This window comes from Priestia sp. D51, assembly GCF_053345675.1.
In genome coordinates this window covers 1-56,468 of sequence record NZ_JBLTIR010000002.1, presented here as the reverse complement: position 1 = coordinate 56,468, position 56,468 = coordinate 1, and the positions used below count along the sequence as shown (strand labels likewise).

Annotated in this window: 60 protein-coding genes, 1 pseudogene and 2 riboswitches (1 of these 63 running past the window's edge); of the genes and pseudogenes, 45 read left to right on the top strand and 16 right to left on the bottom strand. The window is 37.0% G+C overall.

Annotation, left to right across the window (positions count from 1 at the left end):
• Positions 1-610, top strand: partial view of an alpha/beta fold hydrolase gene (locus tag ACNHOZ_RS06920; RefSeq protein WP_275211085.1) — the 3' portion only. It extends 212 nt beyond the left edge of the window; only the last 610 of its 822 coding nucleotides appear in the window; the start codon falls outside the window, past its left edge; its stop codon occupies positions 608-610.
• Here ACNHOZ_RS06920 and ACNHOZ_RS06915 read toward each other — a convergent pair.
• The gene (locus ACNHOZ_RS06915) at positions 596-1,237 is read right to left on the bottom strand and encodes a LysE family transporter (protein ID WP_033579115.1); all 642 of its coding nucleotides are present in this window, start codon (positions 1,235-1,237) and stop codon (positions 596-598) included. The two genes, ACNHOZ_RS06920 and ACNHOZ_RS06915, sit on opposite strands and share 15 nt — an antisense overlap.
• Positions 1,238-1,389: 152 nt before the next feature.
• Here ACNHOZ_RS06915 and ACNHOZ_RS06910 point away from each other — a divergent pair, with 152 nt between their 5' ends.
• The 5 genes from ACNHOZ_RS06910 to ACNHOZ_RS06890 all read left to right on the top strand — a co-directional run bounded on the left by ACNHOZ_RS06910 (position 1,390) and on the right by ACNHOZ_RS06890 (position 4,104).
• Positions 1,390-2,157, top strand: a complete 768-nt coding sequence (locus tag ACNHOZ_RS06910; RefSeq protein WP_275211086.1) for a YqcI/YcgG family protein — start codon at positions 1,390-1,392, stop codon at positions 2,155-2,157.
• Positions 2,132-2,440, top strand: a complete 309-nt coding sequence (locus tag ACNHOZ_RS06905; protein ID WP_013057236.1) for a cupin domain-containing protein — start codon at positions 2,132-2,134, stop codon at positions 2,438-2,440. The genes ACNHOZ_RS06910 and ACNHOZ_RS06905 overlap by 26 nt, the downstream gene beginning before the upstream one ends.
• A 21-nt stretch (positions 2,441-2,461) precedes the next feature.
• Positions 2,462-3,046: a cysteine hydrolase family protein gene (locus tag ACNHOZ_RS06900; RefSeq protein ID WP_063248105.1), complete on the top strand. Its 585-nt coding sequence runs from the start codon at positions 2,462-2,464 to the stop codon at positions 3,044-3,046.
• Positions 3,047-3,140: 94 nt separating this feature from the next.
• Complete coding sequence (locus ACNHOZ_RS06895) at positions 3,141-3,632, top strand: GNAT family N-acetyltransferase (protein WP_275211087.1); 492 nt, start codon at positions 3,141-3,143, stop codon at positions 3,630-3,632.
• Between the two features lie 103 nt (positions 3,633-3,735).
• On the top strand, positions 3,736-4,104 hold the full coding sequence (locus ACNHOZ_RS06890) for a hypothetical protein (protein WP_033579111.1): 369 nt from the start codon (positions 3,736-3,738) through the stop codon (positions 4,102-4,104).
• A 36-nt stretch (positions 4,105-4,140) separates the two neighbouring features.
• Here the strand turns inward: ACNHOZ_RS06890 and ACNHOZ_RS06885 are convergent, their stop codons facing one another.
• Complete coding sequence (locus ACNHOZ_RS06885; RefSeq protein WP_047750873.1) at positions 4,141-5,580, bottom strand: amino acid permease; 1,440 nt, start codon at positions 5,578-5,580, stop codon at positions 4,141-4,143.
• Positions 5,581-5,682: 102 nt separating this feature from the next.
• Positions 5,683-5,867, bottom strand: a riboswitch (Lysine riboswitch).
• A gap of 174 nt (positions 5,868-6,041) precedes the next feature.
• Positions 6,042-6,142: riboswitch (TPP riboswitch) on the top strand.
• A 32-nt stretch (positions 6,143-6,174) separates the two neighbouring features.
• On the opposite strand from ACNHOZ_RS06885, the gene thiT reads away from it, so the two are divergent.
• From thiT to ACNHOZ_RS06840, 9 genes are all read left to right on the top strand, one after another.
• Positions 6,175-6,783 (top strand): energy-coupled thiamine transporter ThiT, encoded by a 609-nt coding sequence (gene thiT, locus ACNHOZ_RS06880; RefSeq protein WP_047751853.1) that lies wholly within the window; start codon positions 6,175-6,177, stop codon positions 6,781-6,783.
• A gap of 156 nt (positions 6,784-6,939) precedes the next feature.
• Positions 6,940-8,358 carry an ethanolamine ammonia-lyase reactivating factor EutA gene (locus ACNHOZ_RS06875; RefSeq protein WP_255901131.1) on the top strand — a complete coding sequence of 473 codons (1,419 nt, stop codon included), beginning with the start codon at positions 6,940-6,942 and terminating at the stop codon, positions 8,356-8,358.
• Positions 8,359-8,384: 26 nt separating this feature from the next.
• Entirely contained in the window at positions 8,385-9,755 is a 1,371-nt protein-coding gene (locus ACNHOZ_RS06870) for an ethanolamine ammonia-lyase subunit EutB (protein ID WP_048019247.1), read from the top strand.
• Positions 9,756-9,769: 14 nt separating this feature from the next.
• Complete coding sequence (gene eutC / locus ACNHOZ_RS06865) at positions 9,770-10,483, top strand: ethanolamine ammonia-lyase subunit EutC (protein ID WP_048019248.1); 714 nt, start codon at positions 9,770-9,772, stop codon at positions 10,481-10,483.
• A gap of 21 nt (positions 10,484-10,504) precedes the next feature.
• Positions 10,505-11,854 carry an ethanolamine permease gene (gene eat, locus ACNHOZ_RS06860; RefSeq protein ID WP_048019249.1) on the top strand — a complete coding sequence of 450 codons (1,350 nt, stop codon included), beginning with the start codon at positions 10,505-10,507 and terminating at the stop codon, positions 11,852-11,854.
• A 142-nt stretch (positions 11,855-11,996) separates the two neighbouring features.
• Positions 11,997-12,926: a TcaA NTF2-like domain-containing protein gene (locus tag ACNHOZ_RS06855; RefSeq protein ID WP_230683467.1), complete on the top strand. Its 930-nt coding sequence runs from the start codon at positions 11,997-11,999 to the stop codon at positions 12,924-12,926.
• Between the two features lie 47 nt (positions 12,927-12,973).
• The gene (locus ACNHOZ_RS06850) at positions 12,974-14,170 is read left to right on the top strand and encodes a TcaA NTF2-like domain-containing protein (RefSeq protein WP_048019251.1); all 1,197 of its coding nucleotides are present in this window, start codon (positions 12,974-12,976) and stop codon (positions 14,168-14,170) included.
• A 380-nt stretch (positions 14,171-14,550) separates the two neighbouring features.
• The gene (locus tag ACNHOZ_RS06845) at positions 14,551-15,633 is read left to right on the top strand and encodes a tyrosine-type recombinase/integrase (RefSeq protein WP_048019252.1); all 1,083 of its coding nucleotides are present in this window, start codon (positions 14,551-14,553) and stop codon (positions 15,631-15,633) included.
• 141 nt (positions 15,634-15,774) lie between these two features.
• Positions 15,775-16,209, top strand: coding sequence for a hypothetical protein (locus tag ACNHOZ_RS06840; RefSeq protein ID WP_013083346.1), 435 nt, complete (start codon positions 15,775-15,777; stop codon positions 16,207-16,209).
• Between the two features lie 36 nt (positions 16,210-16,245).
• Here ACNHOZ_RS06840 and ACNHOZ_RS06835 read toward each other — a convergent pair whose 3' ends face one another.
• The gene (locus ACNHOZ_RS06835; protein WP_033579104.1) at positions 16,246-16,698 is read right to left on the bottom strand and encodes a MarR family winged helix-turn-helix transcriptional regulator; all 453 of its coding nucleotides are present in this window, start codon (positions 16,696-16,698) and stop codon (positions 16,246-16,248) included.
• A gap of 198 nt (positions 16,699-16,896) precedes the next feature.
• Here ACNHOZ_RS06835 and ACNHOZ_RS06830 point away from each other — a divergent pair, with 198 nt between their 5' ends.
• The 3 genes from ACNHOZ_RS06830 (at position 16,897) to ACNHOZ_RS06820 (ending at position 19,277) form a co-directional block, all read left to right on the top strand.
• The gene (locus ACNHOZ_RS06830; protein ID WP_033579103.1) at positions 16,897-17,685 is read left to right on the top strand and encodes an HAD family hydrolase; all 789 of its coding nucleotides are present in this window, start codon (positions 16,897-16,899) and stop codon (positions 17,683-17,685) included.
• Positions 17,686-17,888: 203 nt separating this feature from the next.
• Complete coding sequence (locus tag ACNHOZ_RS06825) at positions 17,889-18,512, top strand: hypothetical protein (protein ID WP_048019254.1); 624 nt, start codon at positions 17,889-17,891, stop codon at positions 18,510-18,512.
• 255 nt (positions 18,513-18,767) lie between these two features.
• Positions 18,768-19,277, top strand: a complete 510-nt coding sequence (locus ACNHOZ_RS06820) for a hypothetical protein (protein WP_048019255.1) — start codon at positions 18,768-18,770, stop codon at positions 19,275-19,277.
• Positions 19,278-19,370: 93 nt separating this feature from the next.
• Here the strand turns inward: ACNHOZ_RS06820 and ACNHOZ_RS06815 are convergent, their stop codons facing one another.
• The 3 genes from ACNHOZ_RS06815 to ACNHOZ_RS06805 all read right to left on the bottom strand — a co-directional run bounded on the left by ACNHOZ_RS06815 (position 19,371) and on the right by ACNHOZ_RS06805 (position 22,643).
• Positions 19,371-20,651: an Nramp family divalent metal transporter gene (locus ACNHOZ_RS06815; RefSeq protein WP_063247908.1), complete on the bottom strand. Its 1,281-nt coding sequence runs from the start codon at positions 20,649-20,651 to the stop codon at positions 19,371-19,373.
• 156 nt (positions 20,652-20,807) lie between these two features.
• On the bottom strand, positions 20,808-21,746 hold the full coding sequence (locus tag ACNHOZ_RS06810) for a PD-(D/E)XK nuclease family protein (protein WP_230683466.1): 939 nt from the start codon (positions 21,744-21,746) through the stop codon (positions 20,808-20,810).
• Between the two features lie 402 nt (positions 21,747-22,148).
• Positions 22,149-22,643, bottom strand: a complete 495-nt coding sequence (locus ACNHOZ_RS06805) for a hypothetical protein (RefSeq protein ID WP_447697076.1) — start codon at positions 22,641-22,643, stop codon at positions 22,149-22,151.
• Between the two features lie 416 nt (positions 22,644-23,059).
• Between ACNHOZ_RS06805 and ACNHOZ_RS06800 the strand changes: the two genes are divergently transcribed.
• Entirely contained in the window at positions 23,060-23,560 is a 501-nt protein-coding gene (locus ACNHOZ_RS06800; RefSeq protein ID WP_048019258.1) for a GNAT family N-acetyltransferase, read from the top strand.
• A gap of 36 nt (positions 23,561-23,596) precedes the next feature.
• Here ACNHOZ_RS06800 and uraH read toward each other — a convergent pair whose 3' ends face one another.
• From uraH to ACNHOZ_RS06785, 3 genes are read right to left on the bottom strand one after another with little or no spacing between them, the layout of a single operon-like run.
• Positions 23,597-23,953: a hydroxyisourate hydrolase gene (gene uraH / locus ACNHOZ_RS06795; RefSeq protein WP_033579098.1), complete on the bottom strand. Its 357-nt coding sequence runs from the start codon at positions 23,951-23,953 to the stop codon at positions 23,597-23,599.
• Entirely contained in the window at positions 23,950-24,477 is a 528-nt protein-coding gene (gene uraD / locus ACNHOZ_RS06790; RefSeq protein WP_028413185.1) for a 2-oxo-4-hydroxy-4-carboxy-5-ureidoimidazoline decarboxylase, read from the bottom strand. The genes uraH and uraD overlap by 4 nt, the downstream gene beginning before the upstream one ends.
• A gap of 12 nt (positions 24,478-24,489) precedes the next feature.
• Positions 24,490-25,812 (bottom strand): nucleobase:cation symporter-2 family protein, encoded by a 1,323-nt coding sequence (locus ACNHOZ_RS06785; protein ID WP_048019259.1) that lies wholly within the window; start codon positions 25,810-25,812, stop codon positions 24,490-24,492.
• Positions 25,813-26,081: 269 nt separating this feature from the next.
• Here ACNHOZ_RS06785 and ACNHOZ_RS06780 point away from each other — a divergent pair, with 269 nt between their 5' ends.
• The 7 genes from ACNHOZ_RS06780 (at position 26,082) to ACNHOZ_RS06750 (ending at position 31,089) form a co-directional block, all read left to right on the top strand.
• Positions 26,082-26,669, top strand: a complete 588-nt coding sequence (locus ACNHOZ_RS06780; RefSeq protein ID WP_048019260.1) for a lysophospholipid acyltransferase family protein — start codon at positions 26,082-26,084, stop codon at positions 26,667-26,669.
• Between the two features lie 20 nt (positions 26,670-26,689).
• Complete coding sequence (locus tag ACNHOZ_RS06775) at positions 26,690-27,175, top strand: hypothetical protein (protein ID WP_014459920.1); 486 nt, start codon at positions 26,690-26,692, stop codon at positions 27,173-27,175.
• Between the two features lie 219 nt (positions 27,176-27,394).
• A complete protein-coding gene (locus ACNHOZ_RS06770) occupies positions 27,395-28,468 on the top strand; it encodes a branched-chain amino acid aminotransferase (protein ID WP_028413189.1) in 1,074 nt (357 codons plus the stop codon).
• A gap of 229 nt (positions 28,469-28,697) precedes the next feature.
• Positions 28,698-28,925 (top strand): hypothetical protein, encoded by a 228-nt coding sequence (locus tag ACNHOZ_RS06765; protein WP_028413190.1) that lies wholly within the window; start codon positions 28,698-28,700, stop codon positions 28,923-28,925.
• A 137-nt stretch (positions 28,926-29,062) separates the two neighbouring features.
• Positions 29,063-29,344, top strand: coding sequence for a hypothetical protein (locus tag ACNHOZ_RS06760; protein ID WP_028413191.1), 282 nt, complete (start codon positions 29,063-29,065; stop codon positions 29,342-29,344).
• 104 nt (positions 29,345-29,448) lie between these two features.
• Positions 29,449-29,907, top strand: a complete 459-nt coding sequence (locus ACNHOZ_RS06755) for a hypothetical protein (RefSeq protein ID WP_034266457.1) — start codon at positions 29,449-29,451, stop codon at positions 29,905-29,907.
• Between the two features lie 255 nt (positions 29,908-30,162).
• The gene (locus ACNHOZ_RS06750) at positions 30,163-31,089 is read left to right on the top strand and encodes a manganese-dependent inorganic pyrophosphatase (RefSeq protein WP_014459925.1); all 927 of its coding nucleotides are present in this window, start codon (positions 30,163-30,165) and stop codon (positions 31,087-31,089) included.
• Between the two features lie 18 nt (positions 31,090-31,107).
• On the opposite strand, the gene ACNHOZ_RS06745 is transcribed toward ACNHOZ_RS06750, so the two are convergent.
• Positions 31,108-32,052 carry an alpha/beta hydrolase gene (locus ACNHOZ_RS06745; RefSeq protein ID WP_221834048.1) on the bottom strand — a complete coding sequence of 315 codons (945 nt, stop codon included), beginning with the start codon at positions 32,050-32,052 and terminating at the stop codon, positions 31,108-31,110.
• Positions 32,053-32,277: 225 nt separating this feature from the next.
• Here ACNHOZ_RS06745 and ilvD point away from each other — a divergent pair, with 225 nt between their 5' ends.
• On the top strand, positions 32,278-33,954 hold the full coding sequence (gene ilvD / locus ACNHOZ_RS06740) for a dihydroxy-acid dehydratase (RefSeq protein WP_013083330.1): 1,677 nt from the start codon (positions 32,278-32,280) through the stop codon (positions 33,952-33,954).
• Positions 33,955-34,021: 67 nt separating this feature from the next.
• Here the strand turns inward: ilvD and ACNHOZ_RS06735 are convergent, their stop codons facing one another.
• Positions 34,022-34,450 carry a GNAT family N-acetyltransferase gene (locus tag ACNHOZ_RS06735; protein ID WP_063247916.1) on the bottom strand — a complete coding sequence of 143 codons (429 nt, stop codon included), beginning with the start codon at positions 34,448-34,450 and terminating at the stop codon, positions 34,022-34,024.
• A gap of 295 nt (positions 34,451-34,745) precedes the next feature.
• Here ACNHOZ_RS06735 and ACNHOZ_RS06730 point away from each other — a divergent pair, with 295 nt between their 5' ends.
• A complete protein-coding gene (locus ACNHOZ_RS06730; protein WP_447697075.1) occupies positions 34,746-35,534 on the top strand; it encodes a DUF4240 domain-containing protein in 789 nt (262 codons plus the stop codon).
• A 46-nt stretch (positions 35,535-35,580) separates the two neighbouring features.
• On the opposite strand, the gene ACNHOZ_RS06725 is transcribed toward ACNHOZ_RS06730, so the two are convergent.
• Positions 35,581-36,558 (bottom strand): DMT family transporter, encoded by a 978-nt coding sequence (locus ACNHOZ_RS06725; protein ID WP_168760832.1) that lies wholly within the window; start codon positions 36,556-36,558, stop codon positions 35,581-35,583.
• 85 nt (positions 36,559-36,643) lie between these two features.
• On the opposite strand from ACNHOZ_RS06725, the gene ACNHOZ_RS06720 reads away from it, so the two are divergent.
• Positions 36,644-37,201, top strand: coding sequence for a helix-turn-helix domain-containing protein (locus tag ACNHOZ_RS06720; RefSeq protein ID WP_063247918.1), 558 nt, complete (start codon positions 36,644-36,646; stop codon positions 37,199-37,201).
• 44 nt (positions 37,202-37,245) lie between these two features.
• On the opposite strand, the gene ACNHOZ_RS06715 is transcribed toward ACNHOZ_RS06720, so the two are convergent.
• Complete coding sequence (locus ACNHOZ_RS06715) at positions 37,246-37,530, bottom strand: hypothetical protein (RefSeq protein ID WP_028408390.1); 285 nt, start codon at positions 37,528-37,530, stop codon at positions 37,246-37,248.
• Positions 37,531-37,625: 95 nt separating this feature from the next.
• Entirely contained in the window at positions 37,626-37,964 is a 339-nt protein-coding gene (locus ACNHOZ_RS06710) for a hypothetical protein (RefSeq protein ID WP_033579093.1), read from the bottom strand.
• 341 nt (positions 37,965-38,305) lie between these two features.
• On the opposite strand from ACNHOZ_RS06710, the gene ACNHOZ_RS06705 reads away from it, so the two are divergent.
• From ACNHOZ_RS06705 to ACNHOZ_RS06680, 6 genes are all read left to right on the top strand, one after another.
• Positions 38,306-39,424 carry a GAF domain-containing sensor histidine kinase gene (locus ACNHOZ_RS06705; RefSeq protein WP_168760831.1) on the top strand — a complete coding sequence of 373 codons (1,119 nt, stop codon included), beginning with the start codon at positions 38,306-38,308 and terminating at the stop codon, positions 39,422-39,424.
• A gap of 15 nt (positions 39,425-39,439) precedes the next feature.
• Complete coding sequence (locus ACNHOZ_RS06700; RefSeq protein ID WP_033579092.1) at positions 39,440-40,078, top strand: response regulator; 639 nt, start codon at positions 39,440-39,442, stop codon at positions 40,076-40,078.
• A gap of 139 nt (positions 40,079-40,217) precedes the next feature.
• Positions 40,218-40,757, top strand: a complete 540-nt coding sequence (locus tag ACNHOZ_RS06695; protein ID WP_168760830.1) for an NADPH-dependent FMN reductase — start codon at positions 40,218-40,220, stop codon at positions 40,755-40,757.
• A complete protein-coding gene (locus tag ACNHOZ_RS06690) occupies positions 40,757-41,974 on the top strand; it encodes an MFS transporter (protein ID WP_063247920.1) in 1,218 nt (405 codons plus the stop codon). Before ACNHOZ_RS06695 ends, ACNHOZ_RS06690 begins: the two co-directional genes overlap by 1 nt.
• 132 nt (positions 41,975-42,106) lie before the next feature.
• Positions 42,107-45,313: a DEAD/DEAH box helicase gene (locus ACNHOZ_RS06685; RefSeq protein ID WP_221834046.1), complete on the top strand. Its 3,207-nt coding sequence runs from the start codon at positions 42,107-42,109 to the stop codon at positions 45,311-45,313.
• Between the two features lie 17 nt (positions 45,314-45,330).
• Positions 45,331-45,987: an MtnX-like HAD-IB family phosphatase gene (locus tag ACNHOZ_RS06680; RefSeq protein ID WP_168760828.1), complete on the top strand. Its 657-nt coding sequence runs from the start codon at positions 45,331-45,333 to the stop codon at positions 45,985-45,987.
• An 11-nt stretch (positions 45,988-45,998) separates the two neighbouring features.
• Here ACNHOZ_RS06680 and ACNHOZ_RS06675 read toward each other — a convergent pair whose 3' ends face one another.
• On the bottom strand, positions 45,999-47,093 hold the full coding sequence (locus ACNHOZ_RS06675; RefSeq protein WP_168761376.1) for an acetyl-CoA C-acyltransferase: 1,095 nt from the start codon (positions 47,091-47,093) through the stop codon (positions 45,999-46,001).
• Positions 47,094-47,107: 14 nt separating this feature from the next.
• Entirely contained in the window at positions 47,108-47,665 is a 558-nt protein-coding gene (locus ACNHOZ_RS06670) for a biotin transporter BioY (RefSeq protein ID WP_048019272.1), read from the bottom strand.
• A gap of 153 nt (positions 47,666-47,818) precedes the next feature.
• On the opposite strand from ACNHOZ_RS06670, the gene ACNHOZ_RS06665 reads away from it, so the two are divergent.
• The 10 genes and pseudogenes from ACNHOZ_RS06665 (at position 47,819) to ACNHOZ_RS06620 (ending at position 56,306) form a co-directional block, all read left to right on the top strand.
• Positions 47,819-49,252 carry a class I adenylate-forming enzyme family protein gene (locus tag ACNHOZ_RS06665; RefSeq protein ID WP_447697074.1) on the top strand — a complete coding sequence of 478 codons (1,434 nt, stop codon included), beginning with the start codon at positions 47,819-47,821 and terminating at the stop codon, positions 49,250-49,252.
• The gene (locus ACNHOZ_RS06660; protein ID WP_048019274.1) at positions 49,239-49,697 is read left to right on the top strand and encodes a GNAT family N-acetyltransferase; all 459 of its coding nucleotides are present in this window, start codon (positions 49,239-49,241) and stop codon (positions 49,695-49,697) included. The genes ACNHOZ_RS06665 and ACNHOZ_RS06660 overlap by 14 nt, the downstream gene beginning before the upstream one ends.
• 109 nt (positions 49,698-49,806) lie before the next feature.
• Entirely contained in the window at positions 49,807-50,352 is a 546-nt protein-coding gene (locus tag ACNHOZ_RS06655) for a YxiF family protein (RefSeq protein WP_063247923.1), read from the top strand.
• 575 nt (positions 50,353-50,927) lie between these two features.
• A complete protein-coding gene (locus ACNHOZ_RS06650; RefSeq protein WP_048019276.1) occupies positions 50,928-51,509 on the top strand; it encodes a type 1 glutamine amidotransferase family protein in 582 nt (193 codons plus the stop codon).
• A gap of 460 nt (positions 51,510-51,969) precedes the next feature.
• Complete coding sequence (locus tag ACNHOZ_RS06645; protein WP_048019277.1) at positions 51,970-52,275, top strand: hypothetical protein; 306 nt, start codon at positions 51,970-51,972, stop codon at positions 52,273-52,275.
• A 20-nt stretch (positions 52,276-52,295) separates the two neighbouring features.
• Positions 52,296-52,853 carry a hypothetical protein gene (locus ACNHOZ_RS06640; RefSeq protein WP_048019278.1) on the top strand — a complete coding sequence of 186 codons (558 nt, stop codon included), beginning with the start codon at positions 52,296-52,298 and terminating at the stop codon, positions 52,851-52,853.
• A gap of 149 nt (positions 52,854-53,002) precedes the next feature.
• Positions 53,003-53,824 (top strand): annotated as a pseudogene (locus ACNHOZ_RS06635) (SMI1/KNR4 family protein).
• Positions 53,825-54,062: 238 nt separating this feature from the next.
• Positions 54,063-54,608: an SMI1/KNR4 family protein gene (locus ACNHOZ_RS06630; RefSeq protein WP_048019280.1), complete on the top strand. Its 546-nt coding sequence runs from the start codon at positions 54,063-54,065 to the stop codon at positions 54,606-54,608.
• Between the two features lie 86 nt (positions 54,609-54,694).
• Positions 54,695-55,333 (top strand): hypothetical protein, encoded by a 639-nt coding sequence (locus tag ACNHOZ_RS06625; protein WP_255901079.1) that lies wholly within the window; start codon positions 54,695-54,697, stop codon positions 55,331-55,333.
• A 418-nt stretch (positions 55,334-55,751) separates the two neighbouring features.
• A complete protein-coding gene (locus tag ACNHOZ_RS06620; RefSeq protein WP_048019282.1) occupies positions 55,752-56,306 on the top strand; it encodes an SF0329 family protein in 555 nt (184 codons plus the stop codon).
• Positions 56,307-56,468: the final 162 nt, after the last annotated feature.

Below are 56,468 nucleotides of genomic sequence, written 5' to 3'. Positions count from 1 at the left end.
CAATCAATTAGCGGATGATATTCGTATGTTAGTAGAAAAATTAGGACTTAAAAATTATACGCTAGTAGGCTTTTCTATGGGGGGAGCCATTGCCATTCGATATATGAGTAGACACTTAGGATATGGCGTGAAGAAGTTAATTTTATTAGGGGCAGCGGCTCCAAGCTTTATTCAAAAAACTGATTTTCCATACGGACTTCCTTCTGAAGAAGTAAATACAATTATTCAAAATACGTATAGAGATCGTCCTAACATGCTTGAAGACTTTGGGAACAAATTTTTTAATCAGCCTGTCAGCGCAGCTTTTAGAGGATGGTTTCAAGATTTAGGTTTAGAGGCATCTGGCCATGGAACGATTAAAACTGCGGTGTCTTTACGAGACGAAGACTTACGGGAAGATTTGAGTCAAATTTTCGCTGAGACATATATATTACACGGAAAAAAAGATCAAATTTGTCCATTTGATCTTGCAAAAGTAATGAATCGCCACATTTCATTTTCTACACTGATCCCATTTGAAAATAGTGGACACGGTCTTTTTTATGATGAACGTGAGAAAGTAAATGACACCCTTATTGAACTCATCAATAAAAGCTCAGCCGATAAGTAAGGATACACATTTAAAACCGAATTGGCAGCCAAATAAAAAAAGTAAAAAACCAGCACCTAACGTAATGAGGCGAAAAAGCTTAGGCGTGATAAATTTTCTTGTAAAATGAATGCTGCTCGCAATATTTAAATTCCAAAGAATGATGCCAAAAATAATAAAGAAGCTATGAAAAAAGACGGATAGCCACGTTTGACTTTGAAGGCTTTCGCTTAAGCTTGATCCAAATACACCAAACCAAAACACAATATTTAAAGGGTTCATAAGAGCAATAAAAAAACCTGTAAAAAACGACTTATCTTTTTTAGCAGAAGGGTTATTTACATCTACTGAAAAGGAACGAGAGACAGCTTGTTTCATACTTTGAAAGCCAACAAATGTGAGCATGACAAAACCCGTTGCATACAGGACAACCGTAACAGCCTGCATCTGAACAAAAGGGGTTAACCCTATTAAAATGAGAAGCATAAATAAGATATCGGCTGTCATTCCTCCTAAACCAACTAGCCAAGAAGCCCAAAATCCTTTTGTCAGACCTCTTTTAATCATCTCTATATTAATTGGACCTACCGGTGCTGCGAGACTAATACCTAGAATTATTTGTTTTATAGCAATCAAAAACCACTCCACAAACACAGCCTCCTTTCTAACTTGTCCAATAGTAGCTTATATATATATAGATTAGAATTTTATAATTTAGAAGCGAGATTTAGTTAAAAATACTCATAAACTTTCTTTTTTTTAATACACATGTAACGTTGAGTTCCATAAGGAGGGTTTTAATGGCATCAAAAATGCTTTTTCGAGCTAATGAGATTTTAGAGTCAACGCATGTCCCGTTCTGGGGGAAAGATGCTTTTCAATATTTCCAAAGCGATATATTATCAGAAGAAAATCCATTTCCCTGTATATTAGGGGTGGAAGGCTTTAAAAAAGATTTACTGCGTTTTTCATTTGTGACGACTCCTTATAACTATCAAGATATTAAACATGCAGCGGCGGCACTTAGAGAATACATAGATACATTTAAGACCATAGGTCGCTATACATCCTTTGTGTTATTCTTTAAGCCTGAACATAAAGAACGGTCAATGGAAGAGTACGAAACGATGTTTTGGGATACGCTGACGTTTATTCATCAAATTGATCAAAAGAAATGGCCGCAAGATATTCCGAAAGACCCAAAAGATGCATTATGGGAATTTTGTTTTCACGGAGAACCTATTTTTGTCGTCTGTAATACGCCTGCTCATTCTCTACGTAAAAGCCGTAAGAGCAGAGGATTTATGATTACATTTCAGCCGCGGTGGGTGTTTGAAGGTATGACAGGAGATTCAAAAATAGGGAAGCATGTACAAAAAGTCGTCCGCGATCGGTTAAAAACATATGATGACGTATCAGCTCACCCTGAGTTAGGCTGGTATGGACAGCAGGAAAACAGAGAGTGGAAGCAATATTTTTTACACGATGATAATAACAATACTACTGGACAGTGTCCATTTAAATTAAAAAGGAGTGAGCAGCATGGACGTAAAAAAAGCCTCTATTAAAAAAGGAGTTGGCGGAAAGTTTGAAGAAGTAATTAAAGAGCTGCTTCCGGCGTATACTGGATACGTTGAAGTACAGCATGATATTGCTTTTCAAACACATCCGTCTCATACGCATCCAACTGATGAAATTCTTCATATACTTGAAGGATCTATTTACTTTACAGTTGAACGTGATACGGTTCTATGTCAGGCCGGAGATCGGATACATTTACCGAAACAAACGGTTCATTCTTCAAAAGCCGGTCCTGATGGATGCACATACGTTATTTCCATTTTAAAATAAAGACGAAAGAAGATGATGCTTATGCTACGTTCCCGGCCAGTGTTGCTACTTATCGATGTACAAGAAGGGTTTTATTCACCCCAGTGGGGAGAAAGAAACAATTTAGATGCAGAAAAGAATATGCTGACGCTACTGCAAGCATGGAGGCGCCAAGACTATCCTGTCATTCACGTGCAGCATGCATCAGAAAATCCAGACTCTCCTTTACATCCAAGTTCAAAGGGGTTTCAATTCAAAGAAGGATTTGGTCCACAAGAAGACGAATACTTAATTCGCAAGCACGTGAACAGCTGTTTCATTGGAACAGAGCTAGATAGCTATTTAAAAGCAAATGGCTATGATACGCTTATCTTAATAGGACTAACTACTAATCACTGCGTCTCTACGACTGCGCGCATGGCTGGAAATCTAGGGTATAGGACGTATGTTGCGAACGATGCAACGGCCTGTTTTGATTGTATGTCCTACGATGGAAAAACCAGACTTCTTGCAGAAGATGTACATACATTCGCACTGTCTTCCTTGCACGGAGAGTTTGCAACGGTCGTTTCTACAAAAGAGACTCTTCAAGTCCTTCAAACCTTTCAATATGCCCAAAACCAATAACCGATGTGCATGCGCACATCGGTTTTTTATGTAGATTATGTTTCTTAAAAGAAGTAAAATAAAGATAATTCTATACTATAAGGAGTTTGTACATATGATCATTCGTTATGCTAAAGAAGAAGATTTACCTATGCTTGTTGAAATTTATAATCAGTCCGTTCAAACAAGTGCTGCTACTTTTGACTTAACGCCTGTAACAGTAGAACAAAGAAGGGGCTGGTTTAATAGTCATATTAGCAATGAACTTTTTCCACTTATTGTCGCGGAAAAAGATGGAGTAGTAGCGGGCTATGCTTCGCTTTCCTCGTATCGAGATAAAGAAGCGTACATTCAAACAGTAGAGCTATCGATTTATATTGATAAAAATCAACAAGGGCATGGTATTGGGAAACAGCTTATGAAGCGCATTTTGGAATTAGCTAAAGAGCTCGACCATCACGTTGTCATTTCAGGAATTACAAAAGGAAATGATATCAGTATCAAAATGCATGAGCAATTTAATTTTACATTTTGCGGAGAGTTTAAAGAAGTGGGCTGGAAATTTGATCAGTGGCAAGATGTACTTTTTTATCAGCTTATTTTATAAGATGTATGACGCCTTTACACATTGTAACGTTTTAGTTTCATGTGTAAAGGTTATTAAAATAATAAGTTGTTTTATTATTTTAATACGAAAGGTGTTAGCTATCATGAGTACACATTTTCAATATCAACATCTAAGAGCTGTGCCGAAAAGATGGTCCCAAAAAGAACTGCATATCCAGCTGAATAGAATCAAACACAATTCTGAACTATCTACTATAGCAGCAGATCCGCTTTTTCATCTGTTAGAATGTACCCGTTCAGGCCTTCAAACTAAACAAGAAATCATAGACTACATCCAAACCATTCCTAATCACCAACTTCCATCTTTTGCAACTCATTTAAGCAGGTTAATTCAGCGTATTTATTATATCGAAGCTGCTGATTACTATAACCGTCCCCTCAAAGGTTATATGCTTGTTATGAAAAACCAACCCGCTTATATATCTCTTCATTTTGCCGATCAGCTCATATAAAAAAAGCTCTCTATTCAAAAGAATAGAGAGCTTTTTTTATTCGTATTTTTTCACTGTTACTTGACATTCTTTTAACGGGATAAGCTTCGACTTTTTCGTCCATTTGTATCCTAGCCAAACAATTAAGAATAAAGGCAGTCCGATATAAGAAACAAGTACACCGTACCAGTCAATCGAGTCACCCATAAACGCCGAATAGTTTTGGCCTAAAATAACAACGGCACATAAAATAAAGGCAAAGATAGGGCCAAATGGGAAAAGTTTTGCATGATATGGAAGTTCACTCAAATCATGACCTTGAGCAACAAATGCTCTTCTAAAACGATAGTGGCTGATCGCAATTCCTAACCAAGCAATAAAACCAGACATACCAGAAGCGTTAAGTAACCACGTATATACCGCACCGTCTCCAAAAAATGAAGCACCAAATGCAAGTGTACCGACAAGTGCCGTTGCGATTAAGGCATTAACTGGAACGCCTCGTTTATTCACTTTTGCTAAGAACCTTGGTGCTTTTCCATCTTTGGCTAAGTTCCACAGCATACGCGTAGAAGCATACATGCCTGAGTTACCAGCAGATAAAACAGCTGTTAAAATAACGGCATTAATCGCTGATGCTGCAAACGCCAGACCTGCTCGTTCGAATATTAAAGTAAACGGACTTACTCGCACGTCATCACTTGCTAATGAATTCGCTGTGTATGGAATAAGCATTCCAATAACAAAAATAGCTAAAATATAAAATAACAAGATGCGCCAGAAGACTTGTTTAACTGCGCGAGGAACCGTTTTTTCCGGATCTTCACTTTCTCCAGCTGCGACTCCAAGTAACTCTGTTCCTTGGAATGAAAAACCAGCTGCCATAAAGATACCTAGTACAGTGAAGAATCCACCGTGAATCGGTCCATCACCAAGCGTGAAGTTTTTAAAACCTGGTGCTTCATTGTTAAAGATACCAAAAATCATCATAATACCAATAACTAAAAAGATAATAACCGTTACTACTTTAATTAACGAAAACCAAAATTCAGATTCACCAAATCCTTTTACAGAAAGGTAGTTAAGCCCAAACATAATTAATAAAAACAGGGCACTCCATAAAATAGAAGAAGAGTTCGGGAACCAAAATTTCATAATAAGGGCTCCAGCAGATAATTCAGCTGCAATCGTAATAGCCCAGTTATACCAGTAGTTCCAGCCGAGAGCGAAACCAAAGGATGGATCTACAAAACGAGACGCATACGTACTAAATGAACCAGCTTCAGGCATATAAGCTGCGAGCTCTGCTAGACTGGTCATCAAAAAGTAAACCATTACGCCAATAATAGCGTAAGCTAAAAGCGCTCCCCCAGGTCCTGCTGTGTGAATTGCTCCACCACTTGCTAGGAATAAGCCGGTTCCGATGGCTCCTCCTAATGAAATCATCGTTAAGTGGCGAGATTTCAACCCACGTTTTAATTCTTGCTGCTCTTGCATAGATAAATACTCCTTTCGAATGTACGGAAAGAGACGGGATAACATAAAAAAAGCCCGCAGTATATGTGCGCGCTTTTAAATCTGAAAACCGCGTCAACCTTCCGTGAAGATAGCTCTTCACATCACTCGCATGATGTGACAGTTCTGTTCCTGTTGGGAGACAGCCCCAGCTTAAATCAACCGAGAAGTGATTTAAACTTCGGCAATTTTTCCTTTCAAGCAACATCCTCAATGTTCTCTGCATTTCCGTTACTTTACTATTAAAAACTGCGACCTCTACCTCATCGATTAGGATGAGGGTTTTTTATATTCAATTGACATAAAAGAAGTATAACAAATACTAAAACGATTGTCATTATAAAAAATAGATTCAGAAAATAGAAACATCTTTGAAATCTCTCGAATCTATTTTGTTACGTATGGTATAATAAACATTGTCTTTATACTACATAAATATCCAAACGTACCACAGGGGGAGCCGCCGTGCTGAGAGTGAACGAAATGTTCAGACCCTTCGAACCTGTTAGTTAACGCTAGCGTAGGAATGTGGGAATAGTAGCATATATTTGCTTACTCCTGTGTAAACCGTTTGATATGAATGATTCAAAAACAGGAGTGAGAAACGTGAATAAAGCATTACCTTTACAGGCTAAAATTGAAATAGCTATTTTTGCAGCATTGGCACTTCTACTTGACCTTTTGCCTTCAATTAAAATTGCGACGGCTGTGAGCATTTCGTTCTCCATGGTGCCCATTTTTATTATGTGCTTTCGCTGGGGAGTAAAAGGCGGGGCTCTATCCGGTCTATTATGGGGGCTTTTGCAGTTAGCGACAGGAACAGCTTATATTTTAACAGCGCTACAAACATTTATTGAATATATTGTAGCTTTTGCTTTTATAGGTTTTGGAGGTATTTTTTCACAATCTATTAAAACAAATTTAGCTACCAATAACAGATCAAAAGCTTTTGTTTTAATTGTTTTATCTCTTATTATCGGCAGCTTCGCACGTTATTTCTGGCACTTTATTGCTGGTATTATTTTCTGGGGGTCATATGCGCCAAAGGGCATGTCCGCTCTATGGTATTCTTTTTCAATGAACGGGATTTCAATGGTAGGATCACTAATAGCCTGCTTAGTCATTCTTTCATTGTTAATTCCATCGGCATCAAGAATGATTGTAACTAAATCACACTCATCATAAGAAAAAAGACTAAATCTGCCAAGATTTAGTCTTTTTTCTTATTTGTCACCTTTGTTTACACAAAAGTGTGTCAGGTTTGATAACATAGTTAGTGAAATATTCAAAAAACTGTTTTATGATAGTCAACATATTCAAACGAGATAAAGGATTGATCGTATGCTACAGAAATGGATCACGAGCATAGGTTTAGATATTGGAACAAGCACAACAAAACTGATTGTAAGCAAACTGTTAATAGCAAATCAACAAAATCAGTTTACGCTGCCAGGCTGTCAAATTATTGATCGTCGCGTAACGTATGCAAGTTCCATCTATACAACACCTATGGTAAACGAGGTTGAAATCGATGTTCGGAGGTTAACGCTATTACTAGAAAAAGAGTACAAAAAAGCAGGGATCTCCTTAGATCAGGTGGAGGCGGGTGCTGTGATCATCACAGGAGAAACGGCTCGGAAGCAAAATGCAGAGAGTATCGTTCACTATCTAGCTGAACACGCTGGGAATTTTGTTGTTGCAACAGCTGGTGCTGACTTAGAAGGAATGTTAGCGGCAAAAGGTTCGGGAGCAATCGAACATTCTGCTGAAACCAATAAAGTGATTGCCAACATTGATGTAGGTGGAGGCACTGCTAACATCGCCTTATGTCAAAATGGAAAAGTGATTGAAACGTTTACCCTGCATGTAGGCGGAAGATTAATTCGGCTAAACGAAGATGGTATTGTTACCTACGTTTCGTCTTATTTAACTGAATTTTTAAAAAATAATTCTCTGATGCTTCAAGAAGGCGAAAAAGCAACATTTGAAAAACTCTCGTCTATTTGCAAATTGCTAGCTAAAGAAACCGTGGATTATGTGAGCGCACTGAAGCAAACCTCTTTGCTGCTCGTTTCCCCTCATACAAGATCTTCTACTCGGCCAGAGACAATCATGGTCTCGGGAGGAGTAGGAGCCATGATAGAGAAGGAGAAACCAAAAACAGTGAAGGAAGTGGCCATACACGGAGACATTGGTCCGCTGCTAGCTTATCAGTTTCAAGCCATACAGGTATCTCAAGCCGCTGAAACAACGCGAGCCACTGTCATTGGAGCTGGTATGCAAAATACAGAAGTTAGTGGATCAACCGTATACATTGAATCAAAGCGGCTGCCGCTAAAAAATATTCCGATTATAGAGATACCCGTACAGCAAGAGGAGGAGTGGAATCCGCAGCTGTTTCAAGAAAGAGCTCGAACGGCATGTATGCAGGCTTCAACTGTTTTCAGCGCAGAAGATCCTCCCGTTGCTATTGCTTTATCTCATTTCCCTTACTGCAGCTATAGAATGCTGCAAGAATTAGCAAAAGTAATAAGCGCTGAATTTGGTGCTTGTTTTAAAGGAGCTAAGTGCCTCGTTGTTTTATGCGAGCAGGATATTGCTAAAGCTTTAGGACAAGCACTAGCCAAACAGGAGAACGAATTAGAAATTATTTGTTTAGATCAAATTGACTTTACCCACGGAGATTATATCGATCTAGGGTTACCCGTAGCTGGAGAGGCAATCTCTGTTTCGATTAAAACACTCGCTTTTTCATCATAATCAACTGAACATACAAGGAGGAAACGATGTTTAAAACTACCCGGTTGTTAGGAGAAACATTTTCATTTTATAGCTTGAAAGAAATTATGGCCAAAGCAAACGAAGAACGTTCTGGAGATCAGCTCGCAGGAGTTAGCGCTGAGTCAATGAAAGAACGTATGGCAGCCAAACAAGTGCTAGCTGATATCACACTTGCTGATATTCGAAATTACCCGCTGCTAAGCGCAGATGAAGACAACGTCTCGGCATTAATCGAAAGTCAGATTGATTCATCGGTTTACGACATTATTAAAAATTGGACAGTAGGGGAGTTAAGAGAATACATCTTATCTGATGAGCATACCGGAGAAGACCTTCTTGCGCTTAGCAAGGGATTAAACAGCGAAATGATTGCGGCAGCTACTAAAATTATGTCCAATTTAGATTTAATTCAAGGAGCTGCCAAGATAGAAGTGCAAACTACTTGTCAAACGACTATCGGTCAAAAAGGCGTATTGGCTTCAAGAGCCCAGCCTAATCATCCTTCAGATAACTTAAAAGGAATGAGAGCATCTCTCTACGAAGCGTTAAGCTATGGAATTGGAGATGCGGTTATCGGAATTAACCCTGTTATTGATACAACGGATAATATCTACGCGCTTTTAAATGAAACAAAAAATATAATCAACGAATGGTCAATTCCTACTCAAAACTGTGTATTATCACATGTGACGAGCCAAATGAGAGCAATCGAAAAAGGAGCAGCTGCTGACTTGATTTTCCAAAGTTTAGCAGGCACAGAAGCCGGTAATGATTCATTTGGGATTTCACTGTCTATGCTCGATGAAGCGACAGCGTTAATTCATGAAAAAGGGACAGCAAAAGGTCTGAACCGCTGGTATTTTGAAACAGGACAAGGTTCTGAATTGTCAGCAGAAGCCCACTATAATATTGATCAAGTAACGCTCGAAGCTAGATGCTACGGCTTAGCTCGCCACTACAAGCCTTTCTTAGTTAACACGGTTGTTGGATTTATTGGACCTGAATATTTATATAACAGCAAACAAGTCCTGCGAGCTGGGCTAGAAGATCACTTTATGGGCAAAATGCACGGCTTACCTATGGGAGTAGACGTATGTTACACCAACCACATGGATGCTGATCAAAACGATATGGATAATTTAAGTATGCTTCTAGGAACAGCTGGGGTGAACTTTGTAATAGGAGTGCCCATGGCTGATGACTGCATGCTAAACTATCAGTCTCTTAGTTATCATGATATCGCAACCGTGCGCAATGTACTCGGTCGTACCCCAACGCCGTTATTTCAAAAATGGCTTGAAGATCAGCGTATTATGGAAAACGGACGCTTCACATCAAGAGCTGGAGACCCAACTATTTTTATGAATTTGATTTAAGGAAGGTGCTTACTATGATACCAAAGTCAAATCGCAATCCGCTTGAAACACTTAAACAATTTACCCCTGCCCGCATAGGTGTTGGCCGTACGGGAACAAGGCCGCTAACAAAAGACGTTTTATCTTTTCGCACAGATCATGCCGCAGCCGTAGACTCTGTATACGGCTCAGTTTCAGAAGATATTCTATCTGAGTTTAACCTTTTTTCTGTGAATACACGCGCGGAGTCAAAAGAACATTATTTAAAACGGCCGGATCAAGGGAGGTTATTAGCAGATGACGCTAAGAAAGAGATTTTAAAAAACTGCGTGCAGCAGCCTGATGTACAAGTAGTGGTATCAGATGGACTGAGTGCTAAGGCAATTGAAGAAAACATGAGCGACGTGTATCCTGCTTTAATTGATTCACTGGAGTCATATGGACTTCGTATCGGGACTTCGTTTTTTGTAAAAGGAGGACGAGTTGCATGTATGGATGAAATTGGTGAAATCATAAAGCCAAAAGCACTTGTGCTATTGATTGGAGAGCGACCTGGGCTGGTCAGTGCTGAATCCATGAGTGCTTACATGTGCTATGAACCTAGCAAAGGAAAAAAAGAGTCTGATCGTATGGTTATTTCTAATATTCATAAAAGAGGAACGCCTCCTATTGAGGCAGCCGCACATATCGGTACCATGATTGACAAAATGATTAAGCAGCAAACAAGCGGTGTACATCTTATTGTCTAAACATCAAAAGGAGGAGAACGTATGGCGTTACAAAAACAATTAAAACCTATTCATTTATGGGCTATTTCAGTTGGTATGGTTATTTCAGGACAATACTTTGGGTGGAACTACGGGTTTGAACAAGGCGGGATTATCGGACTTGCAATTGCAACCTTAATTGTAACCGTGTTTTACACAACGTTTATGTTCAGCTATGCAGAGCTTTCAACATCTATCCCGCAAGCTGGTGGACCTTCAGCTTATGCAAGAAGAGCACTTGGACCTTTCGGCGGATATATCGCCGGAATTGCATGCTTGCTTGAATTTATTTTTGCTCCTCCTGCTATTGCGGTATCAACAGGAGCATACCTGCACTTTCTTATCCCAGCCGTTAACCCTGTATATGCAACGGTAGGTGCCTTTATTTTCTTTGTTTTACTAAATTTAATCGGGGTAAAAGAAGTAGCGGTGATTGAGCTTACAGCTACCATTGTTGCACTAATTGGTTTATCTATTTTTTATGTAGCTGGTTTGCCTCATGTACAAACATCAAATATTTTCAACGCTCATTCATTTATTAACGGGCCAACAGGGGTACTAGCGGCTATTCCATTCGCTGTTTGGTTCTATCTTGCAATAGAAGGCGGAGCAATGGCAGCGGAAGAAGTGGAAAACCCTAAGAAAAACATTCCTAAAGGATTTATTGGAGCGATTATTACTCTTGCAACCGCAACGTTGTTTACACTATTTGTAACAGCAGGACTTGGCGGAGGAAGCGGGAAGCTAGCCGATTATCCACTTCCGCAGGCACTGTCTTCTGTATATGGAAACGGCATTTCAACCGTTGTTGCTATTATCGGGCTATTCGGATTGATTGCTAGTTTAAATGGAATCATCATGGGATTTTCAAGACAAACCTATGCGCTTGCACGAGATGGTTACTTCCCTAAATTTCTTGCTAAAACGAATAAAAAAGGAGTTCCTGTCGGCGGTTTGTTGATTCCGGGAGCAATCGGTGTGATTTGCGCTGGATCTGCCACGTTTGCCAATGCCCTTATTATCTTATCTGTATTCGGAGCAATGATGATGTACTGCATCAGTTTAGTTTCTCTTTTTATTTTACGCAAAAAAGAACCTAACTTGTCTCGTCCTTTTAAAGTAAATTACCCGGTAGTGCCAAGCGTTGCTTTAGTATTAGGTATTCTGTGCTTATACAGCATTATAAAATACAGTGTGCTTACAACAAGTTTAATGCTGTTTGGTGTTTCTCTACCTTTAATGTATGTGATTCTTGGCATTTTCCTTCTTTCAATTATTTACTATGTTTTTTATGGTTCAAGACAGCTTAAAAAAGAGGCATCCAATTCATATCAAGAAGCATCTATTAAATAAGAAGAAAAACGGCTGCTGTAAAGGCAAGCCGTTTTTCTTGTGAAATTAAAGGGTTGAGCGTTTTTTTGTAGAATGATATACTAGGTCTGTTTGTTGGAAGAATATACATACATTTATATTAGATAAAGAAGGGGCAATTATGATGAACAAACGTAATACAATCATTATCACGGTTGTTTCATCTATTCTGTTATCAGCCTGTCAGCAAGAAGAGACAATAAAAGACGGAAATACAATGATAGTAGAAAAAGATGCAAAAAAAGTACTAAATGAACCAAAAACACAGGTAGAAAGCATTCAATCAATTGATTTGAATAAAGAAGCAATGAGCGGAAAATTTATCACAGCCTGGATGACTGATTATTTTTCAGCGTTTGGAAAAGCAGTTGATGACAACTCTTTTAATGATCTAAAAGCTTACTTGAAAGCGGACAGTTCTTTTTATAAAGAGCAGAACCTTCTTGTTGAAAATTTCACACGACAAGGCATCGAGCAGAAGAAGCAAACGTTTCATATTGTCAATTGGTATGAAGAACCTAACCATGTGTTCAAAATACAAACCCACGAGGAAAGCTTATTAAAGCAGCCGGGTAAAGATCCTTACAGCAAAGTTTGCGACCGCCTTTATACAGCTGTTTACCAAAACGATACGTTAAAGCTATCGAGTGTAGAACCATTCGACTTTTCATCTAAACCAAATGCACACACTGAAACTCCCACTACACAAACAACAGATTTACACGACTACGATGGAAAATGGACCACTGGCAATGATAACGGATCTCCTATCATTCAATTTCTTGCTACATCCAACTCGGAAGCGACGATTAAAATAAATTCGTACCAGCCACCTAGCAAAATCCGCGTGTCAACCGTTGAACAAAAAAATATTCGCTTTGAAAATAACCAAGCCGCCATTGAATATGAAAATGATGGACAAGGAAATAAAGGAACCATTGTCATTACGCTTAAAGAAAACTCCATTTCGTTACTCGCTAAAACAGATCAAAATAAAAAGGCAAAATGGGGAATTCCAAGCGGTGATTACGTACTTGATACGTTTGAGAATTAAAGATCCTTTTAAGAACAGACTAAATTCGGCATTGAGGAGGACACCTTATGCATAAAAAATGGACGATTGCATTCGTTCTACTGCTGCTAATGGTTTTGACGGCCTGTGAAGAAAAAGAAACAGTTAAGTTATCCAAACCAACCGAACCTTCCTCAGATGAAGTGATCCCAAAAGATCAAGCTAAGTCATCTATCAAGCCTGATCTTGTATCAGAAAAAAAAGCAGAAAAAACTGCAGTTGAGACGATGAATAAAATTTCAAGCACCTATAAAGAATTAGGTGAAGAGTATGAATGGGATAATGAATCTAACCCTGCTGATTATGAAACGTTAAAAAAAGCGCTAACGCCATATGCAACATCATCTTTAATTGCAACAAAGTTAAAAAGTATCTCCACTAACTATTACTGTAAAGAATGTAATATGAGCTTTTTCCCTGATGTTAATCATCTTATTCGATTTGAACTTATTAACAATCACGCCGGGCAATTTTCGGTGTCAGCCATTGAGCCAATTAGTAAAGAAGGAAGCGGCGGACTGACCATTTACATGAATTTTAAATACGTTAATAAGCAATGGAAGTTAAATGAATGGGATGAAGTTACCTATCATCAAAAATACCTCAACATTACGGATGATGAGTATATGGAATACGTGAAGTCAATTAATCCTTCTAGTGATATTTCATACCAAGGCGAAACAACCCGCACAAATGAAAAAGGGGAAAAGGAAGAAATCATGGTTTTCAAAGAGAACCATACAAAGTATGCCATCAGCAAAAACAGCTCTCAGCGAATCGACGACTTTAAAGAAGATGAAAAAGAAAAAGAAGAGAAGGAAGAAAAAGAGTTTAATTTAAAAAATATCCCAAAAGTTGATCAAGAAACAGCAGATATTTTTATTGAACATTATTTGCGAGATTTAACAAAGTCCATTAACACAAATAAATTCGAACACGTACAGCCTTATATCCAGCGTGACAGTGTTTTGTGGAATGATCAAAAGCAGCTTGTGAAAATGCTGTATGAAAGAGACATTCGAGAAGAACTCGTTGATTATTCGGTATTAGACGTTGAACCTGTGAGTGAAGAAGAAGATGATGATGAAACGGTCTATACAATCCAAACAAAAGAAGTTATTTCCATTACAACGAACGGTCAAAGTCAAGAAAAAGAGTATTACCGAACGTATACCGTTTCTTACAGCAACAAACAGTTGTATCTGACAAAAATTGAATCACTTTAAAAAACATCACGCTTTGCGTGATGTTTTTATGTATACACAATTTGTGTAATTCCTATCATGATAGATTTTAACGTTCCACCATAAAAAGCAAATCTTTAGAAAGAGCATTTTAAAAAACACTTTACTATAATAACGCAAGATAACTCTTCCTTATCAAGCGTTCGTATGATAAAGTAGATTAATAAGCAGAAAATAGAATTTATTTTACATATAATGGATGTTTTTGTTGAAATCTTAAAAAAACGGCTTTCTAAATTGAGTTTTGAGAGGTTTTTGAAAACTTTTAATGGTATTTGTTGCAGTTTGATAAAAATTCGTTATATGCCATTTTGGATCATTTAAAAGGTATTCATTTATTTGTGGTAATTAGGAGGGTTAAAATGGAAGAATTTGAATTGTCGCCTGCGAAAAATTCGTTTCGCCAGCTAAAAGAGCAGTGGGAAGAGGCAGAGCTGTTAGATGAAGATAACAACTTGAATTTAAAGCACGTTTCAGATGAAGAATTTATTCAGCTTTTTTTTTCAATGCGTATTATCAAAAAATCACTTTCTCCTCATACGATCAGATCTTACAATCAAGACATGAAAACGATTCTGTCTTTTTTCTATGAACGAGAGATTACATTAAAATCGATTGGATTTATGGAAGTCAAATTATTTAATGAAGAAATGATAAATCAATATGCCAATCGCACTGCTGCAAGAAAACTAGAATTTTTTAGAAGAATGCTAGAGTTTGGACACGCTACTCATTTTTATCCTTCGCTGTATACGACGTGGATTGAAAAACCATCTATCGCAAAAGGACATTACAGTGATAAGGAAAAACAAAATCGTACCGAATACCGAGAGTTAACCGATCGCGAAGCACAGGTGATTGTAAATGCGTTAGAATCCGTCGTGCGCATTCGCCAGCATGAAAAGGAATTCAAAGCGCGCAATCGCTTAATGGGAATGCTTTTGTATATGAGTGGAATGCGTTCAAGTGAACTGCTAAGTTTAAATTGGGGAAGCTTTCGCGAAGACCGCCGCGGAAATTTGGTTGTAGATGTGATTGGTAAAGGAAAAAAAGAACGCACTATTCCTGTGTTTGATGATGTGAAAGAAACGCTTTTCACTTATCGGCAAGCGTTAAATGAAAGCACCGAACTAAGTCCTTTTGACACTGAACCGCTTTTTTATTCTATTAAAGAGTATTATCGTACCGGCGAAAAGAAGCGATTATCCTATACAACGTTGTATCGAACGATTAAGTCAGCTGTTTATAAAGTAAAAGGAAACGCGTCTATTTCTCCTCATTGGTTTCGTCATACCTTTATTACAAACAGTTTAGCTAATGACGTTCCGCTTGCGGTTGTGAAACAAGTAGTAGGGCATTCTTCTATTGCTACAACGAACGTTTATCTTGAAAAACTTCAAGAGGATACGGTATACGACGCGTTTCGAAAGTCGGGCTATCGCTAATTACTTATAATATTTTTATGTAAACTAAAAAATATATATTTTCATTTTTACTGCTCATGCGTATGAAATAAGTTGTATAAATGAATAAGTTACTTTTCCTACAATATAATGGTAGAAAGTCGATAAAGGAGGGAGCTACCTATGACGGCTAAACATCCGCTTCACTACCATTTCGGAGAAGTAACGGAGCTTTTTCATTACATATACGAAGTTTGTGAAACAGCAGGTATTTATATTGACTGGAGCGGAACAGCCCAAACCGTTCAGCTATATCGAAGTAAAGAATCTTTTTTATCCGGAGAACGCTACATCGGAGCGATTCAATATGAAGGGAGCAATCAGTTTCAAAAAAGATGGCCTTCTACCGTCAGTTTGAGATTTCGACGTGCAAACTTGTCGTTTATTTTAAAATATTGTTTAGAACAAATTGAAGACTACCGCAAAGACACAAATAAAGAACCCTTCATTAATCCAAATGCAGAATCCATCGCGTTTAAATTCACCTCTTTAACAGATGAAACCAAACAAGTGATTTCAAAAATTAAAGAAGTATTATGTATTGCCAACTACGTATAAAACCCCGCAGAATGTTACCTGTGGGGTTTTGGGTATTTAACGCAGGTTTTCTGCGTCTTGAAGCAATTGTTCGGCGCGGAATTCAAGTTTTTGTAAAGTGTCGGTATAAATCTTTACCTGCTGCTCGTTTAGCTGGGACGTTAATTCGGAAAATACCTGTTCTACAGCAGGCGTCACTTCTGTTTTTAAACGCAGGCCGTCTTCTGTTATTTGAATAAAAAACGAGCGGCGATCTTCTGGATTTCTAACACGCTGAATCCAATTTTGTTTTTCTAGTAAATCTAAAATTTTAGTCAGCGTCGCTTGATCTTTATCTGCTCGCTCAGCTAATTGCTTCTGTGTACTATATTCAGCTTCTGATACGCGCTTTAAAACGGTCCACTGTTCTGGCGTAATCCCAAAAGGACGTAAGTGTGCGGCAACGACTCTGCTTAAGCGCTTACTTGTACGAACGGTGGGAATGCCGAATATTTCTTCTAACGATTCCATATAAAACCTCCTGCATATATACCTGCTGTGATTATATCAGCTGTTTTTATTTCTGTAAATTTGTTTGTAAAGGTGATCCTTTATAAAAATAAATTTACACAATAAATCGCAAATACACTAGACTTATTGTATGTATCCTTGTAATCTAGTGTAAGAATAGTTAAACTTTTTCAAAAATAGTAGGGGGTACACACATCCATGATTAAAGCGGTTTTTTTCGACCTAGATGACACGCTACTTTGGGATCAAAAAAGCGTAAAAGAAGCATTCGTTGCAACATGTACATATGCAAGTGAAAAATATAATCTAAAACCTGAAGAACTAGAAGAAGCGGTGCGTAAGGAAGCAAGAGAACTATATGCTTCGTATGAAACCTATGAATTTACGCAAATGATTGGCATTAATCCATTTGAAGGGTTATGGGGAAATTTTTTAGACGATCATGATCAATTCCGAAAAATGAAAGATATTGTTCCTACTTATCGCAAAGAAGCTTGGACTCGAGGCCTTCGTGCTCTAGGAATTCACGACGATGCTTTTGGAGCGGAATTAGCTGAACGTTTTCCATTAGAGCGCCGCAAAACACCTTTTGTATACGAAGAAACGTTTGAAGTGCTTGATCAATTAAAAGGAAAGTACAAGCTGCTGCTGTTAACAAACGGTTCACCTGACTTACAAAATACCAAATTAGATATTACATCAGAACTAGTTCCATATTTTGATGAGATTGTGATTTCAGGGGCATTTGGCCGGGGTAAGCCTGATCCATCTATTTTCGACCATGCTTTATCACTTATGGATTTAAAGAAAGATGAAGCGATCATGGTTGGAGATAATTTAATGACAGATATACTGGGTTCTTCTCGCGTTGGAATGAAATCTGTATGGATTAATCGTCACGATAAAGAGCGAAATGAAGTCATTCCTACTTATGAAATTACCCATTTAAGTGAACTGCATTCAATTTTAGATGAACTAAATTCGTAATACGAACAAACAAAAAGAGGCGTAAATCGTCTCTTTTTTGTTGTAAAAACAAGTACAAAAGTCTCTGAAAGTCCTATATCCGTTCCAAACCTCACTGACTTCAGTCACTTTTTCTTCTTCCTGCATAGTAAACCAATCTTATCCTTGATTCCCAGATAAATACCATGTAGCATAGTATATAGACTAGTCATTGGAGGAATAACATGAAGAAAATAGTTACCAGAAGCCTTGTAGCGGCTGTTTTGTTCACAAGTCTCGCCGCTTGTGAAGACAAACAAGGCGATACGCACGTCACTTACAAAAACCCTCAACCTAAACATGCCCCTGGAGCAGACACTATTTCAGCAACAGATGAAACGATGGCGCCTGTAAGCCGGGTAGCGACAGAAGATGAAACCGATGATCGATTAGCATTTGGAGAACGATCAAAACACGGTCAATATTATGTTTCCGCAACGGATGCACAATTTTATCCTGTTAAAGGAGCTAAACAAGTAAACACTCAGTACGTTGTCGTATCCGTTCAGTTTCAGCGAACACCTAATGAACATTCGACTGTAGTATTAAACGACACAACGTTTACATTACAAGACACAACAACTTATCAAATCTACGAACCGTCTGATGGAGGAAATTTATCGACAGAAACCCCGCACATTTTGTGGACAGCTTTTTCATCACCGTCATTATCTGACGACGAACCACTTAACCTCGATGTTGCATTTAAAATTCCAAAAAAGGCCAACCATACGTATAACCTGTTAATTACACAGCAATCAGAACGAGCAGATGTGTTTAAGTTTGAAGAAGCCAAACAAGATTATTAATTACATACAGAAAAAAACGCCTATCTTTTGTTGTATAGAAAAAGAAGACGTTTTTTTGTAAAACTATCTTGTTTCTCATAGAAAGAGCAAACGATAGACATAAAAAGAAAAAGAGAATAGACATAAAACGCGTTAGTGTAGTCAAGTTCAAAAAGAACGTGTATCATTGTAACTACTGGTACCAAAAGATAGACATAAAATATAAATAAAAAAGTTATGAGAAAGGAAAAGGTGCGTACATCACGTTAAAGACATATGAATCATAAACATACAAAAACAACTACTGAATTTAGTAATAAAAAAATAAACATGCATTTAAATAGAAAGCTATCAGCCGCCATTATAGCTGCGTTTCTTTTTACTTTACTTTTTTGTTTTATGCCAGGTATAAAAGAATCAATTCCTAATTTTTCTATTAAAAAAACCAGTCAGAATTTCATTGATTTATTTCCTTTATACCTTTTATTTTTTACACCCTTCTTTTTAATAATGGGGACGTTAGGCACGGTTATCGTTGATTTATTAGTCAGTGCTTTTGTAAAAGACCGTAGTAAAAAAATTGATTTTATCATGTCATTCATATTTCACGCCATTTTTGGGTTATTAATGTTTGAATTCGGAATGTTGGGCGTCATTCTTATTTTTATTGTGGATCGCCTTCTTTCAATCCGTAAAGAAAACTATTCTTATTTATATCCACTGGGTTGCTTAGTACTGTCGGCCATTATTGGAACTCTCGTCTACTTCATTTTTACTATCGTTTAATAAAAAAATAATAAAAAAGAGACCCCATTGTTAGACTATATCTAACTTTTCAGGGTCTCTTTTTTGTTTTTTCTTGAAAGTTTGATTTATTTACTATGCGAATGTTTGATAAATCAAAAAGATATTTAAACAAATGACTAATGCAGCTATCACCCAAGCTACAGTAGTTGTTGCTTTATGATTAACCAACCCGCCCATGATTTTTTTATTACTTGTAAACATGATAAGAGGTACAAGCGCAAATGCAATTCCGAACGATAAAATAACTTGACTGACAACTAGTGCACTTGTTGGATTTACGCCAAGTCCGATAATCAAAAGCGGCGGAATAATTGTAATGAAACGACGAAGATATAAAGGAATTCTGCGTTTAATAAATCCTTGCATGATGACATCTCCAGACATTGTTCCGACTGAAGAGCTTGAAAGTCCTGAAGATAATAATCCAACACCGAACGCAATAGCTGCAAAAGGACCAATTAAATGTTCAAATTGTGTAAAAGCCACGTCCAAATCTTGCACGTTTAGTCCGTTTTTAAAGAATAGAGCGGCTGCGACAATCAGCATGCTTGCATTAATTGCACCAGCGATAATCATGGCAATCACAATATCGATAAATTCAAAGCGGAAAATCGCTTTTTTCTCCGATTCTGTAGTTCCTACCACGCGGCGCTGCGTAAGAGCTGAGTGCAAATAAATCGCGTGCGGCATAACTGTAGCACCTAAAATCCCAGAAGCTAACAGCACGCTGTCTGTCCCGTGAAACTGAGGGACAAATAAGCCGTGGACAACACTTGCGCCGTCTGGATGCGCAAGAAACATTTGAGTCCCAAAAGCTAATACCACAATAAAAACCATTGCTGCAATCGCTGCTTCTAGCAGTCGAACACCTCGTCTTTGTAACTCTAAAATAGCAAAAGAACCTACCGCTGCGATGAGTGCAGCTGGGAACAAAGGAATATGAAATAATAAATAAATTCCAAGAGCAGCCCCAATAAATTCTGCTAAATCCGTCGCCATAATGACTAATTCCCCTTGGATCCAAAGCCCAAAAGAAACGAAGGACGGGAAGTGTTCCTGTGCTATCTCGGGTAAATTCAAGCCTGTTGCAATACCTAATTTAGCTGATAACGATTGAATTAAGACAGCCATTAAGTTAGAAATTAATACAACCCAAAGCAACATGTATCCGTATTGAGAGCCTGCTGCGATGTTAGTAGCAAAATTACCTGGGTCAATATAAGCAACCGCTGCGATAAAGGCAGGCCCTAAGAAAGGTAATAATCGCTTAATTCCTTTTGTTTTACCCGACAATACGTCTTGAGCACTTAGCTGCATAGCTGATAATGCTTTACTGCCGTTTTGATCTTTCATGTCTAGTGCTCCTTTCTTTGATGAACAATAAATAGCCCAAGCTAATTTTTTTATATGAAGTATAAAATGTTTCCTTAATGCAAATTATATGCTGGCAAAGGTTCTTTTGACAATAAAAAAGTTTAGCAAAAAATATAAATCATCTTCAGCTGTTTTTTATCCCGTTTGGCACAATTCTTTAAATGCACACCCGTGACAGGAGGAAGGCGTATCTGCTTGAGGGAAATGCTCAAGCGGAAGAGGCTGATTTACCTCTGAGTGTTCCAAAAAAGTTTTCATATAGTCAATGCTTGTATCGATTTGCCGAAGAACAGCTTCAATTTCGTGAAGAGTAAGCTGATACGTACGCGCACTGCCTGAAAGCAAGTATTCGTTTCGGACTTTTATCTGATCAACAGAAATATTATATTCAGCTAGCACGTAGAGAGCGTAAATTGCCAGTTGAAACAAATCATCTTTTGTTTGTTTACTTGTTTTCCAATCAACAATCGTAAATTCGTCTGTGACTGGATTTTTAAAAAGGGAATGAAAAGGCGCATATACTTTATGATCATACACATTTATAGAACGAAACGACTGAGGAGAATCTACTTCTAAAGAAGGTGAAGACACCACGTCGCAAAACGATTTACTTTGTAAAAAGTTATGTACACAAATGTGTACCCGCTTTTGCATGTCTTTAAGATCTTTTTTAGAAATATAGCCGTTTTCGTAGAATTCTAAAAGCATCTTATACTGAGCAGGCTTATGATACCAAAGCTCTCCATAGTCAGTAGAATCACGCAGTGCGTTATTTAGTAGCTGCTGTACTTTCTTCACTAAATTTTGTTCACCCGGGACAATCTGTGTAGATGTATAGTCAGAAATGGCTTCTGTAATCACCTGACGGACGGCTTGTCCTGCGTACATAGATAAAGTAGAAACCTTTTTTAAACGATAAGCGCTTTGAGACTGTGCAGAAGCGCTGTCAAGCCATCCGTTGTGTGAGACATAATAATGATATGCATACTTTCGTTTGCACTGTGTGATCATTTTATGCCTGGAATAGGACCATGAAAATTCAGGGAAATCAGTGATTTGAAACAAGCTATTCACATCCTTTTTCAAAAACTGCGCATAGGTTGGTCTATTAGTGTATTCGTATATGAGTTAAAATAGACTAAAAATGTAGAGAGTGAATAGCTACGCATGCATATTATTTTGTGGATTCTTGCGAAATATGTATAAATAGAAAAAACTATTTAAAAATTGGTTGCTTTTTTCTATGGCAGGTGTTATATTAATAAAGCGATGAGCTAATTTGTGTAAGTCGAAGGACATGCTTTCGAGCTAAACGTGTGAATGTGGTCACACGGTCCCCGCCACAAACGCATCAAAGACGTCCTGCGTGGACGTCTTTTTCATTTTATAAAAAAGAGAGCATATTGCTCTCTTTTTTTGTGGTAACTTTTTGATCCCTTCTATAATTTCTGCCCCTTTTATTTACTGCAGCCAAACTTACTGTATTTGCACATTTGCCGCATATTGCATTGTTCCTCTTGTAGAGTTAATCACGATATCTACAACGTAAAAACCTTGATTTTCAGGAATCTTAAATTCATTATTTTTGACAAACAGCTTGGTTTTTTCACCGTTATTTTTCCATATATGCACGCTCACGCCGCGAATATAAGCGCCGTCTAGGTTGGAAAAATGGAGCTTAACCAATTGTTGCTGCTTTAAAGGGATACTTTTTTGCTGCGATATGTATGTATATAAATCATATACATTTATTTCTTTTTTTGTTGTTGAACGGCCGTTTGACCAGTTAATAGAACCTTTGTGAAGGTGATAGGTATGTTCGCTCACCGCAAGCGCAGCTTCAGGTTTGTTTTGGTCGTATTCTTCCTCTAGAAAGAAAGCACTGTTCTTAAGTAAAAGTAAGAAGAACACCGTAACAGCCCCTAGACCGCTTAAGACATATATACCACATTTTGCGGGTTGTACTTTCATAATAATTTCCTTTCACAGACCAATAATTAAGGAGGATAGGTACATAAAATTTCCACTTTTTCTATTCTAAACGATTATAAGTGAAATTACATTTATTGCTTTCTTTCTTCACAAAAAACAGGATAATAGTCATGTGTTTTCTATAAAAGGTCTCCTTATATCCAATTCAAACCCATATAAAAGGAAGATAAATGGAAATTAAAAGAGGGAATCTAAAAAATTTACAGAAGTTGATAAGTGATTTAAAATTATACAGAGGAAAAAAGGATTTCAAAAAAAGGGAGATTAGTAGGTTTTTCGTTCTACTGCAGCTACTTAAAAAGCCGTATTTTTCGTAAGAAACTGTAAAGCTATATTTTATAAAGGTGAACCAATACATATACAAACAAAAGGGACACACAAAAAGGGGGATCAGCATGGAAATTAGAGAACTAGAATTACATGATGCTGCAAACTTTGTAGATTTGCTTAAACAGATTGAAGAAGAAAGTAAGTTTATGCTGTTCGAAAGCGGAGAGCGAAAGTTGAGTACAGATCAGCAGGAGAAAAACATCGAAATCTTTAAGCAGCAGCCAAACTCTACGATTATTGTAGCAGAAGAAAACGAGATGCTTGTGGGATATATAGCTGCAACAGGGGGTGAAGCTAACCGAAACGCTCACATCGCTTCTTTGACATTAGGTATTCGAAAGACGTTTCAAAATCAAGGAATTGGGACGGCTTTAATCGGTGCACTTGAAGAATGGGCGAGAGAACACCATATTCATCGTCTTGAACTGACAGTCGCTATACAGCATGAAAAGGCTCTTTCTTTATATGATAAAGTAGGATTTGGAATCGAAGGAACAAAGAAACATTCACTGCGAATTGGCGGTTTGTTTATTGATGAGTACTATATGTCTAAATTGCTCAACTAAAAAAAGAAACGACGTTTAAAGACGCCGTTTCTTTTTTTAACTTCCTCTATAAATTTGGTACCCCCACGGTGACACAAGCAAAGGGATGTGATAATGTTCTTGTTCAGAAGACAATCCGACTCGAACAGAAACTTGATTTAAAAAGGGGGGATTTGTTGTTTGGACTTCTTGTTTTTTATAGTATTCCCCAATATGGAACAAAAGTTCATAATCTCCTGATTCAAACGCTTCAGAAGAGAAGAGCGGGTTTGCTAATCTTCCGTCTTCATTTGTAGTACCATGAGAAAGCTTTATTCGTTTACTTTCTGACTGGATGTGATAGAAATCAACTTTGACAAAAGCAGCCGGACATCCGTGAGTGAGGTCTAAAATATGCGTTGTAATTTTAGTCATGCTCGTTTCTTTGTCTCCTTATCTTCAGTAATTTTATCAGTTAAACGAAAGAAAGCAATTTTATATACTTCTTCTAACGCTGTAGCAAACTCCGTTTGTTTGGTATTCTGTAAGCGACTTTGCATTGCCTCGTAAATATCTTCTTTTTGTTTACCTCGTACTGCCAAAATAAAAGGGAAAGGAAACTTTTCCATATACATTCCATTAAGAGAAGAAAACTGTTCATACTCATTTTGTGTTAAGTTTTGTAAGCCTGCTTTTGTTTGTTCTTCAGTAGAAGCAGATGTCATAGCGATATTTTCACCTAGATTTGGATGAGCTTTCAGCAACTTAAGCTGTTTTTCTACAGATGCTTGCGCTACAATTTCTTTCATCTTTCCATGAAGTTGTTCAACGGAAGAGAAAGGGCGCTTAGAATAAGCTTCTTCTGCAACCCAAGGTGAATGTTCAAATATATCGCCAACTAATGAGACAAAATGCTGCTTGCTAAGCTGATTTACATACTGCACAGATACATTATTCATACTAAACCACCTTTACTTTACTTCTGAATAATCTGTCTTCTCTAAAGAGACAGAAGGTACTTTTCGTTCAACCGATGCGTTAAAAAAGAGATTTAATAAAATGGCAGCTAAACTTCCAGTAATAACTCCATCGCTTACAATTACACGCAAAGCATTTGGGAGCTGGGCGAATAAATCGGGTACCACCGTTACACCAAGACCCAGCGAAAGAGAGCACGCAATAATCAGCAAATTTTCTTGTTTAGCCAAATCAACAGCGCTTAGCATTTTGATGCCTGATGAAATAACTAAACCAAACAACACGACCATTGCTCCTCCTAAAACAGGGGTGGGAATAATGGTTGTAAAAGCAGCTATTTTAGGAACAAGTCCCAATAATACGAGAATAAAGCCGGCTACTACCACTACATTTTTTGTTTTTACTTTCGATAATTGAACCAGTCCTACATTCTGAGCGAATGTATTGTAAGGAAAAGCATTAAATAGCCCTCCAAGAACAATGGCGATTCCTTCGGCGCGGTAGCCTTTTGTAAAATCTTTTTCAGTTAATTGCCGATCACACAGTTTTCCTAACGCTAAAAATACGCCTGTAGACTCAATAATAATGACCAAGCATACGAGAATCATCGTTAAAATCGGTCCAATTTCAAAAGTAGGCATCCCAAAATAAAAAGGAGTGGGAATGTGCAGCCAAGAAGCTTCATTAAAGTTAGTGAAATTAACTTTTCCCATTAATACAGCGGCTATTGTTCCGGCTACAATTCCAATCAACACAGAAAGAGAACGAAGGAAACCGCTGAAAAATCGATTTAAAATTAAAATAAGCGCTAGAACACCAAAAGATAGAAGAAGATTAGAAAGAGAACCAAAATCTTTACTTCCTACTCCTCCTGCCATATTTCGGACAGCGGATGGTACAAGTGATAAACCAATCATCGTCACAACCGTTCCTGTGACAACTGGAGGAAAAAATTTAATAATTTTGCCTAAAAAACTTGCTGCCAGTACGATAAAAATACCACCGGCAATAATCGCTCCGTAAACAGCGCTAATTCCATATTGAGTTCCAATCGCAATCATAGAAGTCACCGCTACAAATGAACTTCCAAGTACAACAGGAAGACCAATCCCAAACCACCTGTTCGTCCAAGCCTGCAGCAGCGTAGCTAGTCCGCAGGTCAGTAAATCAATGGCTACGAGATAGGCTAAGTCATGTGCATTTAAATTTAATGCGCGTCCTACCATCAGCGGAACGAGAATGGCACCCGCATACATAGCGAGTACGTGCTGTAATCCCAATGAAGCTAGTCGAAACGGTCGATTTTGGTTATTCACCTAAAAACCTCCTTTAATTATATCACATGTAATGTTAATAAATATTACATTTAGAATGATACATTAATAGTAAAATGTTTTTTAAGGGATGTCATTAGTCAAGTTGACCAAAAACAGAGGTTTCAATATCTCCTTTTTTACAATATATAGAGAAGTAGGTAAGCTACTGTGTAAAAAGATGTTACATTTATTTTTTAGTACCAGATATTAATATCAAGTGATATAATTTTGTATATATTTTCAACTAATAGAGAGAAGAGGAAACACTTATGTATAATATTGCGGCTCACACATGTAAATTTTTATTAAAAAGAAGGGGGAAGTTTCAGGTAAGGAACAGAGAGTATCTGCCAGCGGATACAGGCTTTGTGATCGCTTGTTCGCATAAGGGATGGGTAGACGTTGTAGCGCTTGGTGCGGCTATTTTGCCTCACCAAATTCATTTTATGGCAAAAAAGGAGCTTTTTAATCATATACTCACTAGTAATGTATTAAAAAAACTTAACGCATTCCCAGTAGATCGTAACAACCCAGGACCCAGCAGCATTAAAACACCTATTAAATTAGCAAAAGAAGGACATATAGTCGGGATTTTTCCTAGCGGTACGCGAACGGAGGAAGACGTTCCCTTAAAAAGAGGAGCAGTCACTATAGCAAGTATGGCAAAGGTTCCTATCGTACCCGCAGTTTACAAAGGACCCGCAAATGTAAAAGATTTATTTTCAAAAGATTCCATTGTCATTTCCTTTGGAAAGCCTATCTACCTTGCTAAAGGCAAACTGACAAAAGATCGCCTTGCTGACGTGTCAAATCACTTAACAGCTTCGATTCGTGCGTTAGAGGAAACAGAAAAATAACTTCATAGCGGAGGTGCATCATGAAGGATTGGGTACAGAGAAAGCTAAACGATGTGATTAGTGATGATGTGCAGGCAAAAATGAAAGAAAAGATGGCTGAAAGCGGTGTAACCGTTCCTATATCCGCTTCTATGCTCATGCGGATTTTTCAAAAACAAATGACAAAGCAAGATCAAATTCAGCAATTTTCTATTTCATTTCAAGACTCCTATATTCACGTGAATGGAATTATTAAAAAATTTCTGGTGAGAATTCCATTTTCCATTGTGCTAGAACCTCTTGAAGCAAAAGAACGTACGCTTTTATTCAAAATCCATGAAATGAAACCTCTTAATCAAAATTGGATCAACTATCGAATTTTTCATAAGCCGCCTGTTACTACGTATGAAGAAAAACAAATTCATATCAACCTCAATGAAATTGATAAAATAAAGGTCATTCCAGTAGGGAAAATCAAACAATTTTCAATACAAGATGAAAAGCTTCGAGTGAAAATTGGTTTATAAATGGTTGTAAATAAAATGTAGAAATAGTTTTTTTAGAAAGAAAACCTTTTCAGTTCAGCACTTAATTCGATTAGGTGCTATTTCTTTATAATTTTTATAAAATTTTTAGAATTTTTCGTCTCTAACTATTGTGACACGCTTCCCTAAAGTTGTACAATGTAACTTATATAGAGGTTTAAGCGAAAAACCCGTAAATATAAAGAGCAAGGAGAAACAACTATGACAACTTATTCAATCGATGTAACACTAAGTCAAACAAAAAAAGAAAAGCCGCAATCTGATCAATTGCAATTCGGGAAAATCTTCACGGACCATATGTTCATTATGGATTATACAGAAGGCCAAGGCTGGCACGACGCTCGTATTGTACCTTATCAACCTATCACATTAGATCCTGCATCCATGATCTTTCATTACGGGCAGTCTGTTTTTGAAGGACTAAAAGCATATGTAACAAAAAAAGAGCAAGTATTATTATTTAGACCAGATGAGAATTTCAAACGTTTAAATAAATCAAACGATCGTCTTTGTATTCCTCATGTTGACGAAGACTTAGCATTAGAAGCGTTAAAACAGCTGATTAAAATTGACCGCGAATGGATTCCTACTGCTGAAGGTACATCACTATACATTCGTCCATTTGTCATCGCGACAGAGCCTTACTTAGGAGTAGCGCCATCTGACCGCTACCAATTTATCATTATTCTATCTCCAGTTGGCTCATATTATAAAGAAGGGATTGCTCCTGTAAAAATTGCGGTTGAAAGCGAATTTGTTCGTGCTGTAGCCGGAGGGACAGGGACTGCTAAAACAGGCGGAAACTATGCTTCAAGCTTAAAAGCTCAGCAGCTTTCTGACTCAAAAGGCTATTCACAAGTACTGTGGTTAGACGGAGTTGAACGCAAGTACATTGAAGAAGTAGGAAGCATGAATATTTTCTTCAAAATTGATGGAGAAGTAGTAACGCCATCTGTGAACGGAAGCATTTTAGAAGGAATTACGCGTAAATCCATCATTGAGCTGCTAAAACACTGGGATATGCCTGTAACTGAGCGCCGTATTTCTATGGAAGAAATTAAGCAAGCTTATTCGGAAGGCAAACTAGAAGAGGCATTTGGAACAGGTACAGCTGCAGTTATTTCTCCGATTGGCGAGCTATTTTGGAATAACGAGAAAATGGTCATCAACGGTGGAAACACAGGAGAAGTATCACAAAAACTGTATGACACTCTAACAGGTATTCAAAATGGTACAGTGGAAGATCCATTCGGCTGGGCAGTGGAAGTGGAATAAATTTCGATAATCGAACATCTTTTTACGTAAAAGAAGCGGGAGCTGTCCCGCTTCTTTTTTTTGTTTGTTGCCGAATAGTCCAAAAGAAACAAATTATATTTTGAGTATTTTGAACTATTTATATACTTTTATTGTAAAATAAAATATAATTATCCTTATAAAAGCAATACGTTGTCTTTATTGAAATTCACAGCATTACTTATTCGTTATATAAGGGGGGGAGAACAAAATGCTCTTTTTATCACATGATGAAAAAATTAAACAGCTGGCTTCACACTTAGCTGAACGACTCGAATGGGAATTAAACCAAGAAACCTCAGATGAACAAATGCACGTGCTCATCGGCTACTTATTTGCTTCTCATTTAATCGAGCACCGTCCTACAGGTTATTACGTAAGGTCTCAATACCCTGAGCAGCTAAAAGATTTATATGAAACTTTACACGTCCACCAATAAATTATCTCTTCCTCTTTTGTTCTATATCGTGTAGAATTTTAGAAAATATATGATTTTCTAGTTGATGGCAGAGCTAGGATATAGCGTGGTGTGGCATTTACCTTTAAATGATTAAGTAATGGCTTTAGAGGTGAATAATGTTAGCGCAGATTAAAGAAATGAGTTTAGATAAAAATCGTCGTAATCCACATTACCGCGTGTTGTTGCAGTGTCCAGACGGGAGTGAACTATTCATTCACTTTAATTATACATACCGATCAAAAACATATTGGTCAAGAGATGTATATTACAACAATGTTCATAAAAAATCTCAGCTTGCTTGGTATACCCAAAGCGTAGAGGAAATGACTGCTCAGCAGTTTCTTGAAGAGCTAGGAGCTATAGTAAATGAACATTTCAACTTTACACTGCGACGATAACCAAGAAAAGCATCCTTTAACAAGGGTGCTTTTCTTGGTTATTTTACATAAATAAGGACAGAATAATATATATTCTCTTTTTGAAAGTGAAAGGTGGAAAGCTCATGGCGCAAATCGTAATGTGGGTGCTTTTTATCGGTCCTTGGCTATTGCTTTTTGCAGTTGATAAAGAGCGAGTAAAGCGGTATATGGCTGTATCGCTATTCGGAGTGGTATTGTTAACGGTGGTTTTTCAAATCGCAGATCGCTTTAACTGGTGGGAAGTCAATGAAACTCTTTTTTTCTTTGTTAATATGACGCCTTTTCCTTTTGGCATATTTATAATAGGAACGCTTTTTATTTTTTATTTTACCTATCCTGGCTTTTGGATGTTTATGATTATCAATGCAGCGTTCGATTTATTTCAGGCATTTGTCATGAGTCCTATCTTTGAAAAACTAGACATTTATACACTGAAGGGAATGAATCATTTTTTATTATTTGTACTAATGATGGTTATTGCTGTTCTACTTTTTCTTTATCAAAAGTGGCAAGATACTGCGTTTAAGTTATCTATCAAGTGATAGAGAGACAGGTTGTGTTTTATCGTTAACTTTTATATAATGAACGTATAAAACCCTCTATTTATATCGGAAATAGAGGTGTTTTTACTGTGAAAAAGATACAAAATGGCAAAATATCTGCGGATGAACATCATTTTTCGCAAAAAAATTAAAATAATGTAAAAGTTTATGTTAAAATGGCAATGTTGCGTGAACGAATTAACTAACTTTACGCAAGAATGCTATTTACATACGTAAGAAGGAGAGAGATTTAAGATGGCAAAGACGTTAATTTTTGGACATAAAAATCCTGACACAGATACAATCTGTTCTGCAATTGCATACGCTGATTTAAAGAATAAATTAGGTGTAGACGCTGAACCAATTCGATTAGGCGATATTAACGGTGAAACGCAATTCGCTCTTGAAAAGTTCAACGCTGAACTACCACGTTTCGTTGATGAAGTATCTAAAGAAACAAATGAAGTTATTTTAGTGGACCACAACGAACGCCAGCAAAGTGCAAACGATATTGATCAAGTTCGTGTGCTTGAAGTAATTGATCATCACCGTATTGCTAACTTCGAAACAGCAGATCCTTTATACTATCGTGCAGAGCCAGTTGGATGTACGGCAACGATCTTAAACAAGATGTATAAAGAAAACGGCGTAGAAATCGAACCTAACATCGCAGGTCTTATGTTATCAGCTATCATTTCTGATTCTTTATTATTCAAATCACCAACTTGCACAGACCAAGACGTTGCAGCTGCTAAAGAATTAGCGGAAATTGCAGGCGTAGATGCAGAAGAGTACGGATTAGCAATGCTAAAAGCTGGAGCTGACTTAGGTGATAAAACAGCTTCACAATTAATTTCATTAGATGCTAAAGAATTCAGCATGGGCACAAGCAAAGTTGAAATTGCACAAGTGAATGCAATTGACGTAAACGACGTTTTAGTGCGCAAAGTTGAATTGGAAGAAGCGATTACTAAAACAATCGAAGAAAAAGGATTACAATTATTCCTTTTAGTTGTTACAGATATTTTAAACAGCAACTCTACTGCATTAGCATTAGGTTCTGCTGCTTCAAAAGTAGAAGAAGCATACAATGTAACGCTTGAAAACAATACAGCTGTCTTAGAAGGCGTTGTATCACGTAAAAAACAAGTAGTACCTGTATTAACATCTGTATTTGCTTAATAAAAAAACGGTTCGTGTCTACACACGAACCGTTTTTTTGTCTATTTGCACGTTAAGCCAATTTAGTATATCTTCTATCACTTCATCTTTATTTAATTCATTCAGCAATTCATGACGGCACTCTTTAAAAAAACGGTAACTTACATCCTGTAATCCTGCCTTTTTAAAGTCGTTATATACTTTGACTACGCCTTTTGTATAGTTGCCTACTGGATCATATTCTCCAGATACCAAATAAATAGGCAGGCTTGATGGAACTAACTTTATATTAGCTAAGTTAGAGATTTGTTTGATTCCTGTTAGTAAGTCATAGAAAAAACCTGTGGTAAAAACTCCTCCGCAGTTTGAATCATTTATGTAGACATCAATCACTTCATGATCTCGGGTAAACCAGTCAAACGACGTACGAGCAGGTTCAAACGCTTTATTATATTTCCCAAAGGATAGTTTATCCAGAAGAGGACTTGGTGACCGTTTTCCTTTTACTTTCATCTGTAGTTTAGCTATAAGGGTTCCTCCATTTCTAGCTAGCGCATCAACCGTTCCTGTACCTTCTAAAATAACTCCTTGAATATGATCCGTATCCAATTGAATATATCTTCTCGTTAGAAAAGACCCCATGCTGTGACCGAAAAGAAAGATCGGTAGGTCCGAGTGTTCCGTCGAAATGTGCTTAGTCAGAGCAATCATGTCGTAGACTACTGTATCAAAACCATTTTCTTCAGCAAAAAAACGCTTGTCTTCATCTTTTAAAGCTGTTTGACCGTGACCTCGGTGATCATTCCCATATACGATATATCCATGTTGCGTTAATACATTAGCAAAGTATTCGTAGCGTCCAATATGTTCGGCCATTCCATGGGCTATTTGGACAACGCCTTTTGCAGAATGGTTTTCAACATTCCATTTTTGTGCAAATATTTCTTTTTCCTGATGACCTCTGTAATAAAAGGATTGTTTCATGCTCAGCATCCACCTTCTGTTTTCCTGTAAAATAAGGGATATATGTATATATTATACTAATTTATGCAGGTGATTTTACTATTTTAAAATAAAAAATGATTATTTTGTCATAAACCTTTACAAACCTTTGTGTGATTTGTTAAATTAGTATTTATATTAAAAATTATTAAACAATTTAAAAAGATTCAGTTTTTAATAGGTTAGATGAATACGGAGGGAATTATTGTGGCAGAATTAAGAAGTAACATGATCAAAAAAGGATTCGACAGAGCACCACACCGCAGCCTACTGCGTGCAGCTGGTGTAAAAGAAGAGGATTTCGGCAAACCGTTTATTGCGGTTGTCAATTCATATATTGATATTGTACCAGGTCATGTTCACTTACAGGAGTTTGGTAAAATCGTAAAAGATGCGATTCGCGAAGCTGGTGGCGTACCTTTTGAAATGAACACTATCGGTGTAGATGACGGTATTGCGATGGGACATATCGGTATGCGTTATTCATTACCAAGTCGTGAAATCATTGCTGACTCAGTTGAAACGGTAGTATCTGCTCACTGGTTTGATGGAATGGTATGTATTCCAAACTGTGATAAAATCACGCCTGGGATGTTAATGGCTTCGTTACGTCTGAATATTCCGACAGTTTTTGTTAGCGGCGGACCAATGAAGGCTGGCGTAACGAGCGACGGCCGTAAGATTTCTCTTTCTTCAGTATTTGAAGGCGTAGGAGCTCATCAAGCTGGTAAACTTGATGATAAAGGATTACTTGAATTAGAACAATTTGGCTGTCCGACATGCGGATCTTGTTCAGGAATGTTTACAGCGAACTCAATGAACTGCTTAGCTGAAGCGTTAGGACTTGCTTTACCTGGAAATGGTACAATCTTAGCAGTTGCTCCTGAACGTAGAGAATTTGTTAAAAAATCAGCTAAACAACTTATGGAATTAATTAAATTAGATTTAAAACCACGTGATATCGTAACAGAAAAAGCAATCGACAACGCATTTGCTTTAGACATGGCGTTAGGTGGTTCTACAAATACAGTTCTTCATACGCTAGCTCTTGCGAATGAAGCTGAAATTGATTATCCGTTAGAACGCATTAATGAAGTAGCGGAACGCGTGCCTCACTTGGCAAAACTCGCTCCGGCTTCGGATGTATTTATTGAAGACTTACATGAAGCAGGAGGCGTATCGGCTGCTTTAAACGAGCTATCTAAAAAAGAAGGAGCTCTTCATTTAGATACGATGACGGTTACTGGAAAAACGCTAGGCGAAAACATTGCAGGATGCGATGTAAAAGATTATAACGTTATTCATCCAATCGATAAGCCGTTCACAGAAAAAGGCGGACTTGCTGTATTGTTTGGTAACTTAGCTCCAGACGGCGCGATCATTAAAACAGGCGGTGTTCAAGACGGCATTACTCGCCATGAAGGACCAGCAATTGTATTTGAGTCTCAAGACGAGGCGCTGCATGGTATTGCTAACGGAAAAGTAAAAGAAGGACATGTCGTAGTCATTCGTTATGAAGGACCAAAAGGCGGACCGGGAATGCCTGAAATGTTAGCTCCAACTTCTCAAATTATGGGAATGGGACTAGGTGCAAAAGTAGCACTATTAACAGACGGACGCTTCTCTGGCGCTTCACGTGGATTATCAATCGGCCACGCATCTCCAGAAGCTGCTGAAGGCGGACCGCTAGCATTTGTCGAAGATGGCGACCACATCGTGATTGACATTGAAGATCGTTCAATGAATGTTCAAGTTTCTCCAGATGTTTGGGCAGAACGAAAAGCAAACTGGAAAGGCTTTGAGCCAAAAGTGAAAAAAGGCTATCTTGCAAGATATTCTAAACTTGTAACTTCTGCAAGCACAGGCGGAATTATGAAAATCTAATAGCACAAAAAAGGCTCTCTACGGAGAGCCTTTTTCTTTACTAAAGCAACTGTGCAAAGAAGCCTTTTTAACACGTAAACTCTTTTTTCATAATAACGTGTGGAATACCGTCTTCCATAAAGACATCAGAAGCAGTCTTATACCCTAATTTATGATAAAAAGGTTCAGCTTGAACTTGACCGTGAAGCTTAGATTGAGTTAAGCCTTCTTTTTTCGCTGCTTCTTCTAAGCTGGTCACCACTTCTTTTCCGAGCCCGTATTTTCTAAATTCCTTTAATACGCATATTCGCTCTATTTTGGCGTAATCGTCTACTATGCGGAATCTACCAGAAGCAGCTGGTTCGTTGTTATAATAAACCAACATATGTTTTGCCGTTTCTTCATGCTCATCAAATTCATCTTTTAAGGGCACGCCTTGTTCTTCAACAAACACTGTTTTACGTATACGGAATACTTCTTCAAGCTGCTCTTTTGTTGTAACATGCTCAATTTTCATTAAAATCCTTCCTTTTCTACGAATTTAGGCTTCTTTTTTGTATAATAAAAATACGTGATATAAAAAGAGTATAAAGGAAAAATAAAATGTTGTAAATGCAACAAAAAGCAACCAATAAACATTTTACACAAATTTGTGGTCATTACTCACTGTTTAAACGACCTCAACAATAGTAAAATCAACTGAAACACGTTAAAAAAGCAAAGAAAATGGATTATGAATCGCTGTGAATCTACATAAATTGTAAAAAGAGAACTATTCACAATAGTAGTGGGATGAAAAAGGGGAATGTATCATGCAAATAACCTTAGTGTATAAAGATGAGCAATCGAATAAATTTTGGAAAGTTGAAAGAAGAGACAGCAAGTTAATCATTCACTTTGGAAAAGTTGATATAGCCGGTCGCATGCAAGTGAAAGAGTTTGCTTCCGCAGAAGCTTGTGAAGCAGAAGCTGAAAAGCTGATTCGTGCAAAATTGAAGAAAGGATATAAGCCTTTAACTTGTTCGATGCAAGTAATGAAAGACAGCACGATGTCAGAGTCTCTCTTTTGGGAGCTGATAAAAAAGGCGAAGACAAAATTAGATGTCGATGAGCAAATGGAATGGCTCCGCTCCACGCTAGCGAAGCGTTCTGAAAAGGACATTTTTCGCTTTGATCAGCTACTAAATCAGCATTTTGATCAATCCTATACTTCTTCATTGTGGGCAGCAGCTTATATTGTAATGGGCGGTTGTTCAGATGATTGTTTTGATTATTTTAGAGCGTGGCTTTTATATCAGGGAAAAGACATATATTATAAAGCGATTGAATCTCCTGAGACGATGATTTCTGTACTTAAACCATTAGAAGCAGAAGGCTATGCTCCTCAATTAGAAGAATTACTTTCTGTAGCGTGTGAAGCTTACGAAGAAAAGACAGGTTTAGATAACGACTATTATTATGATAAATATGACCAGTTTGATCCAGTGTGGTACGATGAGCAAGATTTGGATCTTGATTGGGATGAAGATGATGAGGATGGTTTACAGATGCGATTCCCTGTGCTTTGGAGCCGCTATTGGAACAATCATCTCGAATATTAAAAAGAGGAGATGGAAACCTTTAAACAGATTTTCATCTCCTCTTTTTTTATTTTGATAGAGTACGCGACGGAGGGGCCGAAGACAGTTTTGTTTTTTTGTTTAGCATACTGTTCATAATCATTCCAATTACGATTATCGTCATACCAGCTAACGCAATCCCTGTTGGCATACGTCCATTTAATAAAAACACTTCGCCAATCACGGTAAAAATCATGCTGCCTGATTGAGTTGCTTCAACCGCTCCAAGCAAACCTAAATTTTCTTTTGCCAAGTCTGTTGCGTAAAAGAACGTCATCGTAGCAATTACACCTGAACTCATTGCTAAGATAAAGGCTTGAGAAAATTGTGGCCCACTCGGGATACCTGTAGTAAAGAAGCCGTATATAGCGTAAATAATACTTAACGGAATGCTTCCTAACGCCATTCCTAAAACACGTTGGAACGTATCAAGCTTCCCGCTGCATATTTCCATCATTTTACGGTTTCCAAGCGGGTATAAAAAAGCAGCGACAACAACAGGCAGAAATCCTAATATAAACTGCATAGCCGTAATATTTTCTGCCTCTTTTACTTGCATAAGAATCACGCCTACTAAAATAAACGCTGAAACGCTAAGCGTTTTTAGCGGGATTTTTCCTCTCACTTTTTTATATCCTTCTGCAGTTTGAACTTTTATAAAAAACAACGGAGAAAGTAGAGCTCCTGCTAGAATGGTCACTTGCCACGTTCCCGCCACCAGCCATGATGGTCCGAAAAGCGAGGAAAAACTTAAGAGAGAATAAAAACCTACTCCTGCAAGTGTACCCCAGCCCAGCCAAGACCAAGGATGTTTTTTCATTTCCTTCCACAGAGGCATAAATTTCTTTTGCAGCAGTACTAAAATGAGTAAAATAGGAATAGCGAATAAAAAACGGAGGGATGCAGTCCATGCCCAACTCGTTCCAGATACATTCATTGCTCGGTTAATGATAAACGTAGCGGAAAAGAACATGGAAGATAATAGTCCCCATATTATTGCTTTCATTGTTTACCCTCCTTATTAAATATATTATAATATGTTAATCACTCAAAAAAGTTTATCATAATATATATCAGAAAGGAAGGAAGAAATGCATACGGAAGAGATGATTAAAAAAGTAGGCAGTGAATTACGAAAAATCAGGGTACAAAATCATTTGACACTGGATGAACTAGCTGAAAAGACAGGAGTCAGCAAACTCACGTTAGGGAAAATTGAAAGAGGGGAGACTAATCCAACCCTAGGAGTAATGTGGAAAATAACAACAGGCTTAAATATCCCTTTAACTAAATTAGTATCAGTGGAGCCTTCAGTATCCCTATCTAAGTGTGGAGAAGGTTTTTCTCTCAAAGGACCGGACGAAACTTGGAAAGTAGAATTTATTTTTCAAAATCAGATAGATTCGACAATTGAAATGTACCGAGCCTTTCTTTCTCCTCTTGCTACATACTGTCCCGAACCTCATCATAAAGGATTAATTGAAGTAGCAACGGTAATGGAAGGAAAAATCGAAATGAAAATCGAAGAAGAGCTATACGAGCTAAAACAATTTGACTCTATAAAATTTGAAGGAAGTCATGTACACTCCTACAAAAATCTTGAAGAACGTCCCGCTGTTCTGCATTTACTGCTAAAATATGAGGAGTAAAGCGGCAGAGCCGCAGTAAAACGAACCATAAAAAATGATTCGTTTTACTGCGGCTCTAATAGCTGTTTATTCATCAGCTTGTTTTGATAGCTAATATATTTTTTTACTTTAATGATACTTAATGAATATTCTTCAATTAATCGGTGGATAGATTGAACCATACACTCTGGGTAATGATGTTTTTTCTGTAAATACACTTTATACTTTCGAATTTGTCTTTCGAAATATAAAATAACTTGCTCAGGCGTTTTTACCAGTAACGATTGCATGTATTCATTTACTTGCGTTTCAAGAAACGAATAGCGATTTGTGATAAAAAATGTCTTCATCTTATTTTCCTCCCTATATGTTAGTGGTACAAAAAAGAAACCCTTGTGCTAGGATTTCTTTTTTGCTTTTTATTTGAATCAGCTGTGCACAACTTTTAGGCACTGATACTTGAAATCGAAGACTGTCTATATTTTTTTATTTTGCATTTTATATATGTAGGCGTTTCGCCGAAAAGATTTGCTGCATGTGCAATAGCTCCGTAATACGTTTTAGCATCCATCATTTCTTTATTCACAATATAGTCATACAGGGATGATTCAATATCATCAACAAAAGCTAAAATGTGACGCTTTTCGAATAGGAGTTGATAAAGTTCATTAATTAAGTATGGGCTTTGATCAAATTTGTCTTGAAGCTGCTCTACTCGGTACTTTGTCATAGGCACTTCACACAAGATAATGTATCGTAACTCTTCTAAAAATAATTTATTCATCTTTCTCACATCCCTATTCTGTTAATAATTATATAATAGCACTATGCCTTCATATTTGGAAGCGTTTTCAATAGATTAATTTTAATATTTTTTTCTTCTCATTTCCCTTCATTTTTTCTGTTCTTACTTGAATTATCTGTAGTATAGTTCGTTTTACGTAAAGACTCTAGCTAATTGTTAAACTACCTGACATACTTTTTGAAAATTTTATTATTGATGTTAAAAGGTCTTACATATCTAAGCGTAAATGCTTTAAAAATAACGTTCTGTGAGTCGGAAGCAGCTTTAATTGTGATAAAATAAAAAATGGAAAATACATCATATAATATAGGAGAGAGGCTATGGAAAAAGATTATATTTCAGAGCTGAAGATTTTAAAAGACATTTCCGAGATTTTAAATGAAGGCACTAATTTACATACCATGCTTCATGATGCGCTTTTAAAACTGCTGCAAATCACAGATTTACAAACAGGATGGATCTTTTTTATTGATGAAAATGGAAAGCATGAGATGATTGCCGCTCAGCATTTACCGCCAGCTTTATTAAATAAAACCGCTCAGCCTATGTGTAATGGAAGCTGCTGGTGTGTTGACCGGTATATGGATGGCCGGCTTCAAAAAGCGTCTAATATTATGGAGTGTAAGAGACTTGAAGATTCCGTCATTCATGAGTGGGGAGATACACATGACATTACTCATCATGCAACGGTTCCTTTACAAGCAGGGGATGAACGCTTTGGATTATTAAATGTAGCTGCCCCTCATAAAATTCATTTTGAACAGCGAGAGCTTGATTTATTAGGATCCGTCGCTCTTCAAATTGGCACGGCTATCAAGCGGATTAAGCTGACTCAATCTCAGCAGGAAGTAAAACTTATTGAAGAAAGAAACAGGCTGGCAAAAGACCTTCACGATTCTGTTAATCAGCTGTTGTTTTCAATTAATGTCACGGCCAAAGCCGGAAGCAGCTTAGCAAAAGATGTGCAGTTAAAAGAGACTTTTTCCTTAATCCAAGAAACCGCTCAGCATGCTCAAGTGGAAATGAAAGCTTTAATTTGGCAGCTTCGTCCTCAAGGATTAGAAAACGGCATTGTCAGTGCGTTAAAAAGCTATGGTCAAATGCTAGGGCTTAACGTAAAAGAACAAATTAAAGGAGTGTCCGTTTTGCCTGCTGTGATTGAAGAGACACTGTGGAGAGTCGGACAAGAAGCTTTTAATAATTGCCGAAAGCATGCGGGTACGGCAGAGGTACATCTAAACGTAAATATAAGCAAAGACCAAGTAATTATGAAAGTCCGGGATAGCGGCAATGGGTTTATGTATAGCCCTTCAGCAGAATTGCCGACGCTTGGGCTAAAAACCATGCAGGAGCGAATAAAAAGATTAAATGGAAAACTATCTGTTACAAGCAGCATAGGAAACGGAACGATTGTGGAAGTATCTATTCCTCTTTCATAACGGAAAGGAGCGCACATGAAAATAAAGATTTTAATTGCAGATGATCACCACGTTGTCCGAAAAGGACTTGTCTTTTTTTTACAAACGCAGCCTGATTTAGAAGTTGTAGGAGAAGCTTCTAACGGGGAAGAAGCTATAAAGTTAGCGACATCTCTAGAGCCTCATATTGTGTTAATGGATTTATCCATGCCGGTTCTCGATGGAATCGAAGCAACAAAAGAACTAAAAAAACAAGCACCGCATATACAAGTCATGATTCTAACAAGCTTTTCAGATCAAGATCACGTGATACCGGCATTAGAAGCAGGAGCTTCAGGCTATCAGCTAAAAGAAAGCGATCCAGATGAACTTGTAGCGGCTATTCGAAAGCTAATGAACGGAGAAAATCAGCTTCATCCCAAAGTCACTACGCACTTGCTAACACGGTTAACCAAAAGCAGCGAAAAGAAAGTCAATTTTATTGATCACTTAACAAAACGAGAAAAAGACGTATTAAAAGAAATTGCAAAAGGCAAAAGCAACAAAGAAATTGGTGCTGCCTTACATATTACAGAAAAAACAGTAAAAACACATGTGTCTAATATTTTATCGAAGCTTGGGGTTCAAGACCGCACGCAAGCTGCTCTATATGCTGTTCAGCATGGAATTTCCTAACCTACGACTTTAGTTGTAGGTTTTTCTCTGTTCACCTCAGTCTATATTGGTAGCTTTCTTTCTATCAATAGCATGACGAAAAAAAGTTCAATCATCCCTATACTATACATATAACCAAACGACAGAGGGGTAGATAAATATGAATATACTTATTATTAACGGAAGTCCTAGAGAAACAGGCCGAACAACACAAGTAACGAGAGAACTTCACAAAAGCTATCAAAATTCTTTTCTAGATTTAAGTCAATTATCACTTCCTATATTCACCGGTGAACCTCATCAGTATGAAATAGAAGAAGTGAAAGTGCTGACTGAAGCAATAGAAAAAGCGGATGGTATCTTACTTGCGACGCCTGAGTACCACGGCGCTATGAGCGGAGCATTAAAAAACGCGTTTGACTTTTTAAACAGTGCGTATTTTGCACATAAGCCCGTCGCACTTGTAGCCGTATCAGGAGGAGGAAAAGGAGGTATCAATGCTTTAAACAACCTTAGAACCGTTACACGCGCTTTGTATGCGAATGTTCTATCTAAGCAGTTGGTATTAGACCCTGCAGACATCGTGGAAAAAGGAACTTTACGAAAAAACGCCGCTGACGGAATTCATGAATTAGTTAATGAGCTGACTCTGTATACACAAGTGTCTAAGCAAATTTTAGAAGCTAAGCAAAATGTTTGATGAAGGCGCTTTATAAGGACCGTCGCTTTCAAGCCGTAGTTGCTGCGAATGTTTTATCCTCTATTGGTTCCGGTATTACGATGCTTGCCATTCCTTTACTGTTAGTTGCATCTCCAGATGGAAATAAACTATTTGGCACGATTATGCTGATTATGACGGTAATTAGCTTTGTGGCTACTCCGTATATAGGTGTTCTTATTGATCGAATGTCACGAAAGAAAATGTTGTTAACCGTAGAATTGATAGGTTTTATCACGGTCATGCTATTTGTTATCGTTGGTTTTACGACAGACTATTCAACCATTCACTACATCATTTTGTACGGAACCGGAAACCTTTACTACACGTTTTTTTATCCAACGATTTTTGCATTAAATCAAGAAGTTTTTTCAAAAGATGTGTTTCAATCATTAAACAGTATTATGGAAATACAAGGCCAGCTATCGAGTATGCTTGCAGGGGCTGCAGCGAGTCTAGTCATTACCCGTTGGTCGCTTCAATGGATTTTAACAGTAGATGCAGCTACGTACATAGCTGCATTCCTTTTTCTATTGAGTATTCCATATAAACAAAGCAGTGAACGAAGCGATAAAAAACACACTGCGATGAAAGAGGGATTAGCATTCATAAAAGAAAATCGCTCGGTATCTCTTTTTTTACTGCTTTCTTTTATGCCTTTCATTGCTGTGATGATGACGAACTATTTGTTTCCTATTTATCTGACTCAAGAATTAAACGCAAGTCCAGCAGCATACGGGATTGAAAGTGCTGTATATGGTTTCGGAGCATTAACCGCAGGGATATTGATCGTATCTATTATGAAAAGAACAGGCACTGAGCTAGCTATTATGCTGAATATAAGCCTTTTTGCACTTGGAATATCGATCATCTTCTTTATGAAGCTTCTGCCCGTTTACTTTTCTATTGTGTTTCTTCTTGCTTTTGCAAATGCAGGTACAAGAGTAGCTCGAAATACGTTTATGATGCAAAAAATACCGAATATTATCGTGGGAAGAGTCGACAGCTGTTTTCGCTTTATCACGTTAGGGATTCGTATTTTATTGATTTTCTTCTTTACGTACGTTACGGCTAATGATCGTATAGGACTGGCTTTTTTAGGACTTAGCCTGCTTTTATTATCATCCGCTGTGGCAGGCTGGACGCTCTACAAAAGAAAACAACGAAAACAGTCTGCACTGCTTAAGAGTGTTTTATAATGTCTGTTGCATGTTATAATAGAAGAATTGACAAATAATGTTCAACGTTTATGACGTTGGACATTATTTGTTCTGAATAGAAATTAAACAGCAACAGCATTGACTGTTATGCGATTGGAAGATTGTGAAGCGATGATAAATAAAACATTAAACAAAGAACAATTAAAAGATTCGTACTCAAGCAGAACGTACTATAGAGGACACACGTATTACAAGCAGGGGCGTGTGCTTGATTTGGAATACAATGAACAGACCACTACGTGGACAGCATCCGTTCGAGGAGCGGAAATGTATACAGTAATGGTTGAACAAAAAGGAAATTCTTTTTATTCATTCTGCGATTGTCCTGCTTATCACGAGTTTTCAGAATGCAAACATGAAGTAGCTGTTTTATTAACCATTTGCGATGAGCGCGCAAAGCCGCAGCCAATTAAAACAAAGCCTTTTCGCCAAAGCAAAGAATACGAAAATGTAAATCATTTTATCGACTTATTTTCGAGCTATCAGCAAACCATAAGCGACCATAAGAAATATGCAGATAAAGATCCGTTGAAAGTAGAATTTATTTGCAAGTCTTACTCAGAAGAATTTTTACGTTCAGAAGGAATGTACGTAGCGCTTGAAATGAAAGTAGGCGTCGATCGGACGTATGTAGTAAAAAACATTCAAGAATTCTTAACAGACGCTAAAGAATTCCAAACTCACGAATTTACCAAGCGCTTCGAATATGATCCTGCAGAACATTTTTTTATAGAAGAAGATAAGAAAATCATTGAGATGCTGATGGATATTATGACGAATGAATCATTTTATAAAAATTCCTATTCTATGTATCGTTCGTCCGCAAATAACAGAGAACTAATCATTCCATCTATCGTAGCCAAAGAGTTATTTCAACTCCTTAAAGATCGGAACTTTACATTTATTCATGAAGGGCATTCATATGAAAATATTATCTTTGCTGAAAGTTCAGCTCCTTTTTCATTTCAAATAAATAAGCACTCGGCAGCTGGATTTGAGCTAGACTTTACGGAACTTCATCAAGCTTCATTTTTTGATCGATACGGTTGGCTATTTTTAAAAGGGACGTTTTATGAGCTATCTCAAGATCAGCGTATGCTTCTTGAAGGCCTTCGGAAAACGGCTCCTTTGAAGCCAGTCGTACCTATAGCAGAAGAGCAGATGGGCAATTTTTTATCTCACGTCGTTCCGGGACTGAAAAAAGTGGGGAAAGTGGATATCGCAAAAGAAGTATCCCATCAAATTATTGCACCTGAACTAAAAGCAAAAGTATTTATTGACCGTGAGGGTGAACAGCTGTTTGTGACGCTTCGGTACAACTACGGAGAGATTTCGATTAATCCATTTTCACCCCAGTCTGAAAAATACGATAAAATCTTGATACGAGATTTAGAAAAAGAAGAACGCGTTATGGACTTAATTGAAACGGCTCCTTTAAATATTTATAAAAACCAGCTGTACTTAAATCAAGACGAATACTCTCTATATGAATTTTTGTTTCATATTGTTCCAAAGCTTGATGAAATAGCGGATGTGTATATTACGGATGAGATGAAAGATTATGCTTATACGGATTTTTCTGCGCCAGTAACAACGGTTGACATTCAAAATAGCAATGGGCTATTAGAAATTAATTTTGATTTAGGAGACATTGATCATCAGACCGTTCAAGATGTTTTAAAATCTGTCTTAGAAAAGAAAAGCTATCATCGTCTAGATAACGGTGCGTTTATCCCTCTTGAAAATGAGGGCTTTGAACATATTCAAAATCTGTTTCGGGAGCTGAACGTAACGGAAAAAGATTTAAAGGATAACTCATTGCAAGTACCTTTATACAGAGGAATGCAAGTGGAAGAAATTATGAGTGCAGGTGATAAATCAGCGGCTAAGTTTGGCTCAGCATTTAAAACATTACTTACACAGCTCAAATCTCCAGAGGAAATGGATTGGGAAGTACCGGAATCCTTACAGGCATCCCTGCGTGATTATCAGCGTAATGGATTTAAGTGGTTTAAATCTCTGTCTCACTACTCTTTAGGAGGCGTACTGGCTGATGATATGGGGCTTGGAAAAACGCTTCAAAGCATTGCCTATATCTTATCTGAAAAAGAGCTTGATGAAGACAGCAATGCCTTTTTAATTGTTGTGCCGGCTTCCTTGATTTATAACTGGCGCAACGAATTGGAGAGATTTGCACCCAATTTAACGGTTCAAACCATTACAGGAACGCCGAGTGAGCGTGAGGAGAAGCTAAAACGCACAGCTGACGTATGGATCACATCTTATCCAACGCTGCGTCAAGATATTGATTTGTATCAGCACCTTCATTTTCATGCTTTAATTCTAGATGAGGCTCAGAGTATTAAAAATCATACAACAAAGACAGCAGTAGCTGTTAGGACTATTTCAGCTAAAAAACGTTTTGCGCTGAGCGGTACGCCTATTGAAAACTCCCTTGACGAGCTTTGGTCAATATTCCAGACTATTCTTCCGGGTTTATTTCCAGGGCTTCGCCAGTTTAAAAACATGTCATCGGAGCAGGTCAGCCGAATTGTAAGACCATTTTTACTGCGACGAGTAAAAAATGATGTGTTAAAAGAACTGCCTGATAAAATTGAAACCACTCATTTATCTGAGCTGACTAAAGAACAAAAAGAGTTGTATGTAGGCTATTTAGAGCAGTTAAAATCATCTTTAGCCGGTGAAGATTTTAATAAAAACCGAATGAAGATCTTGGCGGGATTAACAAGACTTCGCCAGATTTGCTGTCATCCGTCTTTATTCGTTGAAAATTACGAAGGGTATTCAAGCAAATTAGAGCAGCTGCTTGAGATTACAAGAAATGCGGTTGCCAACGGAAAACGCTTGTTAATCTTTTCTCAGTTTACAAGCATGCTTCATATTATTCGAGAAGAGCTTCAAAAAGAAAATCTCTCATACTTTTATTTAGACGGTCAAACACCATCAAAAGAACGAGTGGAAATGGCGGATCGGTTTAATAATGGAGAACAAGACATTTTCTTAATTTCATTAAAAGCCGGAGGCACGGGTTTAAATTTAACGGGAGCCGATACGGTTATTTTATATGACTTATGGTGGAATCCCGCGATTGAAGAACAAGCGGCAGGCCGTGCACACCGCATTGGACAAAAAAATGTTGTGCAGGTCATCAAGCTTATTTCTCAAGGAACCATCGAAGAAAAAATTTACGCCTTGCAGCAAAAGAAAAAAGAACTCATCGAACAGGTTATTCAACCGGGAGAAACAATGCTTTCTAGTTTGACAGAAGAAGAGCTCCGAGAACTGCTTAGTATGTAGTAAAGGATGTGTGAGGAATGAAAAAATGGGCGTTTGTATCAGATTTTGATGGAACGATTTCAAAAAAAGATTTTTACTGGATTGTGATTGAAAAGTATTTTCCAGAAGGTGAAGAGCTTTTCCGCCGGTGGAAAGCAGGAGAAATGAAAGATATTGATTTTTTATCTACTGTTTTTCAATCCATTCACCAAGAAGAACCGAAAATTTTAGAAGAAGTAGCGAATATTCCAACTGATAAATACGTGCCCGCTTTTATTAAAACTGTTCAGGAAAACGGCGGAGATTTTTATATTTTAAGCGCTGGAACAACGTACTATATTAAACCGCTGTTAGATAAATACGGTGTTGAAAAAGTGGAAGTTTATTCGAATGAAGGATATTTCCATCAAAACAACGTTCACTTGCGTCTAGATCCTGCTCACAGATGGCATTCAGAACGATACGGTATTGATAAATCTGCTGTTATTCAAGAACTAAAAGAGGCATACGAAACGATTTATTTTGCTGGAGACAGCGAACCGGATTCACATCCCGCAAAACATGCAGATGTTACCTTTGCGAAAGATTCTTTGCAAGATTTACTGCGCGAACAAAACGTTTCATTTGTTCCGGTTGAGACATTTAAAGATATTGAGCAATATTTGATGCAACATAATGTAATAAAAAAGGCATAAAAACAGCGGTATTATTTGATGACTTCAAATAATACCGCTGTTCCTATTCCGCCTCCGCTTCCTAAAGCCGCTACGACATATCGCACGTCACGGCGCTTGCTCTCATAAAAAAGACGCGTAGCTAAAATAGCTCCTGATGCTCCGTAAGGGTGTCCTAGGGTCAACGCTCCTCCGCGAATATTCACTTTCTCTTCTCGTATTCCCAGTTCTTGCATGCAAGCGACTATTTTAACGGCAAATGCTTCATTGATTTCAAATAAGTCAATATCATCTACCGTAAGAGAATTTCGCTTCAAGATATTTTTAATCGCAGAAACGGGCGCAATAGCAGGGTAAAGAGGTGACACTCCTGAAATATCAGCGTCAATAAAACGCAAAACGGGCTGAAAGCCTAAAGCGCGTGCTTTTTGCTCTTCCATCACAAGCGTAATGCAGGCTCCGTCGTTAATTCCACAGCTGTTGGCTGCGGTGATGGTGCCTTCATTTTTTAAAAAGACGGGGCTGGCTTTTTGAAGAAGCTTCGTTAGGTTTCGTTTTTTCATAAATGCTTCATCGTGCATCACGTTTGGAAGAGGAAGCGTTTCTTCTTCAAACCATCTTTTTTCAAAAGCCTCCCAGCTTCTTTTATGACTTAAAAGAGCATATCTGTCCTGCTGATCTTTAGATATATTGTATCGCTGAGCTACGTTTTCTGCTGCAATTCCCATGTCAGGGTCACCAATTTTATCAGGAGAAAAACGTGCTCGTTTTTCAAAAGGAGAAGTACTTGTACTTTCAACGCCTCCAGCTAAATAGCACGTTCCTGCACCTGCTTTTATCAAATAGCTGGCCATTCGAATCGCCTCTAAGCCAGCTCCGCACTGACGATCAATGGTCATTCCCGGGATAGAAAAAGGGAGGTCCGCTTCTAAAGCGGATAACCTGGCTACATTTCCTCCTGGACCTACAACATTTCCTAAAATAACGTCATCAATTTCATGTTCAATTCCAGCGCTAAGCTGTTTTAATAAAGGAGCTGCTAGCTCTTGAACATGAAAATCTTTCAGTAGACCTTTTTCTTTTCCAATGACCGTACGCTTCGCTTTTACAATTGCTGCTTGATAGATAAGTCATCACTTCCTTACATAGAAGCCGTGTTCGAACGGCCAGGTACCGCTACTGCTTTTCGAACTTTTGTAATTAAATAAGCCGCGACCGCTGCTTTTATACAGTCACCTGGAAGGTAAACAAAGCTTAGCTGAAGGGACTTCAGAAACGGAATGTGAAGCTGCATTGCCTGCACAGGAATACCACAGGCATAGACTAACACAATCCCAAATAACACATTGACAGCAAAAACTTTTGCAACCGTTACATTTTTTAACTTTGTTAACGTCCAGCCAATAAAGAAAGCGGCAAACACATAGCCAATGATATATCCAGCACTCGGACTCAAAAATACCCCAATTCCTCCGCGTCCTCCAGCAAGTAAAGGAACGCCAGCTGCTAGCAAACATAAAAAAAGAAATTGACTTAAAGCTCCTAATCTAGCGCCAAGAATTCCTCCCGACAGCATAACACCCATAGGCTGAAGAGTAATTGGAACAGGTGTAAAAGATAAAAAAATAGGAGGGACGAGTCCTAGTGCTCCCATTATAGCCGTGAATAAAGCAACGTACGTCATATCTTTTGTTTTCATCGTAAACCTCCGCTATGTAGGATAAAACATGACTATCGTATCTTATTAAACTTAAATTAGTCAACTTAATTTTTATTAAAGTTTACATTTTTCTTTTCTCAAACCCGTATTTACGGTACACTAAAAGTAAAATAAAAAGGAGCTTACGGAGTAATGAATCGAATTGAAGAACTAGTTTTTAATCAGTGTCAACAAACGCCGGACAGACTCGCACTATCGGATTCTGTTAATAAGTTAAGCTACGGTCAAATGTGGAATCGTGTATGTAAAGCCGAAAAACGGCTGAAAGAAAAAGGGATGGAAAAAGGAGAGCTCGTTGCTTTAAGCATGCCAAACAATGCAGAAGCTGTTGTGTCATTTTTAGCGATTTTAAAAGCCGGTGGAATTGTGCTGCTTTTACATAATGAGCTAACAGATGCTGAAGTAGATACCTATTTTTCTATTCAATCCCCGAATTGGCTATGGAAAACGTCTTCTTTAACTAACATAACAAAAGAAAAACCAATCCTGCCCGTACGGCAAGTCAATGCACTGTCCGATCTATTTTTATTTGGATTTACCTCTGGGTCAACAGGGAGACCGAAAGGATTTGTAAAATCGCATTATTCTTGGTCTTCATCATTTCAAGAATGGTCGGACGTATTTTCTTTACAGAAACATGAAAAAGTACTTATCCCCTTACATATTTCGTATTCCGCCCAGCTTTATCCGGTTTTGCATGCGCTTTGCAGCGGCATGCATGCTATCATGCTAGAAGCGTTTACACCTTCTGCTGTTTTTAACAAGGAAGCTAGCTGTATGTCTATTACACCCGCGTTAATTTCTCCTTTGCTTCGTTATGTACAAAGCAGACCGAAAGAAAAACGACTTTTGCCAAAAACCGTGATTTCAGTAGGAAATAAATTATCGCCTTCCGTTCGAAAGAAATTTTCACGAGCGTTTTCTAACTCCTCTCTTTATGAATATTACGGATCTTCTGAAATGGGATTTGTTACGGTACTTTCACCAGATACCGCTGAAACGCTGCCTCATACAGTAGGCTATCCTGTTGACAGTGTAGACGTTTTAATCCTGAACGAACGTGGAAAAGAAGTAGAAAAAGGAGACAAAGGAATACTGTTTGTGAAAACAACTCAAGCATTTGAAGGGTTTGTTAATGACAGCGAAGAAACGAACCGCTCATTTTTTAACGGATATGTTACATCGCATGATATTGCGGTTCAGCTTCCAGACGGAAACATTACCATCGTAGGAAGAGACAAAAATGTAATCAAAAGCAGCGGAAGCTTAGTATATGCTGAAGAAATTGAAGAGCTGCTACTACAAATACCGGGCGTTAGCGAAGCAGCTGTCTTTAGCATAGTAGATGCTGAACGTTCAGAAGTCGTAGGTGCAGCAATTGTCTTAGAGAACATTTCTCTTTCTGATGTGAGACAAGCACTGTCAAAACGAGTATCCCCTTATAAAATCCCGCGCGTATGGAGAGTTTTAACGTCCTTTCCGCGAATGAAAAATGGTAAAATTGACAAAGCAACGATATACAGCTACTTTACAGAGAAAGAAGGGAAGACATATGATTTCATTTGAACCCGTTACAGCTGACACGATGTATATTGTGTCAGAGATTATCAATTCAAACGAAGCTTATAACGTGTTAGAAAACGGCAAGAAAGAGCGGAGGGAAGAAGAACTTTTTAAAGAATATATGAATGAAAAAACAGACAGTTATTTTATAAAAGCCGACGATACATACGTAGGGGTTATTGATTACATGAAGCAAAATCCTAACGATGATCATCCGTGGATTGGAGCTTTTATTATTCATAGCGCCTATCACAATTTCAGTTTCGGAACGCAAGCGTATCTAGCGTTTGAAGACAAGCTAAAAGAAGAGGGAATTTCCGTTCTACGTCTTGGGGTTCTGTCTCAAAATCCTAGAGCCAAGCTGTTTTGGGAACGCCTTGGTTTTACCCAGTACGCCACTAAGCCGCTGCATCATAATCAAGTTAACTGTTTGGAAAAAGGGCTGTAAAAAAATCCGTGGATTATATCCGCGGATTTTTTACTGTACTGGAATGCAAATGGAAGAGGTCCGTATTTTCACGTGGTAGATGGGTTAAATCCTTATAAAAAAGGTAGATATGATTAAAGAAGCACCCATTACCCAGAAAATCGTTCAGGATACAAAAAGCGAGGGAAGAACAATAGATAACTATTTAAGAAAAGAAAAAATAGCTGAATTAAAGAGAAAAAACTACTTAAAAAGAGCTGAAGAAGATTTCAAAAAAAGCATTCCAGATATTTCATCGTTTGAGATAAATAACGAAAAAGTTTACCTGGACAAACTAGAGTTTATTTATTCGTCGAAGCTTAAAATTAAGGCATTCTTCAAACATGATGAACAAAGAATAAAAGTTGAATTAGAAGAATTTCAAAACAAAATAAAGGGTTATCTCAATCAAAAAATTGTAATTTATAATGGTAGAAAACATGAACAATTGCCTAATTTAACAATTGAATTAAAAGATTTTTATGAAAGCTTAGAAAGTGTATTATATTATACAGAAGCTAATAATTCTGGAGCTTATTTCTGGTTCATACTCATAAATGTTGATGAGAAATTTGGCATTTTCATCAGTGAAGATGAGTATGGAATGGACTCAATTTTCTATTGGGGAATTGAATAAGGAAGATTAAATTACAATGTTTAATAAAAACTGCACCTTCGATTATTTTAAATCTAGGTCCAGTTTTTTTGTACTTATGGGTTTTCACATGATTAAGGGTGTAAAACACCGTATGTAAATAAAGCTCTTTCAATATAAAGAAATAATGAGAGAAGATACTATTAATTAAATAAGGTGCGTTTTTTTAGATATGACTATAATCAATTATTTTTCATCTCAAGCTGGCCACATTTCTTTTTCAAAACTTATATTAAAAGTTTGATGTAGAATCCTACTATTTTTAAGCTATTTGTTCTAACACACTATCAAGATTCGATTTGAATCCATCATTTTTTCCTAACAAGAACGTTCGCAAAGTTTTATGTGTTTTAGAGAGCGTTCGTATAATATTTCAAAACTTAAACGAACGGTGAAAATGATAGATTGTCTATATAAATCAAAAGTTCGCAAAAGTATACTTTTATGAACGTTATAATTCTCTAATTTATGGAATATCTAGAATGTGGTAAATTTAAACAGAAGATTGATAATGTACTTGGTTATATTTCTAATCAAGAATTAGGGAGGAAATATACATGAAGAAAGTGTTGGTCTTTATTACAGATGGTTTTGCTGATTGGGAAGCCAGTTATGTGACAGCTGAATTAAATAAACCGGAAGCAGGATTCCAAGTTCAAACAATTGCAATTGACAAAAATCCTAAAGTTTCAATGGGGGGATTGACTGTTCTTCCAGATTACAGCTTACAAGACTTTTCTTCTAAATTAGAATTTTTTATGTTAATTATTCCTGGAGGAACTGGATGGAGAGAAGAGAAAAATCATCAGATAAAGAAACTTGTGAGTTTTTGTTTTGAACGTAATATTCCTGTTGCAGCGATTTGTGATGCAACTACCTTTTTAGGTAATTACGGGTTTCTTGATCAAAATAAACATACAGGAAATTCATTACCTTATTTAAAAGAAGGAGCCCCTAATTATCGAGGTGACAAAAACTATATAGAAGCACAATCTGTTAGTGATGGTTGCCTAATTACAGCTAACGGTAGTGGTGCACTAGAATTTTCAAGAGACATTCTAAGTAAATTGGATGTTTTAAAAGGGAAAGAGTTAGAAGAATGGTACGCTTTATTTAAAAATGGTTTTATTAAAAAATAGTTGCATAGATGTCTGGATGCTCATTAATAAATTTGTCTCTTTAAAGGTATTGTATAAAGTAAGAAAAAAATTAGATACCTGCATTTAATACGCAGAGAAACGCTCTCTGAGAAAATCAAGTTTGATTTTGTGTATACTAGATCATTCGATGCAAATTTCAGCACTTCGGAGCTTTAGAAATTTTAATGTCTTGTTATCATGGGCTTTTTAAAAAGTCCCTTTGGTCAGTTAGTTAGTACTAAGATTCTTATAAAAGCTTTTTTGTGGCTACATGGGAGAACCTTGATTGGCCTGGATATAAAGTACCAAAGAGAGTAGCTGTTTACCAACAGCTACTCTTTTAAAGTTTAAGGTCTTTTTTATCGTGGATGTCCTTATTAAATTTAATTAGAGGATACTTATCTATAAAGCGATATAATTACTTTAGTTGGATAAATTAATCAGAAAGCGAGGTAAGCACATGGGACTTGATATTGAGATGTACGGTAAAGAAGATCGGTTTCTTGATTTTAAAGAAATTGAGGGGTCATTACATGATGCTCTGTTTCACACAAATAATAATTGGAGAAGTTATTTGTATTTAAGAAAAATTAGAGATTACTATTTGACTAACGTAGAATTTGATCGAGACGAAATTGATCAATTTATAAAGGATTTAGAGAACATAAAAATATTTATCCCTGGAGATTATCATCCGGCATTGAGCAAATTAATAAAAATATTAAGTAATCATGAAATCCAAAAAATATCTATATTAGGAGACTAAAAGAAAATTGGAGGTAATCTATGAAAAACTGGGAACTGAAAGATACCGATCAGTTAGAAAAAGAATCTAATTGGAACGCAGCAAGGAATAAGTTATATCATAATTGGAAAGAAAATCCCCAGGACTTAAAGGTTTTTCTCAAACTTAGCTTTTTGTGTTGGTATTTAGTTGTAGAATGGGGCGTAGAAAACACGAGTAAAGTACAAGAAAGTGATTATGATGACTATGAAGAATTGCTGCAGGAACTTTATCATTATGGAATCATCCATTTTAAAGAAGATGCATTTTTTAATGCTGTTTTTGGTTTTATGATTGAGTTGTTTCCAGAATACTTTGGAGAAGATTATGATAAAACGAAAGAGTTCGGTGACTCACTGATTAATAAATCCTTCAATTTGAACAAAGAAGATCCATTTATAGAGCTTATTTACCTTTCCGGACGAACTCCATCCAGAAATCCGGCTTATAGTAACGCAGTAGAAAAGCATTTTACCACTGTTAAGAATATGCTTAAAGGGACGGGTGTTTTTCAAGAATATTTTAGCTACATGCTGCTACCTAATAGAAATCAACTTTAGTATCTGATTAGGTAGAAATTATGTTGTATTAACGTCCAGAGCTTGTAGAATGTATAATCCTATAAGCTTGTTTTGTGCCTATGGTTAATTTTATGATTTTAGGGACTTATTAAAGCAAGTAAATATTAAAAGTATTTGGAGACGACGAAATGAAATTTTGGAAAGAAACTGCTGAAGATACATACAGATTAAACTCTCTTACAGAACAAGATATTAAACAAGCAGAATTATTTTTTAATGTGTCTTTACCAAAAGAGTATCTTGATTTGCTTAGATTACAAAATGGAGGATAAATTAACTGCAATTCTCATCCATGTCCTATTGCTACTTCTTGGGCTGAAACACACGTAAATGTAGATTTTATCATGGGGATTAGTAAAGAAAATGGCATTCTTAAAACTCCATATTACTTAAAAGAATGGGGAATTCCTCAAGGGTTCATACTCTTTAGTGGCGAAGGTCATACTTGGCTTGCATTCGATTATCGGCACGTAAGAAGTAATCCACCTATTGTATATATCGATAATGAAATAAATCAAATAATTAAGATAGCTAATTCTTTTGACTTGTTTTTAAGTGGATTATATATTGAAGATGCTTTTAGTAATGAAGAAGAACTAAATGATAATTTGGAATGGGATTATACCAAAACAGATCTAGAGAGATTAATGCTAACTAATGATATTGATCAATTAAAAGGCGCATTAAGTTATATAACACAAGAAATCGTAGATTTTTCAGAGAATCCAATAGACATTAAGTGGTTAGGAGACAAGTTCTTGAATCTTAGTAGCCATTTTGATGAGAATGTGAGGATTGAAGTAGCTAACTTAGTTTGGAATTTCTTTATGGATGTATGCGAAAGTGAGATCCTTCAGCAATTAATGAGTAGGTTTGAACGTGACTCTGATAGTGATGTTAGAGCATATGTTGGAGATATTAAAGAAAAGCTATTAGAAAATGAGTCTTAATATGGAATAAGTTCTTTAGATTAGATAGCATGTCGTTTTAATGAGGTATATTTAAACATGATCAAGCTTTATTCTAAAGTGACATGGATTCGCTGTACGAACGATAAATTTAACACCTCAACAAGCCCTTGTTACACAAGGGCTTGTTGAGGTGTACCAGAAGAGGTATTATGTTAACTAATTTTGTATATCATGTTCACCTTGAAAGATTTAAAATTATGTTACAGAGGTGATGACAATGTATGAGTTTCTAGAAGAAGAAATAAAAAATATATACCAAGATGATAATAAGAAATTACGAACAAAAACAGTAATGTATGGGAAACTCGAACATAGATGGCATACGTATCTACACCCTAGTTTGACAAGGGAAGAGGTAAAAGAGTTTGAGTCAAGGGTAGGAATTAGCTTTCCTTCAGCATATAAAGAATTTCTTTCTTTCTACAATGGTTGTTACTTATTTGATTTATTAAGAATGGGTGGAAAAGAACTTGAAAGTTATAAAGGCTTGACTATTGAAGAACAAGTACGTTCTACTGTTGATGTAGAGGATATTCAAGGGATACATTTGAGAAAGCGTACGCCTAAAGAACATTTCATTTTTGCAGATTCTTTGGTGAAAAATACTTATTATGTAATGAATAAGGATGAAAATGTAGTGGAAGTTGATTGTAAAACAAAAAAAGTAATAGAAAGCTACGATACTCTTAAAGATTTTATTGTCCAGATTGTTCAAGAAGGTAAAGATAATATAGCTAATGAGATATATTTTGAATTTAAATAATCACATAGTTTGATTTAAAGGGAATAAACCTGTAATTTAGTCTATTTACATGGCAGAATATAAAGGTTACAAAGGAAAAGGTAGAGATGAATGTAAATAACAAACGGTTTTTAGCTAAGTATGAACCTGCATCAAAAGTAGGGGCTTATAAGTGGGACTATAAATTTGATAATAGCATTGAAGCAATGCGGTTAGTAAATAGATATCTAATTGAAAAAAATAGGCTATTCTCGTTTTTGAGTAATAATGGTTACTTTTTTTATATTCTGCAGGCTGTTGAGGGCCAGAGTAAAATACAAAAACTATTATATGAAAGAAACCTTCAAAAGAATGGATTTAAAGAGTTAGACTATTCTTATGTAAAGGACGAAAAGGATTACACACCTTTTGTGTCGGAAGAGATTCGAACGATTAAATATTGTTATAAGAACTTAACTAAGTATGATGATGAACAATTCACTCTTGATCTGTTTAACAAAAGTTTAGATACAGTTATTTTATTTTCTGAAGAAGACATTTCTAAAAATTTAATAGTTGATTATTTAAAAAATGAGGAATCACATCTTTGGAGAAATAAAGAAGCAGGTGGAATACTTAATTTTTTAAGCGAGAAAAGGATAGGTTTAATATATAAACATGGTTATTTTTTTCATGAAGAAGCTACTGCACGACCAGAATTAGAAGAAATGGTATTTATATGTTACGTTCCTTGGATACTAAATTAGTTAACAAAATAAAAAGCCACCCATTATTTGCAGGACAGGTGGCTTTTTACTATAAAATGCATGTGCAGACATATAATAACACATTTTTTACCTTACGGACTATATTTTTCTGTACGAGCATATGAATAAAACGTTCGCTTTTTATACATGTCTCTTACCTCCGTCTTCAAGAGAAACCTTGTGAGATCAACGATGTATAAAAAGCTGCATAAGCGATAAAATTAAAAAGCAAACGAGCCCTTGTGTACCAAGGACTCGTTTTTTTGATGTGTTCCGGAAAGAGTGTTTATGTAAACTATCTTTGTATAGAGTATACAGGAAAAATATCATTTAAAATAAGAATGTTTTGTATAATGTATTTCTACGATCTCAATTGTAATATTTAGTTTTAAACAAAAAACGGGAGTAAGATAATACTATGAAATGGACAAAAGTAAAAGGAAATATAGAGAGTTTAATTTGCGATAAATTAAAACACAGATTAAGTATCCATTTGACGCAATATAATGTTTCTCTTGGTGAGCAAAAGCGTATATGGATTACTCTAAATAAAAAGGAAGTCTTCAATGCGTCTTCAGCAAATTATTTAATGGAACATGATAAACTTTGGGCGGAAATAAGAAAGAAGACTGAGAAACCTTTTCCCGACTGTTTATATGAATGTTTTCCACAGTTTATTGGCAAGACGAACGATTCAGACTACACTGCAGTGATTCTAGAGGATAAAGGTATCTTTAATGTCGATCTAGTTTATGATGCATTTATTGAGTATCCTCAACTATCCATTGACAATGCTTTAAATTCTGAGAGTGTTATTATCAAAGCCTTTGCACTGTTGGATAAAAGGCTAGGTAAGAGAAAGTTAAAAAATTTGAGATACAGTTCCAGTGTTCATCCATTAATCTTAGCGTTTTACAAATTGAGATGTGAAGTTGAAGGGATTATGACCTTTGAAGACATACCTAATTACTAAAAAAGGCTCTTTTCAGAGCCTTTTTTGGTGCTGGTAATCTGGATTATGGTGCGACAAGAAGTCGCTTTCTTACAGTGTAGCTAACGCTACTCATCTAGACGCAAAGACGATCTCCATCCGAAACGGCATTCTTGGTAACGAGTCTGTCGGTTGCATGAGGAA

What these genes read in the sequence shown, in the direction of transcription:
- ACNHOZ_RS06775 (WP_014459920.1), top strand. Translation starts at nt 26,690, where the DNA reads ATGAAGGATTGGGTACAGAGAAAGCTAAACGATGTGATTAGTGATGAT.
- ACNHOZ_RS06680 (WP_168760828.1), top strand. Translation starts at nt 45,331, where the DNA reads ATGAAAAAATGGGCGTTTGTATCAGATTTTGATGGAACGATTTCAAAA.
- uraH (WP_033579098.1), bottom strand. Translation starts at nt 23,953, where the DNA reads ATGACTAAAATTACAACGCATATTTTAGACCTCACTCACGGATGTCCG.
- ACNHOZ_RS06755 (WP_034266457.1), top strand. Translation starts at nt 29,449, where the DNA reads ATGGCGCAAATCGTAATGTGGGTGCTTTTTATCGGTCCTTGGCTATTG.
- ACNHOZ_RS06910 (WP_275211086.1), top strand. Translation starts at nt 1,390, where the DNA reads ATGGCATCAAAAATGCTTTTTCGAGCTAATGAGATTTTAGAGTCAACG.
- ACNHOZ_RS06855 (WP_230683467.1), top strand. Translation starts at nt 11,997, where the DNA reads ATGAACAAACGTAATACAATCATTATCACGGTTGTTTCATCTATTCTG.
- eat (WP_048019249.1), top strand. Translation starts at nt 10,505, where the DNA reads ATGGCGTTACAAAAACAATTAAAACCTATTCATTTATGGGCTATTTCA.
- ACNHOZ_RS06700 (WP_033579092.1), top strand. Translation starts at nt 39,440, where the DNA reads ATGAAAATAAAGATTTTAATTGCAGATGATCACCACGTTGTCCGAAAA.
- ACNHOZ_RS06660 (WP_048019274.1), top strand. Translation starts at nt 49,239, where the DNA reads ATGATTTCATTTGAACCCGTTACAGCTGACACGATGTATATTGTGTCA.
- ACNHOZ_RS06905 (WP_013057236.1), top strand. Translation starts at nt 2,132, where the DNA reads ATGGACGTAAAAAAAGCCTCTATTAAAAAAGGAGTTGGCGGAAAGTTT.
- ACNHOZ_RS06895 (WP_275211087.1), top strand. Translation starts at nt 3,141, where the DNA reads ATGATCATTCGTTATGCTAAAGAAGAAGATTTACCTATGCTTGTTGAA.
- ACNHOZ_RS06710 (WP_033579093.1), bottom strand. Translation starts at nt 37,964, where the DNA reads ATGAATAAATTATTTTTAGAAGAGTTACGATACATTATCTTGTGTGAA.
- ACNHOZ_RS06780 (WP_048019260.1), top strand. Translation starts at nt 26,082, where the DNA reads ATGTATAATATTGCGGCTCACACATGTAAATTTTTATTAAAAAGAAGG.
- ACNHOZ_RS06745 (WP_221834048.1), bottom strand. Translation starts at nt 32,052, where the DNA reads ATGAAACAATCCTTTTATTACAGAGGTCATCAGGAAAAAGAAATATTT.
- ACNHOZ_RS06840 (WP_013083346.1), top strand. Translation starts at nt 15,775, where the DNA reads ATGACGGCTAAACATCCGCTTCACTACCATTTCGGAGAAGTAACGGAG.
- ACNHOZ_RS06770 (WP_028413189.1), top strand. Translation starts at nt 27,395, where the DNA reads ATGACAACTTATTCAATCGATGTAACACTAAGTCAAACAAAAAAAGAA.
- ACNHOZ_RS06725 (WP_168760832.1), bottom strand. Translation starts at nt 36,558, where the DNA reads ATGAAAGCAATAATATGGGGACTATTATCTTCCATGTTCTTTTCCGCT.
- ACNHOZ_RS06830 (WP_033579103.1), top strand. Translation starts at nt 16,897, where the DNA reads ATGATTAAAGCGGTTTTTTTCGACCTAGATGACACGCTACTTTGGGAT.
- ACNHOZ_RS06750 (WP_014459925.1), top strand. Translation starts at nt 30,163, where the DNA reads ATGGCAAAGACGTTAATTTTTGGACATAAAAATCCTGACACAGATACA.
- ACNHOZ_RS06760 (WP_028413191.1), top strand. Translation starts at nt 29,063, where the DNA reads ATGTTAGCGCAGATTAAAGAAATGAGTTTAGATAAAAATCGTCGTAAT.
- ACNHOZ_RS06625 (WP_255901079.1), top strand. Translation starts at nt 54,695, where the DNA reads ATGAATGTAAATAACAAACGGTTTTTAGCTAAGTATGAACCTGCATCA.
- ACNHOZ_RS06815 (WP_063247908.1), bottom strand. Translation starts at nt 20,651, where the DNA reads ATGAAAGATCAAAACGGCAGTAAAGCATTATCAGCTATGCAGCTAAGT.
- ACNHOZ_RS06875 (WP_255901131.1), top strand. Translation starts at nt 6,940, where the DNA reads ATGCTACAGAAATGGATCACGAGCATAGGTTTAGATATTGGAACAAGC.
- ACNHOZ_RS06665 (WP_447697074.1), top strand. Translation starts at nt 47,819, where the DNA reads ATGAATCGAATTGAAGAACTAGTTTTTAATCAGTGTCAACAAACGCCG.
- ACNHOZ_RS06630 (WP_048019280.1), top strand. Translation starts at nt 54,063, where the DNA reads ATGTATGAGTTTCTAGAAGAAGAAATAAAAAATATATACCAAGATGAT.
- ACNHOZ_RS06650 (WP_048019276.1), top strand. Translation starts at nt 50,928, where the DNA reads ATGAAGAAAGTGTTGGTCTTTATTACAGATGGTTTTGCTGATTGGGAA.
- ACNHOZ_RS06690 (WP_063247920.1), top strand. Translation starts at nt 40,757, where the DNA reads ATGAAGGCGCTTTATAAGGACCGTCGCTTTCAAGCCGTAGTTGCTGCG.
- ACNHOZ_RS06825 (WP_048019254.1), top strand. Translation starts at nt 17,889, where the DNA reads ATGAAGAAAATAGTTACCAGAAGCCTTGTAGCGGCTGTTTTGTTCACA.
- ACNHOZ_RS06640 (WP_048019278.1), top strand. Translation starts at nt 52,296, where the DNA reads ATGAAAAACTGGGAACTGAAAGATACCGATCAGTTAGAAAAAGAATCT.
- ACNHOZ_RS06765 (WP_028413190.1), top strand. Translation starts at nt 28,698, where the DNA reads ATGCTCTTTTTATCACATGATGAAAAAATTAAACAGCTGGCTTCACAC.
- ACNHOZ_RS06870 (WP_048019247.1), top strand. Translation starts at nt 8,385, where the DNA reads ATGTTTAAAACTACCCGGTTGTTAGGAGAAACATTTTCATTTTATAGC.
- ACNHOZ_RS06845 (WP_048019252.1), top strand. Translation starts at nt 14,551, where the DNA reads ATGGAAGAATTTGAATTGTCGCCTGCGAAAAATTCGTTTCGCCAGCTA.
- ACNHOZ_RS06655 (WP_063247923.1), top strand. Translation starts at nt 49,807, where the DNA reads ATGATTAAAGAAGCACCCATTACCCAGAAAATCGTTCAGGATACAAAA.
- ACNHOZ_RS06805 (WP_447697076.1), bottom strand. Translation starts at nt 22,643, where the DNA reads ATGAAAGTACAACCCGCAAAATGTGGTATATATGTCTTAAGCGGTCTA.
- ACNHOZ_RS06645 (WP_048019277.1), top strand. Translation starts at nt 51,970, where the DNA reads ATGGGACTTGATATTGAGATGTACGGTAAAGAAGATCGGTTTCTTGAT.
- ACNHOZ_RS06900 (WP_063248105.1), top strand. Translation starts at nt 2,462, where the DNA reads ATGCTACGTTCCCGGCCAGTGTTGCTACTTATCGATGTACAAGAAGGG.
- ACNHOZ_RS06850 (WP_048019251.1), top strand. Translation starts at nt 12,974, where the DNA reads ATGCATAAAAAATGGACGATTGCATTCGTTCTACTGCTGCTAATGGTT.
- ACNHOZ_RS06800 (WP_048019258.1), top strand. Translation starts at nt 23,060, where the DNA reads ATGGAAATTAGAGAACTAGAATTACATGATGCTGCAAACTTTGTAGAT.
- ACNHOZ_RS06705 (WP_168760831.1), top strand. Translation starts at nt 38,306, where the DNA reads ATGGAAAAAGATTATATTTCAGAGCTGAAGATTTTAAAAGACATTTCC.
- thiT (WP_047751853.1), top strand. Translation starts at nt 6,175, where the DNA reads ATGAATGATTCAAAAACAGGAGTGAGAAACGTGAATAAAGCATTACCT.
- ACNHOZ_RS06670 (WP_048019272.1), bottom strand. Translation starts at nt 47,665, where the DNA reads ATGAAAACAAAAGATATGACGTACGTTGCTTTATTCACGGCTATAATG.
- ACNHOZ_RS06620 (WP_048019282.1), top strand. Translation starts at nt 55,752, where the DNA reads ATGAAATGGACAAAAGTAAAAGGAAATATAGAGAGTTTAATTTGCGAT.
- ACNHOZ_RS06715 (WP_028408390.1), bottom strand. Translation starts at nt 37,530, where the DNA reads ATGAAGACATTTTTTATCACAAATCGCTATTCGTTTCTTGAAACGCAA.
- ACNHOZ_RS06735 (WP_063247916.1), bottom strand. Translation starts at nt 34,450, where the DNA reads ATGAAAATTGAGCATGTTACAACAAAAGAGCAGCTTGAAGAAGTATTC.
- ACNHOZ_RS06820 (WP_048019255.1), top strand. Translation starts at nt 18,768, where the DNA reads ATGAATCATAAACATACAAAAACAACTACTGAATTTAGTAATAAAAAA.
- uraD (WP_028413185.1), bottom strand. Translation starts at nt 24,477, where the DNA reads ATGAATAATGTATCTGTGCAGTATGTAAATCAGCTTAGCAAGCAGCAT.
- ACNHOZ_RS06890 (WP_033579111.1), top strand. Translation starts at nt 3,736, where the DNA reads ATGAGTACACATTTTCAATATCAACATCTAAGAGCTGTGCCGAAAAGA.
- ACNHOZ_RS06885 (WP_047750873.1), bottom strand. Translation starts at nt 5,580, where the DNA reads ATGCAAGAGCAGCAAGAATTAAAACGTGGGTTGAAATCTCGCCACTTA.
- ACNHOZ_RS06720 (WP_063247918.1), top strand. Translation starts at nt 36,644, where the DNA reads ATGCATACGGAAGAGATGATTAAAAAAGTAGGCAGTGAATTACGAAAA.
- ACNHOZ_RS06695 (WP_168760830.1), top strand. Translation starts at nt 40,218, where the DNA reads ATGAATATACTTATTATTAACGGAAGTCCTAGAGAAACAGGCCGAACA.
- ACNHOZ_RS06835 (WP_033579104.1), bottom strand. Translation starts at nt 16,698, where the DNA reads ATGGAATCGTTAGAAGAAATATTCGGCATTCCCACCGTTCGTACAAGT.
- ACNHOZ_RS06730 (WP_447697075.1), top strand. Translation starts at nt 34,746, where the DNA reads ATGCAAATAACCTTAGTGTATAAAGATGAGCAATCGAATAAATTTTGG.
- ACNHOZ_RS06685 (WP_221834046.1), top strand. Translation starts at nt 42,107, where the DNA reads ATGATAAATAAAACATTAAACAAAGAACAATTAAAAGATTCGTACTCA.
- eutC (WP_048019248.1), top strand. Translation starts at nt 9,770, where the DNA reads ATGATACCAAAGTCAAATCGCAATCCGCTTGAAACACTTAAACAATTT.